The 55,034-nt window shown below is 60.1% G+C and carries 43 protein-coding genes and 1 pseudogene (1 of these 44 cut by a window edge); 30 read left to right on the top strand and 14 right to left on the bottom strand.

All coding sequences use genetic code 11. From position 1 onward, the window contains the following. Positions 1 to 281: 281 nt before the first annotated feature. A complete protein-coding gene (locus HX811_RS17205) occupies positions 282 to 1,136 on the bottom strand; it encodes an NmrA family NAD(P)-binding protein (RefSeq protein ID WP_177046678.1) in 855 nt (284 codons plus the stop codon). A 96-nt stretch (positions 1,137 to 1,232) separates the two neighbouring features. Beyond that, on the bottom strand, positions 1,233 to 1,676 hold the full coding sequence (locus tag HX811_RS17200) for an Lrp/AsnC family transcriptional regulator (RefSeq protein ID WP_177046677.1): 444 nt from the start codon (positions 1,674 to 1,676) through the stop codon (positions 1,233 to 1,235). Between the two features lie 130 nt (positions 1,677 to 1,806). Here HX811_RS17200 and HX811_RS17195 point away from each other — a divergent pair, with 130 nt between their 5' ends. Beyond that, complete coding sequence (locus HX811_RS17195) at positions 1,807 to 2,706, top strand: DMT family transporter (protein WP_177046676.1); 900 nt, start codon at positions 1,807 to 1,809, stop codon at positions 2,704 to 2,706. 19 nt (positions 2,707 to 2,725) lie between these two features. Here HX811_RS17195 and HX811_RS17190 read toward each other — a convergent pair whose 3' ends face one another. Then, positions 2,726 to 4,714, bottom strand: a complete 1,989-nt coding sequence (locus tag HX811_RS17190) for a U32 family peptidase (protein ID WP_003217801.1) — start codon at positions 4,712 to 4,714, stop codon at positions 2,726 to 2,728. A 236-nt stretch (positions 4,715 to 4,950) separates the two neighbouring features. Then, positions 4,951 to 5,331: a RidA family protein gene (locus HX811_RS17185; protein ID WP_010170818.1), complete on the bottom strand. Its 381-nt coding sequence runs from the start codon at positions 5,329 to 5,331 to the stop codon at positions 4,951 to 4,953. Positions 5,332 to 5,875: 544 nt separating this feature from the next. Here HX811_RS17185 and HX811_RS17180 point away from each other — a divergent pair. Then, entirely contained in the window at positions 5,876 to 6,817 is a 942-nt protein-coding gene (locus tag HX811_RS17180) for a cupin (protein WP_177046674.1), read from the top strand. On the opposite strand, the gene HX811_RS17175 is transcribed toward HX811_RS17180, so the two are convergent. Genes HX811_RS17175 through HX811_RS17165 form a run of 3 tightly spaced genes read right to left on the bottom strand, consistent with a single transcriptional unit; the run spans position 6,810 to position 10,265 of the window. Beyond that, positions 6,810 to 7,715 carry a LysR family transcriptional regulator gene (locus tag HX811_RS17175; protein WP_177046672.1) on the bottom strand — a complete coding sequence of 302 codons (906 nt, stop codon included), beginning with the start codon at positions 7,713 to 7,715 and terminating at the stop codon, positions 6,810 to 6,812. The two genes, HX811_RS17180 and HX811_RS17175, sit on opposite strands and share 8 nt — an antisense overlap. Positions 7,716 to 7,749: 34 nt before the next feature. Beyond that, the gene (locus tag HX811_RS17170; protein WP_003217775.1) at positions 7,750 to 8,472 is read right to left on the bottom strand and encodes a FadR/GntR family transcriptional regulator; all 723 of its coding nucleotides are present in this window, start codon (positions 8,470 to 8,472) and stop codon (positions 7,750 to 7,752) included. A gap of 56 nt (positions 8,473 to 8,528) precedes the next feature. Beyond that, entirely contained in the window at positions 8,529 to 10,265 is a 1,737-nt protein-coding gene (locus tag HX811_RS17165; protein ID WP_177009543.1) for an IlvD/Edd family dehydratase, read from the bottom strand. A gap of 192 nt (positions 10,266 to 10,457) precedes the next feature. On the opposite strand from HX811_RS17165, the gene HX811_RS17160 reads away from it, so the two are divergent. From HX811_RS17160 to HX811_RS17140, 5 genes are read left to right on the top strand one after another with little or no spacing between them, the layout of a single operon-like run. After that, the gene (locus tag HX811_RS17160; protein WP_177046669.1) at positions 10,458 to 11,780 is read left to right on the top strand and encodes an MFS transporter; all 1,323 of its coding nucleotides are present in this window, start codon (positions 10,458 to 10,460) and stop codon (positions 11,778 to 11,780) included. Between the two features lie 21 nt (positions 11,781 to 11,801). Continuing rightward, complete coding sequence (araD1, locus tag HX811_RS17155) at positions 11,802 to 12,794, top strand: AraD1 family protein (protein WP_177046667.1); 993 nt, start codon at positions 11,802 to 11,804, stop codon at positions 12,792 to 12,794. Positions 12,795 to 12,805: 11 nt separating this feature from the next. Continuing rightward, a complete protein-coding gene (locus tag HX811_RS17150; RefSeq protein ID WP_177046666.1) occupies positions 12,806 to 14,386 on the top strand; it encodes an aldehyde dehydrogenase (NADP(+)) in 1,581 nt (526 codons plus the stop codon). Positions 14,387 to 14,425: 39 nt separating this feature from the next. After that, on the top strand, positions 14,426 to 15,301 hold the full coding sequence (locus HX811_RS17145; protein ID WP_177046664.1) for an SMP-30/gluconolactonase/LRE family protein: 876 nt from the start codon (positions 14,426 to 14,428) through the stop codon (positions 15,299 to 15,301). 48 nt (positions 15,302 to 15,349) lie between these two features. Further along, the gene (locus HX811_RS17140) at positions 15,350 to 16,354 is read left to right on the top strand and encodes a substrate-binding domain-containing protein (RefSeq protein WP_003217769.1); all 1,005 of its coding nucleotides are present in this window, start codon (positions 15,350 to 15,352) and stop codon (positions 16,352 to 16,354) included. Between the two features lie 154 nt (positions 16,355 to 16,508). Here HX811_RS17140 and HX811_RS17135 read toward each other — a convergent pair whose 3' ends face one another. Next, positions 16,509 to 17,657, bottom strand: a complete 1,149-nt coding sequence (locus tag HX811_RS17135; RefSeq protein ID WP_102369085.1) for an aldose epimerase family protein — start codon at positions 17,655 to 17,657, stop codon at positions 16,509 to 16,511. Positions 17,658 to 17,785: 128 nt separating this feature from the next. Here HX811_RS17135 and HX811_RS17130 point away from each other — a divergent pair, with 128 nt between their 5' ends. Together HX811_RS17130 and treS are read left to right on the top strand one after the other, a co-directional pair. Beyond that, positions 17,786 to 18,568 (top strand): SDR family NAD(P)-dependent oxidoreductase, encoded by a 783-nt coding sequence (locus HX811_RS17130; protein WP_003217767.1) that lies wholly within the window; start codon positions 17,786 to 17,788, stop codon positions 18,566 to 18,568. Positions 18,569 to 18,690: 122 nt separating this feature from the next. Then, complete coding sequence (treS, locus tag HX811_RS17125) at positions 18,691 to 20,757, top strand: maltose alpha-D-glucosyltransferase (RefSeq protein ID WP_177046662.1); 2,067 nt, start codon at positions 18,691 to 18,693, stop codon at positions 20,755 to 20,757. On the opposite strand, the gene HX811_RS17120 is transcribed toward treS, so the two are convergent. Then, positions 20,735 to 20,875, bottom strand: coding sequence for a hypothetical protein (locus tag HX811_RS17120; protein ID WP_256344438.1), 141 nt, complete (start codon positions 20,873 to 20,875; stop codon positions 20,735 to 20,737). The two genes, treS and HX811_RS17120, sit on opposite strands and share 23 nt — an antisense overlap. A gap of 333 nt (positions 20,876 to 21,208) precedes the next feature. Here HX811_RS17120 and fimA point away from each other — a divergent pair. From fimA to HX811_RS17060, 12 genes and pseudogenes are all read left to right on the top strand, one after another. Next, positions 21,209 to 21,681, top strand: a pseudogene (gene fimA, locus HX811_RS32255) (type 1 fimbrial major subunit FimA). Continuing rightward, positions 21,678 to 22,346, top strand: coding sequence for a fimbrial protein (locus HX811_RS32010; RefSeq protein WP_371132446.1), 669 nt, complete (start codon positions 21,678 to 21,680; stop codon positions 22,344 to 22,346). The pseudogene fimA and the gene HX811_RS32010 overlap by 4 nt, the downstream one beginning before the upstream one ends. A gap of 164 nt (positions 22,347 to 22,510) precedes the next feature. Further along, positions 22,511 to 23,683, top strand: coding sequence for an EAL domain-containing protein (locus HX811_RS17105; protein WP_177046660.1), 1,173 nt, complete (start codon positions 22,511 to 22,513; stop codon positions 23,681 to 23,683). Positions 23,684 to 23,840: 157 nt separating this feature from the next. After that, positions 23,841 to 24,467 (top strand): response regulator transcription factor, encoded by a 627-nt coding sequence (locus HX811_RS17100; protein WP_010170839.1) that lies wholly within the window; start codon positions 23,841 to 23,843, stop codon positions 24,465 to 24,467. After that, the gene (locus HX811_RS17095) at positions 24,467 to 26,617 is read left to right on the top strand and encodes an ATP-binding protein (RefSeq protein ID WP_177046658.1); all 2,151 of its coding nucleotides are present in this window, start codon (positions 24,467 to 24,469) and stop codon (positions 26,615 to 26,617) included. The genes HX811_RS17100 and HX811_RS17095 overlap by 1 nt, the downstream gene beginning before the upstream one ends. A 123-nt stretch (positions 26,618 to 26,740) precedes the next feature. Next, a complete protein-coding gene (locus HX811_RS17090) occupies positions 26,741 to 28,003 on the top strand; it encodes an EAL domain-containing protein (protein WP_371132445.1) in 1,263 nt (420 codons plus the stop codon). 70 nt (positions 28,004 to 28,073) lie between these two features. After that, complete coding sequence (locus HX811_RS17085; RefSeq protein WP_003217737.1) at positions 28,074 to 28,496, top strand: hypothetical protein; 423 nt, start codon at positions 28,074 to 28,076, stop codon at positions 28,494 to 28,496. Between the two features lie 209 nt (positions 28,497 to 28,705). Further along, positions 28,706 to 29,290, top strand: coding sequence for a fimbrial protein (locus tag HX811_RS17080; protein WP_177046656.1), 585 nt, complete (start codon positions 28,706 to 28,708; stop codon positions 29,288 to 29,290). 275 nt (positions 29,291 to 29,565) lie between these two features. Next, the gene (locus tag HX811_RS17075) at positions 29,566 to 30,096 is read left to right on the top strand and encodes a fimbrial protein (RefSeq protein WP_177046654.1); all 531 of its coding nucleotides are present in this window, start codon (positions 29,566 to 29,568) and stop codon (positions 30,094 to 30,096) included. A 66-nt stretch (positions 30,097 to 30,162) separates the two neighbouring features. Beyond that, positions 30,163 to 30,900, top strand: a complete 738-nt coding sequence (locus HX811_RS17070) for a molecular chaperone (protein WP_003217732.1) — start codon at positions 30,163 to 30,165, stop codon at positions 30,898 to 30,900. Positions 30,901 to 31,059: 159 nt separating this feature from the next. After that, positions 31,060 to 33,495 carry a fimbria/pilus outer membrane usher protein gene (locus HX811_RS17065; protein ID WP_177046682.1) on the top strand — a complete coding sequence of 812 codons (2,436 nt, stop codon included), beginning with the start codon at positions 31,060 to 31,062 and terminating at the stop codon, positions 33,493 to 33,495. Positions 33,496 to 33,554: 59 nt separating this feature from the next. Continuing rightward, on the top strand, positions 33,555 to 34,664 hold the full coding sequence (locus tag HX811_RS17060; RefSeq protein ID WP_003217728.1) for a fimbrial protein: 1,110 nt from the start codon (positions 33,555 to 33,557) through the stop codon (positions 34,662 to 34,664). Here HX811_RS17060 and HX811_RS17055 read toward each other — a convergent pair. The 3 genes from HX811_RS17055 to HX811_RS17045 form a co-directional block, all read right to left on the bottom strand. Beyond that, the gene (locus HX811_RS17055) at positions 34,651 to 37,731 is read right to left on the bottom strand and encodes an efflux RND transporter permease subunit (protein ID WP_177046652.1); all 3,081 of its coding nucleotides are present in this window, start codon (positions 37,729 to 37,731) and stop codon (positions 34,651 to 34,653) included. The two genes, HX811_RS17060 and HX811_RS17055, sit on opposite strands and share 14 nt — an antisense overlap. A gap of 9 nt (positions 37,732 to 37,740) precedes the next feature. Continuing rightward, complete coding sequence (locus tag HX811_RS17050; RefSeq protein ID WP_008433355.1) at positions 37,741 to 38,853, bottom strand: efflux RND transporter periplasmic adaptor subunit; 1,113 nt, start codon at positions 38,851 to 38,853, stop codon at positions 37,741 to 37,743. A 104-nt stretch (positions 38,854 to 38,957) separates the two neighbouring features. Beyond that, a complete protein-coding gene (locus tag HX811_RS17045) occupies positions 38,958 to 40,493 on the bottom strand; it encodes an efflux transporter outer membrane subunit (protein ID WP_256344437.1) in 1,536 nt (511 codons plus the stop codon). Positions 40,494 to 40,902: 409 nt separating this feature from the next. Between HX811_RS17045 and HX811_RS17040 the strand changes: the two genes are divergently transcribed. From HX811_RS17040 to HX811_RS17025, 4 genes are all read left to right on the top strand, one after another. Beyond that, positions 40,903 to 41,859, top strand: coding sequence for an ABC transporter substrate-binding protein (locus HX811_RS17040; protein ID WP_008433361.1), 957 nt, complete (start codon positions 40,903 to 40,905; stop codon positions 41,857 to 41,859). Between the two features lie 23 nt (positions 41,860 to 41,882). Next, positions 41,883 to 43,214, top strand: a complete 1,332-nt coding sequence (locus HX811_RS17035; RefSeq protein ID WP_177046650.1) for an LLM class flavin-dependent oxidoreductase — start codon at positions 41,883 to 41,885, stop codon at positions 43,212 to 43,214. 96 nt (positions 43,215 to 43,310) lie between these two features. Next, entirely contained in the window at positions 43,311 to 45,257 is a 1,947-nt protein-coding gene (locus HX811_RS17030) for a PAS domain-containing sensor histidine kinase (protein ID WP_177046648.1), read from the top strand. 32 nt (positions 45,258 to 45,289) lie between these two features. Then, the gene (locus HX811_RS17025) at positions 45,290 to 45,892 is read left to right on the top strand and encodes a dTMP kinase (RefSeq protein WP_177046680.1); all 603 of its coding nucleotides are present in this window, start codon (positions 45,290 to 45,292) and stop codon (positions 45,890 to 45,892) included. A 32-nt stretch (positions 45,893 to 45,924) separates the two neighbouring features. Here the strand turns inward: HX811_RS17025 and HX811_RS17020 are convergent, their stop codons facing one another. Next, complete coding sequence (locus HX811_RS17020; protein WP_177046646.1) at positions 45,925 to 47,052, bottom strand: NAD(P)/FAD-dependent oxidoreductase; 1,128 nt, start codon at positions 47,050 to 47,052, stop codon at positions 45,925 to 45,927. A 140-nt stretch (positions 47,053 to 47,192) separates the two neighbouring features. Here HX811_RS17020 and valS point away from each other — a divergent pair, with 140 nt between their 5' ends. Beyond that, positions 47,193 to 49,760, top strand: a complete 2,568-nt coding sequence (gene valS / locus HX811_RS17015; protein ID WP_177046644.1) for a valine--tRNA ligase — start codon at positions 47,193 to 47,195, stop codon at positions 49,758 to 49,760. A gap of 79 nt (positions 49,761 to 49,839) precedes the next feature. Here the strand turns inward: valS and HX811_RS17010 are convergent, their stop codons facing one another. Beyond that, positions 49,840 to 51,219, bottom strand: coding sequence for an NAD-dependent succinate-semialdehyde dehydrogenase (locus tag HX811_RS17010; RefSeq protein ID WP_177021094.1), 1,380 nt, complete (start codon positions 51,217 to 51,219; stop codon positions 49,840 to 49,842). 249 nt (positions 51,220 to 51,468) lie between these two features. Here HX811_RS17010 and HX811_RS17005 point away from each other — a divergent pair, with 249 nt between their 5' ends. The 4 genes from HX811_RS17005 to HX811_RS16990 form a co-directional block, all read left to right on the top strand. Then, on the top strand, positions 51,469 to 52,695 hold the full coding sequence (locus tag HX811_RS17005) for an MFS transporter (RefSeq protein ID WP_177021095.1): 1,227 nt from the start codon (positions 51,469 to 51,471) through the stop codon (positions 52,693 to 52,695). A gap of 68 nt (positions 52,696 to 52,763) precedes the next feature. Next, complete coding sequence (locus HX811_RS17000; protein ID WP_177046642.1) at positions 52,764 to 53,606, top strand: oxidoreductase; 843 nt, start codon at positions 52,764 to 52,766, stop codon at positions 53,604 to 53,606. Between the two features lie 17 nt (positions 53,607 to 53,623). Continuing rightward, the gene (locus tag HX811_RS16995) at positions 53,624 to 54,562 is read left to right on the top strand and encodes an AraC family transcriptional regulator (RefSeq protein ID WP_177046640.1); all 939 of its coding nucleotides are present in this window, start codon (positions 53,624 to 53,626) and stop codon (positions 54,560 to 54,562) included. Between the two features lie 181 nt (positions 54,563 to 54,743). After that, positions 54,744 to 55,034: the 5' portion of a sigma-70 family RNA polymerase sigma factor gene (locus HX811_RS16990; protein ID WP_003217684.1), read on the top strand. 222 nt of this gene lie beyond the right edge of the window; 291 of the gene's 513 nt are visible here — the first part of the coding sequence; the start codon lies at positions 54,744 to 54,746; its stop codon lies beyond the right edge, outside the window.

The following is a 55,034-nucleotide window of genomic DNA, read 5'->3' as shown; positions in this document are numbered from 1 at the left end:
GCTCCCACAGAAAAGCAGATCTGTTTTCGCTCTGGTCTTTGCTTTTAACACTCAAGCCCACCGGGAGGCCGCTGTGCTCTTGCTTTTGATTTTGATCTGACTGCCCCAATAAGCCCGAGGCCGAACGCAGGTATTGCGGAGCGGCGGCCCGCGGAGCAATGCCGTTTGGTGGACTTTGCCGCTTTTGCAAAGTGACTCGCTGTAAGAGCGAAACCATACGCCGCCGTTACCCAAATAACGGATATGTACCCAATCACTGAGCTGGCTTGCAGGCCATGGCATCAGGTTTTTGCAGCCAACTCCCGCAGCACCTTGAGCAATGTGGTCTCACCCTTAACCACGTCCGCCTGCTCAAAGCAGATCCAACCTTCGTTAAACCCATCAATCATGCGCATGCGCGGCATTGGATTCTGCGCGCCTTGCTCACGAAACATCGGCTCCCACGCATCGCGAGGCACCACCTGTGCTGTCACCCCACGACCAAGCACTTCGGTCAACGTGCGAGCGATGTCGTTCGGGCTGACCCATTGGCCTTCCAGCTCAACTACCCGACGCCCACTCCAGTGCTGCTGTAACAATTGCGCGGCAAGGCGGCCGACGTCGGCAGTAGCGATCATCGGCACGGCTTTATCCAGCGGTTGCAGGAAGCTGTTGATCACCCCGTGCTCGCGGGCGGCCAGCACGTCATAGGCCGAGTTCTCCATGAACCAGCCCGGACGCAAAAAGGTCACCGGCACGTTCAACGCGCTCAGCGCTTGTTCCATCAAGGTGCGTTGGGTCAGCAGGTTCAGGTGTTCGGCCTGGGCGCCAATGGTCGACAGGCAAACAACTTTCTGCGGGGCCGCAGCTTCAATGGCCTGGGCGACGGCGGCAATCACCTTGCGCGCCTCGGGAAAACCCGGCTCCGGGTCGAAATCCGAAGGCGGCAGGATGAACACGCCGGTGGCACCCTTGAATGCTTCAGTGAGGGCCGCAGCGTCGTCCATATTGGCGATGGCGACCTCGCAACCAAGGGCGGCCCATACGGCGCCTTTGCTGGCATCGCGAATGACTGCGCGCACGGGTTGACGATCGTTGAGCAGAAAGCGCGCGAGGGCGCCGCCGACTTTGCCTGTGATTCCGGTGATGACATACATGGTGTTTACGCCTGTTGTTCCAATGTGTGGATCAAGCATAAACACCGCCCTGGATTGACAGAATAGCGATCCCGTCACTGCATCAGTGACTCAGAATCACGAATCACCCAGCGGTGGCAGCCGGCGCTTTACCGGGGTTTTCTTGACGATGGCCGTGTTGGTTTCGGCGTACGCGTTGAGCCGGTCAAGCAGGGTGTCCAGTTGGTCCATGGTGCGCACATGTAGGCGTGCGATGAAGCAGTCATCGCCGGTCACTTTGTCGCATTCGGTGAACTCGGAGATCGCCTGGATCTGGCGCTCCACCTCCTGCAGTTTCCCGGGCAGTGGGCGGATGCGCACGATGGCTTGCAGCAGATAGCCAAAATGTTTGGGGTCGATGTCCACGGTGTAGTTCTTCAACACGCCACGCTCTTCCAGCCGTCGCAACCGCTCGCCGACGCTGGGGGAGGACAGGCCGGTGATACCCGCCAAGGCCTTGAGGGACAGGCGCGAATCGTCCATCAGCGCGGCGATCAGTTGCTGGTCAATGCTGTCAATCATGGTCGCTCCGAAAGCGATTGCTCAGGTTTGCCTAATAAGAATAGGCGAAATGAAAGGTTCGCCTTATTTAGAATATGGAGTCGCTACAGGCCAGATTGCCATAATTGAGCCTCACTTGAGGAGCTCAATCATGGACAAATCCATACGTCGCGGTTCATGGGAAATGGTCGCCGCCATGCTCATATCCGGCACCATCGGCTGGTTCGTGCTGGTGTCGGGAGTGCCGGTGGTGGAAGTGGTGTTCTGGCGCTGCGTGATCGGCGCGCTGACGTTGCTGGTGGTGTGCTGGCTGCTCGGCTATCTGCGCCTGGACTTGCTGGACTACCGCAAACTCGGGCTGGCGATGCTCAGCGGCGTGGCGATCGTGGGTAATTGGTTGCTGCTGTTCGAGTCCTACGCCAGGGCATCCATCTCCATCAGCACGGCGGTGTATAACGTCCAGCCGTTTATGTTGGTGATGCTGGCGGCGGTGTTCCTGGGGGAGAAAATCACCTTGCAAAAACTTGCCTGGTTGAGCGTGGCTTTCGTCGGGATGCTGGCGATTGTCACCGCTCATGGCAGTCAGCAAAACACTGGGGATGACTACCTGGCGGGTGTGGCATTGGCCCTGGGCGCGGCGTTTCTGTATGCGATTGCGGCGCTGATCATCAAGCGCCTGAAGGAAGTGCCGCCCCATTTGATGGCGTTGATTCAGGTGAGCACGGGTGCCTTGCTGCTGGCACCGCTGATGCAGTGGCACAGCCTGTCTGCATCGATGGATGCTTGGGCGGCACTGTTGACGCTGGGCGTGGTGCATACCGGCTTGATGTACGTATTGCTGTATGGCGCGATCCAGAAGTTACCGACGGCAATCACCGGCGCGCTGTCGTTTATCTACCCGATCGCAGCAATCTTCGTCGACTGGATTGCCTTTGGGCATCGGCTGGGCTGGATGCAATGGCTGGGCGTGGCGGCCATTCTGCTGGCGGCGGCGGGATTGCAGCGGGGTTGGTGGTGGCGTTCGAAAACAGTGATGAGCGTCACGCCGTAGCATGACGCTCACCGGCGACTCAATGTGCGCCGCGCGGGATGGTCTTGAGCAGGTCATCCGGGCTGATATAACCCACCACGCTGCCCGGTTGCGGCAGGCCGAGGATGTGGCCCTTGATCTTGCCGATCACGTGCATCTCGCAAGGCTTGCAGTCGAACTTCAGCGTCAGTACTTCGTCGCCGTGGATCAACTGCATCGGCGCAACCTTGGTCTTCACCCCCGTCACACCCTTGGCCTGTTTGGGGCAGAGGTTGAACGAGAACCGCAGGCAGTGCTTGGTGATCATCACCGGCACTTCGCCGGTTTCTTCGTGGGCTTCGTACGCCGCGTCGATCAGTTGCACACCATGGCGGTGATAGAAGTCGCGAGCCTTCTGGTTGTAGACGTTGGCCAGGAACGACAGGTGCGATTCCGGATACACCGGCGGCGGCGTGGTTTCCGCCTTGCGGCCGCCCCGTGGATGGGCCTGGATACGCGCCTCGGTCAGCGCCTCGATCACTTCACGGCGCAGGGCCTTGAGCTGCGAGTTCGGGATGAAGAACGCCTGCGGCGCATCCAGCTCGATCGCAGTGGCGTGGTACTGGGTGGTGCCCAGTTGGCCCAGCAGGTCACGCAGGGTTTCCAGGGCCTGTTCCGGCTTGTTGGCCACGCCAAACGGGCCGGGCAGGGCAACGCTGGCGCTGATGCCTTCTTCGCTGGTGACGGTCAGTTCCAGGCGGTCTTCCTGCAGGCGAGCCGCCCAGGACACACCAATACGGCGCTCGGCGGAAGTCTTGAGCAGCGCCTGCTGCCAGTTATGGTCCAGGTTGCGGTTCAACGGATGATTCGGCCGCAGTTGATGCAGGCCGGCCGGCATCTCGTTGGGTTCGACGCGGTAGCGATAGCGCTTCTCGCCGTCTTCTTCGAACTCACCTTTTGGCTCGGCGATGTTGGCGCGGAAACCCACCACTTCGCGCTTGATCAGCACATTGAGACCGTCGCCATTGGACAGCGGCTCATGGGTGACCACTTGCAAGTCACGCTTGCCGGCTTTTTCCACCACACCCACCGGCAGGCCGGTAAAGGTTGGGGTGTCGAAGGCGCCGATGTCGACCTTGCGGTCGGTGACGAAGTAGTCGGTGCTGCCACGGTGGAAGGTCTTTTCCGGGTCCGGCAGGAAGAAATGCGCGGTGCGGCCGCTGGAGGCGCGAGCCAGGTCCGGGCGGTCTTCAAGAATCTCGTCCAGGCGCTGGCGGTAATAGGCGGTGATGTTCTTCACATAGCCCATGTCCTTGTAGCGGCCTTCGATCTTGAACGAACGCACGCCGGCATCCACCAGGGCGCGCAGGTTGGCGCTCTGGTTGTTGTCTTTCATCGACAACAGGTGCTTTTCAAAGGCAACCACACGGCCCTGGTCATCTTTCAAGGTGTAGGGCAGGCGGCAGGCCTGGGAGCAATCGCCGCGGTTGGCGCTGCGGCCATTCTGGGCGTGGGAGATGTTGCACTGGCCGGAGAAGGCCACGCACAAGGCACCGTGGATGAAGAACTCGATGGCGGCATCGGTTTCATCGGCAATCGCCCGGATCTCTTGCAGGTTCAGCTCACGGGCCAACACCAGTTGCGAGAACCCGGCCTGGTCGAGGAACTTGGCCCGGCCCAGGGTGCGGATGTCGGTCTGGGTGCTGGCATGCAGTTCGATGGGCGGGATATCCAGCTCCATCACCCCCAGGTCCTGGACGATCAGCGCGTCGACGCCGGCATCGTAAAGCTCGTGGATCAGCTTGCGCGCCGGCTCAAGCTCGTTGTCGTGCAGGATCGTGTTGATGGTGGTGAACACCCGCGCATGGTAGCGCCGAGCGAACTCCACCAACTGCGCGATATCGCTCACGTCGTTGCAGGCGTTATGGCGCGCGCCGAAACTCGGGCCGCCGATGTACACGGCGTCGGCGCCATGCAGGATGGCCTCGCGGGCGATGGCAACATCGCGCGCAGGGCTGAGCAATTCCAGGTGATGCTTGGGCAAGGACATAGTTTTTTTAGTCAGGCTTGTCACGGAGGCGGGCATTGTAGCTGCGAAATGCGCTCTCGACATCTATCAAGCCCTGCGTGTGCTCCCAAACTGGAATGCACTCAACTGTGGGAGCCGGGCTTGCCCGCGATGCAGACACCGCGGTGTATCAGTGACACCGCGGCGATCCCATCGCAGCCTCGCTGGGGCTCGACAGCTCCCACATTTGATCATCGTTGGTTTATAGAGCGTTTGACTCAGGCCTTGGCCGCCATCGCCGTGACTTCAACCCGCATGCCTTCCACGGCCAGGGCTGCCACGCCAACCGCCGCACGCACCGGCCAAGGCTTGGCGAAGTAACGTTTGTAGACTTCGTTGAACGCGGCGCGGTCGGCCATGTCGGTCAGATAAATGGTCAGGTGCATGACCCGGTCAATCGAACTGCCGGCACGTTCCAGGGCCACCTTGAGGGCTTGCAGGGTGCATTCGCTTTGCAGGGTGATGTCGCCAAGCTCCAGGCTGCCGTCGGCGCGGGTAGGGATTTGCGTGGAGACGAGGATGCCGTTGAAGCCGATGACGTCGGAAGAGATGGAGTCCGGGTCGAGATCGGGGGTGAAGGCGAGGTCGTGGTTGGCCATGGGATTCCCTTGGGTGACATCAGAAAGAAGGCCGATATGGTCCCCGAAAAAAAGGCCCGGGGCAAACCCGGGCCTTTTCGGCGAAACAGCAAGGTAAAACGAAAGTCCACGATCAACCGTGTTTGTTTAACTAGCCTGTTGTTTTCGTGGATAGTTTAATTGCCAATAGTTGCATGCGCAGGTGGACGACCGGTTAAACTCGATTAATTAAAATTCACTGTGCATATGCGCACGCTGCTGTAGTTTTAACCCTGTCTTAGCCGCTCTGCTTCGACAACATCCTTTGGTTTGCCGCCGCAGTCTCTGCGGCGGTTTTTTTATGGGCGCTGATGTATATATATTTAACTTATTTATAAAGTGGCACTTTGATAGTTGGCTGAATCAAACTATCAGTACACCAAGAGAGGCTTGTGCCTGCCCCATTTCGCACAACTGCTGTGCAAGATGAGGGATTAATCCACCGCCGCTGAATGCCTATAGTTCTTTCACCGCCGCAGCGCCCCATGGGGCATGCGAAATCCAGTCGTAGATTGAGGTGATCATAATGAATAGCGAATTCAAGCCTGACGTGGCCGATACCCAACCGCTGCACCTGCTCGATGCCGAATACTTTGAATACAGCAAGGCCGCCAATCCCATCAGCGCCAACCTGATCACCCGCATTCCCTATCACAGCTTCCCGGCCTCGCTGTACGACAGTGGGCCCTCTCGGGTAGTGCCGCTGGACCTCAGCGATGCCTTGGGTTGCGAAGGTCCGGCCACCGGTCCGGGGCTGTGTGCGAACTTCATTCGCCTGAACGCCGGCGATACGCTGGAACTGCACCCCAACGCCACCTCACAGGTGTTTTATGTCATCGCAGGGCAGGGCAGTGTGGTTCAGGGCGCGCACCGCATCGACTGGACCAAGGGCTGCTTCATTGCGCTGCCAGGTCTGCAGCAAGCGCAGTTCAGCGCATCAGAGGATGCGCGCCTGTATTACGTCCACGATGAGCCGCTGTTGCGTTACCTGGGCGTGACCCGCAGTGCCGATCGCTTCGTGCCGACGCTGTATCCCGCGGAGCTGGCCAACGCAAAACTGCGGGAAGCGGCCGATGATCCCCGCGCCCAGGACCGTAGCCGTATCAGCATCCTGCTGGGCAATCGCAACTTCCCGCAGACCCGTACCGTGACCCATGTGCTGTGGGCGATGTACGGCATCCTGCCGCCGGGGTCGATTCAGAAGCCCCACCGACACCAGTCGATTGCGCTGGATTTCATCATTGATTGCCCCAAGGGCTGCTATTCGCTGGTGGGCACCGAACTGGACGCCGATGGGCAGATCCGCAACCCGGTGCGGGTCGACTGGTCGCCGGGCCTGGCGTTCGTCACCCCGCCAGGTTACTGGCATGCCCACTTCAATGAGTCCGACACGGAAGCCTTCCTGATTCCGATCCAGGATGCGGGGCTGCAAACCTATCTGCGGTCGCTGGATATCCGCTTCAGCTGAGACGTTTCCAGTGCGGTGTTTCGCCCAGTTGCTCGACGATAAAGTCGATGAAGCACCGCACTTTGGAAGACACGATGCGCTTGGGTGGATAAACGAACCAAACCGCCGATTCACGGCCTGCGATGCGGATATCCCACTCAGGCAACCACACCAGCAACTCGCCGGTTTCAATGGGTTTGGCTACCAGCCAGTCGGGCAGCAAGGCAAATCCCAGGCCCTGTTGTGCGGCGATCAATTGTGCGTCCAGGTCGTTGATCCGGATGCTGTCTTTATGCACCAGCGGTGACACCTCACGCCCGTTGGCAAATGCACTGTCAGCCGCTCCCAGGATCGCCGGCATGGCAGCCAGGTCGGCAGGGTTGACCGGCGCCGGATACTCCCGGCAAAACTCCGGGCTGGCCACCAGCCGGTAGCGCTCATCGCAGATCTTGCGTGCCTTCAACGTGGAATCCGCCAGGGTGCCAATGCGGATCGCCAGGTCCGCGCCGGCATGAATCAGGTTGACGTGGCTGTCGTCCAGCACCAGTTCCAGCTTGATCTGCGGGTAGCGGGCCAGGAAGGCATTCAAGGTGGGAAGGATATGGTGGCGGGCAAAGGCGGGCGGCAGGTTGAGCTTGAGCACGCCCCGTGGTTGTTCGTTCAGCGCGGAGGTGGCCGCCTTGGCTTGTTCCAGCTCGTCCAGCACCCGGCGGGCGTGCGTCAGGAATGTCTGGCCACCCTCGGTCAGGTGCAGCGTACGGGTAGAGCGGTTGAACAAGGCGATGCCGAGGTCCTGTTCAAGGTCCTTCACGTAGCGTGAAACCGTGGAAGCCTTGATGCCAAGCCGGTCGGCGGCACGGGAGAAGTTATTGCCCTCGGCGGCTTCGACAAAGGCGGTTAACGCAGCGAAGTAATCCAAGGGCGGCCTCGACTTGACGGTGGGTTGCCTGGCGCTACAGCGGCGTCAGCACGTTCATCACGGTGTCCAGCGCGACCCGGGTATCGTCCAGTTGCACCAGGGAGGCATGCCGCGCGCCGAGGGCGTCACGGTTCTTGATCGCGGTGAGGATCGCTTTGTGCCGGGGCAGGCTGAGGCCCTGGATGTCGGGGCGACGGTTGGTGATGTTGATGGACTCGCGAAGTGGCAGCGACAGCATATTGCACATGTAGGCCAGCAAGTCGTTGCGGGTCGCATCGGCAATCGCCCGGTGGAAGTCCAGGTCGGCCTGCAGCAACGTTTCGTGGGTATTGGCGGTTTCCATGCCGAGGTAGGCTTTTTCGATGGTGGCGATGTCGGCGTCGGTGGCGGTGGTCGCGGCCATCGCGGCGATTTCCGGCTCGAGGATCCGGCGCACACCGGCCAGGGTGTTGAAAAACTCGCTGTGGGGTGTCGACTGCATCAGCCAGGTCAGTACGTCCGGGTCCAGCAAGTGCCACTGCACCCGTGGGCGCACCACGGCGCCAACCTTGGGCTTGGAAATCACCAGGCCCTTGGCGCTCAGCACCCGGGTCGCCTCACGCAATACCGAGCGGCTGACCTTGTACTCCTCGCACAAGGTGGCCTCCATGGGCAACCGTTCTTCCGGCTTGAAGCGCCCGGAAACGATGTGCATGCCCAAGTCCTGAACGATTTGGGCGTGCATGCTCTTGCGCGGCTTGGTCGGCTGCTGATCCATAACAGGGAGGCTACTCTGGCGAAATACGCGGCATCATAGCATTGCTCCCGTCCCAATTAGTGGGAATGACGCGGCACTTCGGCGCCACGGCAGCCCACCAGGAAGTCGAAGTCGCAGCCCTGGTCTGCCTGTAATACGTGGTCGATGTACAGCTGCCGGTAACCCCCGACAATCAGTTGCTCGGGCGGCGCAAGGTCGGCCATGCGGGCCGCCAGTTCGGCGTCCGGGATGTCCAGGTGCAGGCGGCCATTGGCGCAATCGAGTTCGATCCAGTCGCCTTCCTTGACCGTGGCCAACGGGCCGCCGGCCGCCGCTTCCGGTGCCACGTGCAACACCACGGTGCCGTAGGCCGTGCCGCTCATGCGCGCATCGGAAATGCGCACCATGTCGGTCACGCCCTGGGCCAGCAGTTTGGCCGGCAAGCCCATGTTGCCGACTTCCGCCATGCCCGGATAACCCTTGGGCCCGCAGTTTTTCATCACCAGGATCGAGTTGGCATCCACGTCCAGTTCCGGGTCGTTGATCCGTGCCTTGTACATGTCGAAGTTCTCGAACACCACGGCACGCCCGCGATGCTGCATCAGCTCGGGACTGGCAGCCGAGGGCTTGAGGACTGCACCCAGTGGCGCGAGGTTGCCCCGCAGCACACAAATGCCGCCGTCGGCGCGGATCGGGTTGTCGAGGGTGCGGATCACTTCGTCCTGGCCGTAGATCGGCGCTTCCCGTGTGTTTTCGCCGAGGGACTTGCCGTTGACGGTCAAGGCATTCGGGTGCGGGATCAGGTTGGCCTCACCGAGGCGGCGCAGCACCGCCGGCAGGCCGCCAGCGTAGTAGAACTCCTCCATCAGGAAGCGCCCGGACGGCTGCAGGTCGACGATGGTCGGCATGCCACGGCCCATGCGGGTCCAGTCGTCCAGGTCGAGCTCGACGCCGATGCGTCCGGCGATGGCTTTCAGGTGAATCACCGCGTTGGTCGAGCCGCCAATGGCTGCGTTGACGCGGATCGCGTTTTCGAAGGCCTCCTTGGTCAGGATCTTCGACAGCTTCAAGTCTTCACGCACCATCTCTACCGCACGCATGCCGGACATGTGCGCCAGTACATAACGCCGCGCATCCACCGCCGGAATCGCCGCGTTGTGGGGCAGGGAAGTGCCGAGTGCTTCGGCCATGCAGGCCATGGTCGAGGCGGTGCCCATGGTATTACAGGTGCCCGCCGAGCGGGACATGCCGCCTTCGGCCGCGAGGAAATCGTCGAGGGTAATGGTGCCCGCCTTGACCTGTTCGCTGAGCTGCCACACCACGGTGCCCGAGCCGATGTCCTGGCCCTTGTGCTTGCCGTTGAGCATCGGCCCGCCGGTGACGACGATCGCCGGCACGTCGCAACTGGCGGCGCCCATCAGCAGCGCCGGGGTGGTCTTGTCACAGCCGGTCAGCAGCACCACGCCGTCGATGGGGTTGCCGCGAATGGCTTCCTCCACGTCCATGCTGGCCAGGTTACGGGTGAGCATCGCGGTGGGGCGCAGGTTCGATTCGCCGTTGGAGAACACCGGAAATTCCACCGGAAAGCCACCGGCTTCGATCACGCCGCGTTTCACATGCTCGGCAATCTGGCGGAAGTGCGCGTTGCAGGGCGTCAGCTCCGACCAGGTATTGCAGATCCCGATGATCGGTTTGCCGTGGAACTGATGATCGGCAATCCCCTGATTTTTCATCCAGCTGCGGTACATGAAGCCGTTTTTATCGGCGGTACCAAACCAGCTGGCGGAGCGCAGGACGGGCTTTTTCTCGGACATGGCTGACTCTCTTATTGTAAGACTATATTGATCCATTCTCGACTTAACATAGGCGTAAATTCGGGTGTTTGGAAGTGTTGTTGATTAAATAGTATTACTATATAGTCCGATTTAACGAGGCCTGGCCCTGGCGGTTTTCCGCGAGAGGCGACCCGAAACGCTCTATAAAAATAACAATCGGAGACCGCTCACATGAGCCAGGAACAGCGGCTGATACGTCGCATCACGCTGAAACTGATTCCCTTCCTGATCTTGCTGTACCTGATTGCCTACGTGGATCGCTCGGCCGTGGGCTTCGCCAAATTGCACATGGGCGCGGATGTGGGCATCGGCGATGCGGCGTATGGACTGGGAGCAGGGCTGTTCTTTATTGGCTACTTCCTGCTGGAAATCCCCAGCAACCTGATGCTCGATCGTTTCGGCGCGCGGCGCTGGTTCGCACGAATCATGGTGACTTGGGGCGCGATTACCATCGGCATGGCATTCGTCCAGGGCCCCCACAGTTTCTATGTGATGCGCTTTCTGCTGGGCGCCGCCGAAGCCGGGTTCTTCCCGGGTGTCCTCTACTACATCACCCAATGGTTCCCGGTGAGGCACCGCGGCAAGATCCTCGGGCTGTTCATCCTGTCCCAACCCATCGCGATGATGATCACCGGCCCCGTGGCGGGCGGCTTGCTCGGCATGGACGGGATACTCGGCCTGCACGGCTGGCAGTGGTTGTTCATCGTCATCGGCACCCCGGCGATCCTGCTGACCTGGCCGGTGCTGCGCTACCTGCCGGATGGGCCGCAACAGGTGAAATGGATGGACCAGGCGGAGAAGGCCTGGCTCACCGGCGAGCTGGCCAAAGACCTGCAAGCCTACGGCCAGACCCGGCACGGCAACCCGCTGCATGCGCTGAAGGACAAGCGCGTGCTGCTGCTGGCGCTGTTCTACCTGCCGGTGACTTTGAGCATCTATGGCCTGGGCCTGTGGCTGCCGACCTTGATCAAGCAGTTTGGCGGCAGCGACCTGACCACCGGGTTTGTGTCGGCAGTGCCTTACATCTTCGGGATCATCGGTTTGCTGATCGTCCCGCGCAGTTCCGATCGCCTGAATGATCGCTACGGCCACCTCGCCGTGCTCTACGTGTTGGGCGCCGTCGGGCTGTTCCTCAGCGCCTGGCTGACGGTGCCGCTGTGGCAACTGGCAGCGCTGTGCCTGGTGGCGTTTGCGCTGTTCTCCTGCACGGCGGTGTTCTGGACCTTGCCGGGACGTTTCTTTGCCGGCGCGAGTGCAGCGGCGGGCATCGCCTTGATCAACTCGGTGGGCAACCTCGGCGGCTACATCGGGCCGTTCGTGATCGGCGCCCTCAAGGAGTACACCGGCAACCTTGCGTCGGGCTTGTACTTCCTGGCGTGCGTGATGCTGTTCGGGGTGGTGTTGACCGGGGTGGTCTATCGGTTGCTGGAGCGCAGGCACGTGCTGCCGCCCGACCAGTTCGCCGCCAGCGCCCGTGGCGCCACGCGTACTTAATTGGCAATCAGGAGAACACTCATGGGGTTAGTGCAGTTTGAATTGAACAACGGCGAACGCCGAGTGGGCGTGGTCGACGGCGATCAGGTACGCGAGGTGCGGGCCGCCCGCACGGTACGCGACCTGGCACTCGCCGCCATCGAGGCTGGCGTCACCTTGCAACAGCACATAGACCACCTCGGCCTGGCCGAGAGCCACGACTACGCCAGACTGCTGGCCGCGCAGAAGATCTTGCCACCGCTGGATCACCCGGACCCTGCCCACACGCTGGTCAGCGGTACCGGCCTGACCCACCTGGGCAGTGCGTCGGCGCGGGACAAGATGCACCAGAACGGCAGTGACGAAAGCGCGATGACCGACAGCATGCGCATCTTCAAATGGGGCGTGGAGGGCGGCAAACCGGCTTCTGGCCAGGCCGGTGTGCAGCCGGAATGGTTCTACAAGGGCGACGGCAGCATCGTGGTGCGTCCGGGCCAGCCATTCCCGTGGCCGGCGTTTGCCGAAGACGCCGGCGAAGAGCCGGAAATCGCCGGGCTGTATGTGATTGGTCACGACGGCAAGCCGTATCGCCTGGGCTACGCGGTGGGCAACGAGTTTTCCGACCACGTGATGGAGCGCAAGAATTACCTGTACCTGGCCCACTCCAAGTTGCGCAGTTGCAGCTACGGTCCCGAGTTGCGCCTGGGTGAACTGCCTCGGCACCTGGCGGGCACCAGCCGTATCGTGCGCAATGGCGAGGTGTTGTGGCAGCACGAATTCCTCAGTGGCGAAGCCAACATGTGCCACAGCCTCGAAAACCTTGAATACCACCATTTCAAATACACCCAGTTCCTGCGCCCGGGTGACGTGCATATCCATTTCTTCGGCACCGCCACCTTGTCGTTTGCCGACGGCATTCGTACCCGGCCAGGCGATGTGTTTGAAATCAGCCAGGCCGAATTCGGCGCGCCATTGATCAACGGCATTGCCGTGGCCAACAGCGGCGTGGCACCTGGCGGCATAGGCACCCTTTGAAGGAGACAGGCATGACCCGGATTTGTGGCCACAACTACATCGGCGGCCAGCGCAGCGCTGCCGGCAGCATCACCCTGCAGAGCATCGACGCCACCAGTGGCGAGCCATTGCCCTTTGATTTCTACCAGGCCACCGCGCAGGAGGTCGACGCCGCGGCGAACGCCGCCGCTCAGGCTTACCCGGCCTATCGCAGCCTGAGCGCGCAGCATCGTGCGTCGTTCCTGGAGGCGATAGCCGATGAACTGGACGCCCTGGGCGATGACTTTGTCGCCCTGGTCTGCCGCGAAACGGCGTTGCCCGCCGGGCGTATCCAGGGTGAGCGCGGTCGTACCAGTGGCCAGATGCGGTTGTTCGCCAAGGTACTGCGGCGCGGTGATTTCTACGGCGCGCGGATCGACCAGGCGCTGCCGGATCGTCAGCCCTTGCCGCGCCCGGATCTGCGCCAATACCGCATCGGCCTGGGGCCGGTCGCGGTGTTTGGGGCGAGCAATTTCCCCCTGGCCTTTTCCACTGCCGGTGGCGACACCGCCGCCGCGCTGGCGGCCGGTTGCCCGGTGGTGTTCAAGGCCCACAGCGGCCACATGGCCACCGCCGAGCGGGTCGCCGATGCGATCATGCGGGCGGCCGAGCGCACAGGTATGCCCGGCGGCGTGTTCAACATGATCTTCGGCGGCGGTGTGGGGGAAGCACTGGTCAAGCACCCAGCGATCCAGGCCGTGGGTTTCACCGGCTCGCTCAAGGGCGGCCGGGCGTTGTGCGATATGGCGGCGGCACGCCCGCAACCGATCCCGGTGTTCGCCGAGATGTCCAGCATCAACCCGGTGATCGTTTTGCCCCAGGCCCTGCAAACCCGGGCAGACACCATCGCCCGCGACCTGGTCGCCTCGGTGGTGCAGGGGTGCGGCCAGTTCTGCACGAACCCGGGCCTGGTGATCGGGATTGCCTCGCCAGCGTTCACAGGCTTCACCCAACAGGTCGCCCAACTGATCGGCGACCAGCCGGCGCAAACCATGCTCAATGCCGGCACCTTGAGCAGCTACGGCAAAGGCCTGCACACGCTGCTCGCCCATCCTTGCATCGAGCACCTGGCGGGCCAGGCGCAAGCCGGCAATCAGGCGCAGCCACAGCTGTTCAAAGCGGATGCCAGCCTGTTGATCAACGGCGATGAAGTGCTGCAGGAAGAAGTGTTCGGCCCCACCACGGTGTTCGTGGAAGTCGCCGACCAGGCCCAACTCGCTGCGACGTTGCACGGTCTGCACGGCCAATTGACCGCGACGATCATCGGCGAGCCGGCGGATTTCACCCAGTTCGGCGAGTTGACGCCGCTGCTGGAGCAAAAGGTTGGCCGCATCCTGCTCAACGGCTACCCCACGGGCGTCGAGGTGTGTGACGCGATGGTCCATGGCGGGCCGTATCCGGCAACTTCGGATGCCCGTGGCACTTCCGTGGGCACCCTGGCGATCGAGCGTTTCCTGCGACCTGTGTGCTTTCAGAATTACCCTGATAGCCTGCTCCCCGACGCGCTGAAGAATGCCAACCCGTTGCGCATTCAGCGTCTGGTAGATGGGCAGCCGTCGCGCGACGCGCTGTAACCGGTACCACCTGAAAACAACAAGAAAGCAGGAGGTTTCATGTCGTGGACCGCAGTCACACCGCACCGGGCTCGGCTGGGCGAAGGGCCGTTCTGGGATGTACCGGGCCAGGCCTTGTATTGGGTGGACATCATCGGCCAGCAGGCCTTGCGCCTGCAGGGCGGGCAATTGCACACCTGGCAATTGCCTGAGCCGGCCTCGGCGTTTATCCCGTGCGCCAGCGGCGATGCACTGGTGACCCTGAGCAGCGGCGTGTATCGCCTCGACCTCGATTCGGCGCCAAGCGATCCGCGCCTGACCTTGCTCTGTGTCGCCGATCCGCAACCGGGCAACCGTGCCAACGAAGCCCGCTGCGACGCCCAGGGCCGGCTGTGGCTGGGCACCATGCAGAACAACATCGGCGAGCACGGTGAAGACTTGCCGGTGCTGCGGCGTTCCGGCGGCCTGTTCCGGGTCGAGGCCGACGGGCAGGTCACGCCGTTGCTGCAAGGCCTGGGGATTCCCAACACCTTGCTGTGGAACGACGCCGCCACCCACGTGCATTTCGGCGACAGCCTGGACGGCACGCTCTATCGATACCCGATGACTGAACAAGGCCAGCTCGCACCTGCGCAAGTCTGGTTCGGGCCTCACTCCCGGGGTGGCCCGGACGGTTCGGCCATGGACGCCGAAGGCTATATCTGGAACGCCCGCTGGGACGGCAGTTGCCTGCTGCGGCTGACGCCGGGCGGTGAAGTTGACCGGGTCATCGAATTGCCGGTCAGCCGTCCCACCAGTTGCGTGTTCGCAGGCCCCGACCTCAAGACCTTGTACATCACCAGTGCCGCCAGCCCGCTGGATCACCCGCTGGACGGTGCGGTGCTGGCCATTGAGGTCGATGTGCCGGGGAAAATCTGCCACCGCTTTGCAGGATAACCAACAGGCTGTTTAACGCATTCAAAAACAACAACAAGGAGTCACCCTATGAATCGTCGTCGTGGTATCCGTTCCCTGTGCTGCGCCGCTGTGGCGGTGTCCGCCGTTGGCCTGAGCAGCCTGTTGCTGGCGGCCGAGCCGGTAAAGATCGGCTTTCTGGTCAAGCAGGCGGAAGAGCCCTGGTTCCAGACCGAATGGGCCTTCGCCGAAAAGGCCGGCAAGGACAAGGGCTTCGAGGTGATCAAGATCGCCGTGCCCGACGGCGAAAAAACCCTCTCGGCCATCGACAGCCTGGCCGCTAATGGTGCCAAGGGTTTTGTGATTTGCCCGCCGGACGTGTCCCTCGGCCCGGCGATCATGGCCAAGGCCAAAGCCAACGGCTTGAAAGTGATCGCCGTGGATGACCGTTTTGTGGATGCCAAGGGCAACTTCATGGAAGACGTGCCTTACCTGGGCATGGCCGCGTTTGAAGTGGGCGAGAAGCAGGGCAGTGCCATGGCCACTGAAGCGAAAAAACGTGGCTGGGACTGGAAGGACACCTATGCGGTGATCAACACCTACAACGAACTCGATACCGGCAAAAAGCGCACTGATGGCTCGGTCAAATCCCTGAAGGCCGCGGGCATTCCGGATGATCACATCCTGTACGCAGCCCTCAAGACCCTCGACGTCCCCGGCAGCATGGACGCCACCAATTCGGCGCTGGTCAAGCTGCCCGGCGGCGCGAAAAACCTGATCATCGGCGGCATGAATGACAACACCGTGCTTGGCGGCGTGCGCGCCACCGAAAGCGCCGGGTTTGCGGCGGCGAATGTCATCGGCATCGGCATCAACGGCACCGATGCCATTGGCGAATTGAAGAAAGCCAACAGCGGCTTCTTCGGCTCGATGCTGCCCAGCCCGCACATCGAGGGTTACAACACCGCGAGCATGATGTTCGAGTGGGTCACTACGGGTAAGGAGCCGCCGAAGTACACGGCCATGGATGAGGTGACGCTGATCACCCGCGAGAACTTCAAACAGGAGCTGGAAAAGATCGGTTTGTGGAACTGATGGCCGCTGACGTTTCCCGGCAGCCCTGCTAACGCCGGTACTGTGGGATCTGTCGAGCTTCGTCGAGGCTGTGATAGCGGTGGGTCAGGCACCTTGGATATTGATAGTGCCGACGTCATCGCAGCCTCGCTAAAGCTCGACAGCTCCCACAGGTTTAGTCAGCAGAGAATTTCAGCACGGTATTCTGCGTGTAGGTCTGGCCAGGATCGAGACGGGTAGAGGGGAAGCTCGGCTGGTTGGGGCCGTCGGGAAAATGCTGGGTTTCCAGGGTGAACGCACTCCAGTGGGCGTAAGGCTTGCCACCCTTGCCCTTGATCGTCCCGTCGAGGAAGTTGCCGGTATAGAACTGCACGCCAGGCTCGCTGGTATACAGCTGCAAGCGGCGACCGGACTGCGGGTCACGAACGTCGGCGGCCAGTTTGCCGATATCACCCTTGGCATCCAGCACCCAGTTGAAGTCAAAGCCACCTTGTTTAGGTTCGGCGAATTTCAGCTGGGGATGATCGTCCTTGATGTGCTGGCCGATGGCAGTGGGCTTGAGAAAGTCCATCGGCGTGCCGGCGACCGGGGCCAGTTCGCCGGTGGGAATCAGGGTGCTGTTGACCGGGGTGTAATGGCTGGCATGCAGGGTGGCGACCTGCTTGAGCACATCACCGCTGCCGGCGCCGGCGAGGTTGAAGTAACTGTGGTTGGTGAGGTTGAGCACCGTGGGTTTGTCGGTGGTGGCCTTGTAGTCGATGTGCAGTTCGTTCTTGTCGTTGAGGCTATAGGTGACATCGACTTTCAGGTTGCCGGGAAAACCCATCTCGCCGTCCTTGGACAGGTAGCTCAGGGTCACGCCCACCGAATCGTCCTGCTTGACCGGCTGGGCTTTCCACACATGCTTGTCGAAACCTTGCGGGCCGCCGTGCAGCGAGTTCGGCCCGTCGTTGAGGGGCACTTGATAGCGTTTGCCGTCCAGTTCAAAGCTGCCCTTGTCCAGGCGGTTGCCAAAACGGCCGATGGTCGCGCCGAAGAACGCAGTACCGGCCTGGTAGCCCTGGACGTCATCGAAGCCCAGCACCACGTCGGCGAACTGGCCGTGTTTGTCGGGTACTTTCAGCGACTGCAAGACCGCGCCATAGGTGATGACCGTGGCTTGTACGCCATGGCTGTTACGCAACACATACTGCTCGACGGCGGTGCCGTCATTGGTTTTGCCGAAGGGTTTGTGTTCGCTGGACAAGCCAGCCGCCTGAGCGCCCAGGCTGGCCACCGCCAGGGAGAGGCCAAGGCCGGTAAGCAGGAATCGGGATTGCCGCATGACTGAGCTACCTTTATTGTTGTTAATTAAATAGTTCTACTATTTACTCGGCTGCAGGGCTGATTTATAGCCAATATCGCAAAACATGCAATATAAAATAAGACTAAATACAGCGGAGTGACTGCCCCATGAACACTGAAAAACAGCCCGGCGCGCAGGCGATGTACCCGGACCTGCGGGATAAAACCGTGCTGATCTCCGGCGGTGCTTCCGGGATAGGCGAGGCCATGGTGCGTGCCTTCGCACGCCAGGGGGCCAAGGTAGCCTTCGTGGACCGGGCGCAAGGGCAGGGCGACCGATTGGCGGCGATATTGTCGGCCGAGGGCCATGCCGTCGAATTCGCCCATTGCGATATCACCGACGAGATCGCGTACAAGGCCGCGATAGCGTGCCTGGCGCAGAGCCTTGGACCGATCGACGTGCTGGTGAACAATGCCGCCAACGACGTTCGGCACACCCTGGATGAAATCGACTCGGAGCGGTTCGACCAACTGATTTCGGTCAACCTGAAGCACGGGTTTTTCGCGGCCCGGGCCGTGGTGCCGATGATGAAGGCCGCAGGCGGTGGGTCGATCATCAACCTGGGTTCCATCGGCTGGATGATGGCTTCCAGCGGCTACCCGGTATACGCCGCCAGCAAAGCCGCCGCCCACGGCATGACCCGGGCCCTGGCGCGGGAGCTTGGGCCCAGCCGTATCAGGGTCAATACGCTGGTGCCGGGCTGGGTGATGACCGAGAAACAACTGGCGATGTGGGTGGATGACGCGGCCCGGGAGTTGATCGCCCGCAGCCAGTGCCTGCCGGGCAGTGTGGAGCCGGAACATATCGCCAATATGGCGCTGTTCCTGGCCTCTGATGTATCGGCGATGTGTACCGCACAGAACTTCATTGTGGACGGCGGCTGGGTCTAGGCCGGGGAAGGGTCGCCATCCCGGATGCAACGAATCGCCGCCCGGGGCCTCATACAGTAACGAACGGTGGTTCATATGCAGCCACCGCAACCGACTACTTCATGGGTGCAGGTGATTGATTTATGACGGACGCCGATAAGAAACATGTGGCCTGGCTGGTGGAACAATCGATGCTGCATGCCGCCAAGCAGCGCGCCAGGCTTTATTCGGGGCAAGGCCGGTTGTGGCAACAGCCATATGCCCATACCCGGCCCCGTGATGCTTCAGCCCTGGCATCGGTGTGGTTCACGGCCTATCCGGCGTCCATCGTCACCCGCGAGAACGGCAGCGTACTGGAGGCCCTGGGCGATGAAACCTTGTGGCACGCGCTGTCGAAAATCGGCATCCAGGGCATCCATAACGGCCCGTTGAAACGCTCGGGCGGTCTATCCGGTACCGAGCACACTCCCACCATTGACGGCAATTTTGACCGCATCAGCTTCGACATCGACCCGCAACTGGGCACCGAAGCCCAGCTTCAGGCGCTGGCCCGCATGGCCGCCGCGCACAACGCGGTGATCATCGACGATGTGATTCCGTCCCACACCGGCAAGGGCGCGGACTTCCGCCTGGCCGAGATGGCCTACGAAGACTATCCCGGCCTCTACCACATGGTGGAGATCCGCGAAGAAGACTGGCCGCTGCTGCCCGATATCAGCGAGGGCCGCGATGCGCAGAACCTCAGCCCGCAGCAGGTCGACGTGCTCAGGGACAAGCACTACATCGTCGGCCAGTTGCAACGGGTGATCTTCTTCGAACCCGGGGTCAAGGAAACCGACTGGAGCGCGACCGATGTGGTCATCGGCGTGGACGGCAAGCCCCGCCGCTGGGTGTACCTGCATTACTTCAAGGAAGGGCAGCCGTCGCTGAACTGGCTGGATCCGACCTTCGCCGCGCAGCAGATGATCATTGGCGACGCCCTGCACGCCATCGACGTGATGGGGGCGAAAATCCTGCGCCTGGATGCCAACGGTTTCCTCGGTGTGGAACGAAAACTGGAAGGTAACGCCTGGTCTGAAAGCCATCCGCTGTCCATCACCGGCAACCAGATCCTGGGCGGCGCGATTCGCAAGGCGGGCGGTTTCAGCTTCCAGGAACTGAACCTGACGGTGGACGACATCGCCGCCATGTCCCACGGCGGCGCCGACCTGTCCTACGACTTCATCACGCGCCCGGCTTACCAGCACGCGTTATTGATGGGCGACACCGAATTCCTGCGCCTGATGCTGCGGGAGATGCACACCCTGGGCATCGACCCCGGCTCGCTGATCCACGCCTTGCAGAACCATGACGAGCTGACCCTGGAACTGGTGCACTTCTGGACGTTGCACGCCCATGACACCTACCTCTATCAGGGGCAGACCTTTCCCGGCGGCATCCTGCGCGAGCATATCCGTGAGCAGATGTACGAACGCCTGGCTGGCGAACACGCGCCGTATAACCTGAAGTTCGTGACCAACGGCGTGTCCTGCACCACCGCCAGCATCATTACGGCGGCGCTGGGCATTCGCGACCTTGAGGCGATTACCCCGGCGGATATCCAGCAGATCCGCCAGATTCACCTGCTGCTGGTGATGTACAACGCGATGCAACCGGGGGTGTTTGCACTGTCCGGCTGGGACCTGGTGGGCGCATTGCCGTTGCCGGCGCAGGAGGTGGCCCACTTGATGCTGGATGGCGACACACGCTGGATCCATCGCGGCGCCTATGACCTGGTGGACCTGAATCCGGAGGCGGAGCAATCCGCCGGGCAGATGCCGCGCCCGAAAACCTTGTATGGCAGCCTGATCAGCCAGTTGGCCGACCCGGATTCGTTTGCCTCGCAACTGCAAAGAATCCTTGCGGTGCGCCGAGCCTACGACATCGCCGCCAGCCGCCAGATCCTGGTGCCGGATGTGCAGCACCCGGGGCTGCTGATCATGGTCCACGAACTGCCGGCGGGCAAAGGTACCCAGATCACGGCGCTGAACTTCGGTTCCACGCCGATTACGGAAACCCTGCACTTGCCCAATATCGCGCCGGGCCCGGTGGTGGACATCATCAATGAGCGGGTGGAGGGCGATCTGACGCCCGAGGGTGATTTCACCATCACCCTGGATGCGTATGAAGGGTTGGCGCTGCGGGTAGTCAGTAGTTCGCCGATGATTTGAGAGGCGCCATCGACAAGTACCGTTCGATGATTTCCAGCAGCAAGCGGTTGTCCACGGTTTGCAACACGCTGACCATGCCGCTGGTGGGCGGCGTGATAGCGACGGAAGGCCCGGACATGACCATTGGGTGTGTTTGTTCTGCTTCTACAGCTATCTACGCGCGTAGATAGCTGACCTTGAAAATCGGCCCGGGGTAAACATCAAAGGCGATGGTGGAGATCTTTGGGCGGTTGTATTGCAGTCGAATGACAGATGTAGCGGTGGATACGTGCACGGCATCGCCAATGAATCGGCTCGGGAGGAAATTTCTCTGGCGTACGGAATTATCGCTCTAAACCCAAGAGGTTTCATAAAACCCGGCGGGAACCTGCTCCATTCTTATTCCTTAAAGAGCTACTTATAGTTCGAGTGCTTGAGTTGCCTTATACCAAGTACTGGAACCCCAAAAGATATGGAGTTTAGAGTTATGCGGAAAATTAATCTGATTAACAGCGTGATTGCAGCCTCACTGCTGTCTGTAGGCGTGGCTCATGCAGACATTACAACAGTCAATGGCGGCACTATTCACTTTCAGGGTGAAGTTGTTAACGCAGCTTGCGCAGTTGATACCGGCTCTACTGACCAGACCGTACAACTGGGTCAAGTGAGAACCGCGGCACTGAGCACGGCGGCCAGACCAGTACGGCTGTTGGTTTTAATATCCAGCTGAATGACTGCGACACCTCGGTTTCATCTCAAGCGTCTGTCGCGTTCACGGGTGTCACTGATCCCACCAATACCGAAGCGCTGGCCCTGGAAAGCTCTGCTGCCGGTGCTGCAACCAACGTGGGCGTTCAGGTTCTGGACCGCGTAGGCACCCCCTTGACGTTTGACGGCGCCACGTTCAGCAACCCCTTGCCCCTGCCGACTTCCAGGACCCCATAAGGATCATCTCCGGCCAATACGCCGGGCCGCTGAATAACCTGACGGGCAGCATTACCTACTATGGAGCCTCGTATGACTTCCCCATCAACACACCCACTATTACCGTCAACCATACATGGGGCACACTCACGCCCTGGGACACGGTACTGTTTTTGAAAGTGATCGGCAGTGGCGCCTCTGGAATCACGGTCAACGCGGGGCAGATGCTGGCCAGGCTCACCATGGAGAAGGTGGACTCCGTTCCCTACCAAGTCATTACCTGGAATATCTATGCCAATAACACCGTGGTTGTTCCCACGGGTGGCTGCGACGTCTCCTCACGCAATGTGACGGTAACCCTTCCTGATTACCCGGGATCGGCCACAGTGCCATTGAACGTGCACTGTGCGCAAAACCAGAATCTGTCCTATTTCCTGACGGGCCCGACCACCGACAACGCCAATACCACCTTTAGCAATACGGCTTCCGCGTCTCCTGCGTCCGGTATTGGCGTGCAGCTGTCAAACGCCAGCGGCGTCATCGCGACCAACCACAATATCTCGCTGGGTTCGGTCGGCGTCAGCCCCATAGAGCTAGGGATGACGGCGTCCTATGCCCGAACCGGTGGGCAGGTCGTCGCCGGGAATGTGCAGTCCCTTATCGGCGTCACCTTCATTTATCAGTAGACGTCTCCAACAGCTCCGGCCACCCGCCAAGGCGTCAAGCTCAACCAATAAAAGCCTTCTGCCATCTCCTCAGAAATTTCCCTGCGATATGCAGGAAAACGGCTTTCGTAATTCGCCAATAAAGACGGCAGCATGGCGGCAACAAAAACAGGGTCTGTACCAACATGATTTCTTTACGAATTCTCGTGCTTGAGGATCGCCTGCCACGTCGCAAAGCCATTGCTCAGGCCTTGACGGTGCTGGGCGTGCGTGCGGTTTTCCAGGCGGGGGAATGTGAAAAAGCCTTGGACCTGATCGCCCGTGCAGAAGGCGTGGACATCGTTATCTGCGACTTGAGCAACGAGAAGCTCGGCTATTTCGACTTCCTGATGCTCGCGGGCCGGGCACGCCTGGTGAATGCGCTGATTTTAGGCGCGACCCTTGAACCTCAGTTCTTACGGGCAGTGGAGTGCATCAATCAGTTTTCACAGCTCAAGTTGATTGGTGTGATGGGCGTCGTCGCGCCCGTGCAAGACCTGAGCACGATCCTGCTTGATTACATCAAGCACAAAACCTTTTCGCCGTTGTTGATCACGGATTCCTTCAAGTTGCCTACCGAGCCCGAGGTCAGAAATGGCCTTGAGGCGCGGGAGTTCAAGGCGTGGTTCCAGCCCAAGTTCGACTTGCGGACCGGCGCCCTGTGCGGCGTGGAAGCGTTGGCGCGTTGGGAACACCCAACCCGTGGGTTGCTGCTGCCCGGTGAGTTTCTGCCGGCGGTGCTGGCGTACGACTTGATCGACGACATGTTCAAGCAGGTGTTTGCCCAAGGCCTTGACCTGCTAGTTGCTCTGCGAGGTCGCAATATTACGCTGCAGGTTGCGTTCAATTTGCATGCGTCGCAATTGGCCCGTTTTGATTTGGCGCTGTACATCGAAAGTGCATTGATTGAGCACGATCTTCCAGGCTCGGCATTGATGTTCGAGTTGGCCGAAAACGGCCTGCTGGATATGCCGGTGGCCACCCAGAAAAGCTTGCTGTGTTTGCGCCTGCTGGGGTGTGGCCTGTCGATCGATGATTTTGGCACCGGTTTTTCTTCGTTGACGTTGCTGTGCCAGCTGCCTTTCCAAGAGTTGAAACTCGACAGTTCGGTGGTGCAGGATTTATCCGACCTGCACAGCAGGGCCATGATGATCAGCACGATTGCGTTGGCCCGCGCGCTTGAGATCAGCCTGGTGATCGAAGGTGTCAGCAGCCAGGAAATACGCGACCAGGCCCTTGCCATGGGTGGAACCTTTGCACAAGGTTTTCACCTGGCCAAACCTATGAGTGCACGCCGCTTGAAAGAGTGGCTGGAATGACACAGCCGATCTGAAAATGACAACGCGCGAAGGGCGAAAATAACCCGCATTGTTCAGGTGCGGTTGGACTAGACTCTGCCGGTGTAGTCGCTTGCCTCCCTCTACGCTTTCTCGTTTCGTGGTCTGTGTCCAGATAAACACAATAAGTGAGATAGATATGCGCAAGGCGCTGGTAGTGGATGACCACCCGATAGTTCGGGCGACGGTCAAAATGGTCTTGAAACAGGAAGGTTTCGAAACAGTAGTAGAGGCGGGCGACGGTGCGGACGCTGTGCAACAGGCGCGTCAGGAGACACCGGACCTGGTAGTGCTGGATATTTCGATGCCCAAGCTCGACGGCCTGGAAGTCATCCGGCGCATTATCGACCTGAATATCGCCACGCGAATTCTGGTCCTCACGTCCCTGGAAGCCGGGTTGTACCTCAAGCGTTGCATGAGCGCGGGCGCTGCCGGTTTTATCTCGAAGATCGACGACCTGGATGACCTGCGTCGCGCCGTCAAAGTGCTGATGTCCGGCTACACGTACTTTCCCAACCTGGCAATTGGTTCGGTTCGGCGCAGTGACGTCGAAATGAATGAAGCGCGGGTGATCGAAAACCTGTCGGATCGCGAGCTGGTGATCCTCAAGCATCTTGCGCAGGGTCGCAGTAACAAGGAAATCGGCGACTCGATGCTGCTCAGCAATAAAACCATCAGCACTTACAAGACGCGTTTGTTGGAGCGCTTTGAAGTGACGTCAGTCGTGTCACTTTCGGAAGTGGCCAAGCGCAACAGTATTATCTGATGAAGGCCGCCAAAACGATTGTTGCCGCGTTGCTGATCGCCGGGGTGCCATTACTGACGCGGGCGGAACCGCACATTGCCGGCACGCCCGATTTCGAACTCGACATGGTGGTGCGCACCCAGGGTCAATCCACGCTCTATTGGGGTATGGCGCTGGCAGGGCTGGGTTCTATCCTCTGTTGGAACCTTGGAGTGCTGCTGTGGCGGCGCAAGGCCGATGACCCGCGTCGGGTCCTGGCGACATTTGTCGCCAACATGCGCGAAATGATCGATAACGTCCCGCGGCCGGTGTTCATTCGCGACCATGAGGGCCGCCTGGTCGCTTGCAATAACAGCTACCTGGATTTCCTGGCCATGGACCTGAACCAGGTCCTGGGCAAGCCCATCACCGAACTGCAACTGATGCCGTTGTCTGAATCCCGGCAATACCACGAGCATTATCTCAGGGTTGTGCGCGAGGGTGTCCCGCTGATTGGCAGCGGCAGCCTCGTCGCGCCGTACGGGGAAACGCTGGCGCTGTTCTACTGGATTTTCCCCTGCTTCAATGCTCGCGGACGGGCGGTCGGGGTGATTGCGGGATGGGTGGATGTCAGCGACCGCGAACAGTTGATGATTCAGTTGAAGGCCTCACAAAAAGAGGCCGACGACGCCAACAACGCGAAGACTTTGTTCCTGGCAACCATGAGCCATGAAATTCGCACACCCATGAACGCCGTGCTGGGTATGCTCGAAATGGCCAGCAAACGGGCCGAACAAGGCATTATCGATCGGGTGTCACTGGACATCGCCTCCAGCGCCGCCAACAGCCTGGTGGATTTGCTCGGTGACATCCTGGATATCGTGCGCATTGAGTCCGGCCAACTCACCCTGGCGCCGAAAAGAGCCAACCTGTATGACGAGGTGCTCAAGGTCGCCCGTATCTTTGATGGCGTCGCGCAGCAGAAATTTCTCGAACTGCAGATTGATCTCGACCCCCAGGCGGACTGTGAAGTGCTGGTCGACGCCATGCGCGTCAAGCAGGTGTTGTCGAACCTGTTGAGTAACGCGATCAAGTTTACCGTCAGAGGCCAGGTACGGTTTTTTCTGCGCTGCACCCCGGTGGTGGATGGCTCCGAGCTGGACCTGACATTGAGCGTCATCGACACCGGTATTGGCATCTCGCCAGAGGACCAGGCCCTGTTGTTCAGCCCCTTCACCCAGGTCGGCCAGCCAGCTGAGGCGATGCGTACGGGGTCGGGACTGGGCCTGGCCATTTCTCGCACGCTGTGCGAAATGATGGGCGGGCGCTTGACCTTGTCGAGTGAGCTGGGGCGGGGCACCCGCATAGACGTGAGCTTGCGTCTGCCGGTGCTTGAAAACCTTGCCCCGACTACCCACGACTCAGTCTCGCCGGTGGTTCGAGCGAAACGCCTGAGTGTGTTGGTGGTGGACGATTACCCGGCAAACCGTTTGCTGCTGTCCCAACAGTTGACGTACCTGGGGCATGACGTCGCCGACGCGGAGGATGGTGCACACGGCCTCAGGGCATGGCGCCAGGGTACGTATGACGTGGTAATCACCGACAGCCATATGCCGATCATGAACGGCTACGAGCTGTCCCGCGCCATCCGCGACGAAGAACAGCGCCAAGGCTCGAAACCCTGTGTCATCGTCGGCCTGACCGCCAATGCCCAGCCGGAGGAAAAACAGCGGTGCCTGAATGCTGGCATGGACGACTGCCTGTTCAAGCCCATCCGGCTCAGGGAGCTGAGTGCCCGGATGTCCGTCATCGAGCCATTGGCACATCCCCATGAAGCGCCCTTGGCCATGGTGGGGCAGGGGATCAATCTCGACCTGACCTCACTGATCCAGTTGGCCCGGGGCGACGAGGACTCGGTCAGCACCATTACCAAGAACCTGGCGCTCAGCCTGGAAGAGGACATGTGCGTACTGATGCAATGCTACGCAAACATGGACGTCGAAGGCCTTGCCACGCTGGCACACCGGATAAAGGGCGGCGGGCGGATTGTCGGCGCACAGAACGTGCTGATTCGTTGTGCGCAGCTGGAAACGGCCTGTGAGGAGGCGGAGCCCGGCGAAGTGACCGCCGCCGCCCTGGCCCTGGAGCAAGCCATGCTTGCACTGAAAGCTGCCTTGACCGCCTTGCCGTGAAAGCCCGGGATCACGGGCCCTTGGGTAAGCCTTCGGACGTTTCCTGTTCGTGTAGGAAATTTCTGTTCGGCACACGGAGTTTTTCCAGAGGCCATTAGGAGCAATCCTAAATACACAGCAGGGGTGGGGCGCAATAATTTACCGGTCCCCATCACCTGTGTAAGAACCGCCATGTCTTTCCTACCGATACGCGTTCTGGTTATCGAAGAACAGCCTTTCAAACGACTGATCGCAACGAGCGTTTTTCAGGATCTCGGTTGTGAAGACGTCACAGCGGTTGCCGACGGTGCTGCCGCGCTGGAGGTACTGGCGAGTAACGGTCCGGTGGACATCGTATTGTGCAGTTTGAAATTGCAATGCACCCATGGGCTGTCGCTGATCGAGGACCTCAGCCATGGCGGGCTGCTCAAGGCGCTGATCATTTGCAGTATTTACCCGGCGAACCTGCACGGCGCCCTGGATCGCATGCTGTCGATGCACGGCGTGAAGGTGTTGGGGTATGTCGATACGCCCGTACGGGCCAGTGAGATAGGCCCCATGGTGGCCGGTTTTCTGGAGTCGCTGGCCGTGCGAAGAACGGACGTTTCAAGCTCGCTCAATCTGAAATGGTTTACCCAGTCAGCCTTGAAAAAGGCGATTCAGGAGAATGAATTCAGGGCGTTTTTTCAGCCAAAATTCAATTTGGTCACCGGCGCGGTGGACAGCATGGAAGCCTTGGCGCGGTGGGACAACCCAAGCTATGGATTGTTGTCGCCTGGCGACTTTTTGCCGTTGTTAAACAGCTTCTATTTGATGGACGATCTGTTTTTTGCGCTCTTTGAACAGGGCTTGATGGTTTGGCAGGAAGTCCTGGCCACCGGCCGGCAGATGAATCTCGCGTTTAACCTGCAGGCCGAGCAATTCAGCAACCCGCAATTGGTCGCAGGTATCAGCGGGTTGATTGAACGTTATCAGGTACCGGCGTCCTGCCTGACCTTTGAAATTACCGAAAGCGGTTTGCTCGAAACCTCCCCGGCGGTGCTGGAGAGCCTGATCCGTTTGCGGATGATGGGCGCCGGATTGTCCATCGACGATTTTGGCGTGGGGTTCTCATCGTTGGAGCGCCTGTGCCAGCTGCCCTTTACCGAGATAAAACTCGACGGCAGTTTCGTTCAGGACCTCGATACCAACGCCGCCAATCGCGCCATTGTCAGCAGCACCCTCGCGCTGGGTGAGGCGCTGAACATGTCGGTGGTGGTGGAGGGTGTTGAAACCGAAAAGCAGCGCCAGTCATTGATCAAGCTGGGCTGTGTATACGCTCAAGGTTATCTCTGTGCGCGGCCCATGAGCGCCAATCGGCTGCTGTTGTGGCTGGACTCGCAGCGCGCGTCGATCAACAACGTCTGAATACAGGCCATCAGTGCGGCTGAACGCTTACTGAGTGTTCAGTTTTCTCGTGGGCCAGGAAGGGTGTTTCATGGTGAATCCAAAGTTGCGTGTCTTGTTGGTCGACGAAGAACAATCCAGGCTAGTCAGCATAGAAAAGAACCTCTCGGGGCTTGGCTACAGCCGTGTTGCCCCGCTGACATCATTCCGGGATTTATTGGTGATACTGGATAACGCGTTATGCCCGTTTGACCTGCTGATTATTCACCAGGTCGTGCTGGAAAATGCAGGCGAAGTGCTTGAACAGTTAGTACGAAGTTCGCCGGCAATCAAACATTTACTGGTTTACCAGGGCAATACGCTGCAGGTGCTTTCCACTGTTGAGTCGTCATCATCGTCGATGCGTTTTGAGTTGCCTTGCCCGCCGGATCGAGAGGCCATCAAGCAAGTAATGGGCTTTATCGACAAGGTCGAGTTGCATGAGGTTTACGGCAAGCAGCGGGTGTCTGTTTAGTTACAGGTGTATCAGGAGAAATACTAACGGCACTGGAAATGTCATAGCTTCAGTCGGAATTTTCCCTAATTGCAAAGGGATCTTTAACGTTGAAGGGGTTGGCCGGAAAAAACATTATTCACTGCATGCAAGGCGCGCAGTCACAGCGAAGCAGTGAACGGCTCGCCGAGCATTTCGATCAATGATGTTTTAACCTTTCGAGGCAACTTATGACACGTACATACCGCATCTTCGCGCTCGCAGCGCTGACGTCGACCTTCATGATACCGGCTGTGCAGGCAGGCGATGGCACCGTTAACTTCAAAGGCCAACTGATTGGGCAGACGTGTACCGTCAGTGTGAACGGTGGCAGCAACATGGGCACCGTCACGCTGCCGACACTGGGCATCACGGCCCTCGGCGCCGTAGGCGCTACCGCCGGCAGAACCCAGTTCACCATTGGGTTGAGTGCATGCGGCACCGGTAATTCCATCCAAGACTTTGTACAAAATTTGACGGGCAATAGTGTGATTGGCAAGACGGCGTCCACTTACTTTGAGAGCGGCCCAGGCGTCGACCCCACCACCCGGAACATTATTAACACCGGTGGTGCCACCGGCGTGCAGCTCCAGTTGCTTGATTCCGGCGGCGATGTGATCAAGGCCGGTGACCCGGGACAACCGCGTACCCCCGCCATTACCAATCTCGCCAGCAACGGTGGCGTCATGACTTATGGCGTCCAGTACATCGCCAACGATGTTATTGCGCCGGGCAGCGTCGTAGGCTCGGTTACCTACTCCATCGCCTATAACTAAAGCCCAAAAGGAACTGAGCGCGATATCGCTGATCAAGTCTTTGATATATCCATTTCAACCAAAAAGCCGTTTGGCTGCACTTATACGAACTAAAATTTAAAGCCTTCGGAAGAGTCTTAACTCTGATAGGAAATTTCCGGAGCTTTTGCAGGACCTTTCAATTTGAAGGGTTTCACCAAAAGAAACATCATTCACTCTGTGCACAACGCACCGCCATATTGCAATTGCGAGTGGCCTGCCAGGCATTTATCCAACTAATGATTTTGAGGCAACTTATGAACCGTACTTACCTCGTTCTTGCAGCGGCGACTTCCGCACTCGTGATGTCTGCTGCACAAGCCTCCGATGGCACTATCAACTTCAGTGGCCAACTGACGGCTCAAACCTGCACCACTACGGTCAATGGCACGAGCAATGTGGGCACCGTAACGCTTCCGACGTTCTCGATTGCGTCGCTGGCAAGCGCGGGGGCGACTGTTGGTGCCACCAACTTCACCATTAACCTGAGCGGCTGCCAGGGCACTATTGCGACCGCCGCTGCGATATTTGAAGCGGGCGCGGGCGTCGACCCGACCACCCAGAACATCCGCAACACCGGTAATGCGACTGGCGTGCAACTGCAGTTGCTCGACTCCAATGGTGCTGTGATCAAGGCCGGTGATACCAGCCAAACCGCTAACACTGCACGTACCGCTGTGACCGGCGCCACTGCCGTGCTGCCGTACGCCGTTCAGTACGTTGCCAGCGCGGCAACCACCGCCGGTACTGTCGTGGGTTCGGTTACCTACTCGATCAACTATCAGTAAAAGCTGCGCGGTCAGCGCATCTTTCAGGACCTGGAAGATGCGCCGACGATGTTGGGAGAGAGTGATATGCAGCGTAAAAAAGCCTGGTGTCGTTATGTCGTGATGATGGCGGCCCTGCTGGGTTGTTCCCAGGCGATGTCTTCGGTCGTCATCACCGGCACTCGTGTGATTTTTCCGGCGGATAAAAAGGAAGTCACCGTCAAGATTAACAACAACGGCACCAAGCCCGTACTGGTTCAGTCGTGGATTGATAGCGGTGATCCCGCGTCCACGCCAAGCAATTCTTCAGCGCCATTTGTGATTTCGCCACCGGTCTCCCGGGTTGATGCTGACAAGGGGCAGAGCCTGCGCCTGATGTTCACCGGTACTGCGCTGGCTTCAGACAAGGAGTCTGTGTTCTGGCTCAATGTGCTGGAAATTCCGGTCAAGGCCACCAGCGATCAAAACATGCTGCAAATGGCCTTTCGCTCGCGAATCAAAGTGTTTTATCGGCCAGCGAATTTACCTGGCACACCGTCAGCGGCCATCGAGGCGCTGCAGTGGAAGGTTGTTGCGCAACCCAATGGTACCTATGGGCTGCAGGCCTATAACCCAACGGCGTTTTACGTTTCACAAAGTGACCTGGTGCTGGTTAACGGCGGCCAGCGGATACTGAGTGAGGCGGGAATGATTGCGCCCGGTGAGACCCATATCTTTGCCTTGCCCGGCCTGAAGTCGATGCCGGCACCCGGCGCCAAAGTTGAATACAGCGCCATCAATGATTACGGCGCTCTGGTTCCTACCCACGAATCCGTCATGCCTTAGGCCTATCAGGCCTTAATCGTTTTTCACCCTCCGTCGTCCGGGTAATTTATGACTACGCTGTCTCTTCTGCGCGCGCGCCGGAAGGAAATCGCTTGCGCCCACGCCAGCGATTTGCCGGTTTGGGGTCGCCGATCTTTACTGATTGTCAGTGCATTGTTGATGCCTTACGCCGTGGCTGAAGACGTGCAGTTCGATAACTCTTTTCTTCCGGCAGGCTCGAGCGGAATTGACCTGACGCTGTTCCAGAGCGGGAACCCGGTGATGTCGGGTACGTACCGTGCCGACATTCTGGTGAACTCGAACCTGAGCACGCGTCAGGATATCCGTATCGTGTCCGACGCCAAGGGCAGGAACCCCAGGGTCTGTGTCGACACTAGGATGCTGGAACTGATGGGCGTAAACGTAGAAGTCCTGTCGCCGACGGCAACTGCCAAGCTGGCGACTGACCCATGCCCTGTCATCAATGAGCTGATCGATGGTGCCACGGCGCTGTTTTCCACCGACACCCAGCTACTGGACTTCAGCATTCCGCAGGCGGCCTTGCGGCGTAACGCCCGAGGGTACGTCAGCCCTGAATTATGGGACCGCGGCGTGACCGCAGGGATGCTCAGCTATGACTTCAACGCCAACCACAACAAATCCCTTTCAGGCACTGACGATTCTGCATATCTCGGCCTGAACGCGGGGCTGAACGTGGGTGACTGGCGGTTGCGGCACAATGGTTCGTTCAATTGGGACAGCCTGACTGGCAGCAAATACCAGGAAATCAACACCTTTGCCCAACGCGACCTGACAGGCTTGAAGAGCCAGCTGACGGTAGGCGAAGCTAACACCAGCGGCGAGATCTTCGACACCCTGGCCTACCGTGGCGTCGAGGTGGCGACCGATGACCGCATGCTCCCGGATGCGCTGCGCGGTTATGCGCCCGTGGTGCGCGGTATCGCCCGCACCAATGCCCGAGTGACCATCAGCCAGGGCGGCAATGTATTGCTGCAGACCACGGTGGCGCCCGGCGCCTTTGTCATCGATGACCTGTATGCCACCGGCTATGGCGGCGACCTGCAAGTGAACGTGCTGGAAGCCGACGGCACCCAGCAAAGCTTCATAGTGCCTTACGCCTCGGTCAACCAGTTGTTGCGCCCTGGCACCTCACGTTTCAGCGTGACAGCCGGTGAAACCCGCAATAATTACATCAGTAAGCAGGTTGAGCTGCTGCAAGGCACTTACCAGTACGGCCTGGCCAACTCGCTGACCGGTTATACCGGTGGCCAGGCCAGCGATGGTTACCTGTCGGTGCTGGGCGGTATTGCATTCGGCACACCCATCGGAGCCTTCGGGGTCGACGTGACCCATGCCCAGACCGAACTGCGCTCCGGTGACCAGCAGGGGCAGAGCCTGCGCGTGTCCTTCAGTGAGAATGTCCAAAGCACCGGGAGCAACTTCTCCCTGGCGGCTTATCGTTTTTCCACCCGCGGTTACTTCGATTTCAACAACGCCGTGCTGTTCAGGGATGCGGAACAGAACGGTACCGACACCAGCCAGTTTGGCCAACCGCGCAGTCGCCTGACCCTGTCCCTCGACCAAAGCCTGGCCAACTGGGGGCATTTGTCGTTGAGCGGGTTTACCGAGAACTACTGGAACCAGCCGGGCCAGGATATCCAGTACCAGATGGGCTACACCACACAGATCGGGCGGGTAAGCCTGGGCTTCAACCTCAGTCGCAGCCGCTCCGGCCTGGCCGAGATGCAAACCACTGAATTATTTACCGTGAGCATGCCGATCGGGTTCGGGTCCTCAAGCAATACACCGCAGTTCTCCGGCCGTTTGGCGCGCGACAGCCAGGGCAACTACAGCCAGCAGGCGAGCGTGAGCGGCAGTGCCGGTGAAGATCAGCAATACGGCTACAGCCTGACGGCAGACCGTGATGGCGCGAGCCAGTCGACCGACACCTCGGTCAGCGGCCAATACATGGGCTCCAAAGCCCGGGTCAACGGTTCCCTCAGCGAAGGCGATGGCTACAGCAGCCTGTCCCTGGGCGGTGGCGGCACGATTGTGGTCCATCCAAAAGGTGTGACGTTGACGCCTTACACCGGTGAAACCATGGCGGTGATCAGCGCCCCCGGTGCGGCCGGCGCGAAGGTGGTGGGTTATCCAGGCCTGCGGCTCGATGGCAACGGTTCGGCGGTGATCAACTATCTGCAGCCATATCAGTTGAACGAGGTCGCTATCGACCCGGACGGTATATCCCAGGACGTCGAGCTGAGCGAAACCAGCCAGAAGATCGCCCCCCGGGCGGGTGCCGTGGTAGCGGTGGACTTCGCCACGGTGCACGGCACTGCGTTGCTGTTGAACGTGCGCTTGAAGGACCAGAGTCCGTTGCCGTTCGGTGCCACCGTGGTGGATGACGCAGGTAACCCGGTAGGCACTGTAGGGCAGGGCGGGCAACTGTATGCACGTATCAAGGAAGGCACACAAAGCCTGCTGGTCAATTGGGGTAAAGAGAGTGGTCAGACCTGCACGCTGAAAGTGCCGGCCCTTAAAGAGCAGGGTCAGATATTGAAGGGCAACGCGCTGTGCCTGAGTGCTGGGCCATGAGGTACGCGGCGAATGCAGCGGTGCCGTCTTCAGTCAACTATTCGTGCAGAGGTAATTCCATGAAGGTGCTTTATTCCCTGATCGCCGCTCTGCTGTTGTGTGGCCTTGCGCAGTCGGCCCAAGCGATCAATTGTGTCTACATCAATGGTAACAAGGGGTTTGTAGGCACGACCGCATTGCAGATCAGCTCCCTCAGTGTGCCGAGGGATGCGCCAGTAGGCACAGTGCTCTATCAGCAGAACTTCAATCAGAGCGGTGCAGGCGCCGACTTCAAGTGCCTCAGTACTGGCGGGGCGGCAACCTTGAACACTCTTTTGACGCTGAAGAGCACGTTGGCCAATACCGGCTACAGCGCGGGCCCTTACGCCAGCTTCGTCTATCAAACAGGCGTAGCCGGCATTGGTGTCGCCTGGGTTAACGGAACATCCGTGCAAACTGCTGCCGTCAGGGCAGCGATTCCAAATGGCTGCGCATTGTCGGGAAGCGCCGACTGTTTCATATCGGGCCTCAAGATTGCGCCAGCAACCGGGATAGTGCTGATAAAGACCGGACCAGTGGGTACGGGCACCATCAGCGGCAGTTCGCTGGGTACGCTGGAACAGGATTTCTCTGTTCCCAATAGCCCTACCTCTGTCGCCAACAAAGTGGGGCTGACCGGCAGCATCAACATCGTCGCCCTGACCTGCATGACCTCGGACGTTAACGTACCCATGGGCACCAACAAGATTGCGTCGTTCAGCGGGATAGGTTCGGCCAGCACCCCGGTGAACTTCATGATCAGCCTGACGGGTTGCCCAGGGTTTCCAGGCTATTACGGCAACGCCAGTTCGATCCCGACAAGCTCGCAATCGGCGGTCATCAGTGCGGGCACCCTCGTGCCCAATACCCTCAGCCTGCGGTTGGACCCGGTCGACACACCGATTGATGCCACCCATGGTGTGTTGAGCCTGTCGGCGGGTGCAGACCCGGCGACGGGTGTCGGTCTACAGGTGCTTGATGCTTCAGGCGCGCCTTGGGCGCTGTCCCAGAATCAGTTGCTGAGCCTTCCGCTTGCCGCTGGCACCACGGCGTTGAACATCCCGTTGAGCGCACGTTATTTGCAAACGGCCGCCACGGTGACAGCAGGTTCAGCCAACGCCGTGGCGACTTACACCATTATCTATCAGTAACCACGCCTGGCTCCTCATCCTGGCCAGGGACCGGCCGTTCAACCTCCTGATGGTGGGTGGAGCCAATAAACATATACATCGCCGGCACCATGAACAGCGTCAGCACGGTACCGATCGACAACCCGGCGAAGATCACCAGGCCCATGTCATGCCGTCCCGCAGCCCCGGCACCGGAGGCCCACACCAGCGGCACCACGCCCAGCACCATGGCGGCGGTGGTCATCAGGATCGGCCGCAGACGCACGCCGGCCGCTTCTTCTATGGCCTCACGCTTGCTGTGACCGGCGCGCTGCAACTCGTTGGCAAACTGCACGATCAGGATCCCGTGCTTGGTGATCAACCCCAGCAACGTCACCAGGCCCACCTGGGTGTACACGTTGATCGAGGCAAACCCCATGGTGATAAACGCCAGCGCGCCGAAGAGTGCAGGGGGCACCGAGAACAGGATCACCACCGGGTCGCGGAAGCTCTCGAACTGGAAGGCGAGGGCCAGGTACACGATCAGGATCGAGAACATCAACAACCCGAAGAACCCGCCGGATTCCTGCATGAACTGGCGAGATTCGCCGGAGAAGTCCGAGGTGTAACCCGACGGCGCAATATTGGTCAGAATGGTGTTCAATTTCGCCAGCAGTTCGCCCTGGGCCACGCCGCTGACGCCCGACAGGGTCGCCGAGTTGAGTTGCTGGAAGTGGTTGATGGATTCCGGCTGGGTCGAGGTTTCGATATGCGCCACGGTCCGCGCCTGGATCATGCTGCCGGACGGCGTGCGAATGTAGTAATCGAGAATCTGGTCCGGGTTGAGGCGATCAACCTGCAACACCTGGGGAATCACTTTGTACGAGCGCCCGGCAGTGGAGAAGTAGTTCACGTAGTTGCCGCCCAGTGCCGCGGACAGCGCCGCACCGACGTCGGCCTGGGTCATGCCCAGTGCGGCGATTTTTTCCCGGTCCACCACCAGCTTGGCTTGTGGCTTGTCGAGTTTCAGGTCCATGTCGGAGAAATAGAACAGCTGTTGTTTTTGGGCCTCGGCCACCACGGCCTGGGCGACTTCGTTGAGGTTTTCCACCGAGTCGGTGGTGGTGATCACGAACTGCACCGGCAAGCCCTGGGCGCCCGGCAGCGACGGCAGGGGGAAGGCGGCGATGGTGGCGCCCGGCACCTGGTTCCATTTCTGCTGGAGTTCCAATATCAGTTGGGCTTGGGAGCGCGAGCGGTCGCCCCAGTTTTTCAGCAGCACACCGCCCAGGCCCTGGTTGAGGATAGGCAACCCGGTCAGCTGGAACATCTGCGCGTATTCCGGCTCTTTGTTGGCGATCTGGAAGGCCTGGTCGGCGATGCGCTCCATCTGCTGCGGCGAGGCGGTGGGCGGGCCCTTGATCTGCATGAACACCAGCCCCTGGTCCTCGGTGGGCGACAGTTCGCTTTTGGCGGTCATGCCGCTGGCGGCCACCAGCAGGAACAGCACAAAACCAAACGTCACCAGCACCGGCCATACGTTCAGGCCGCCCGAGAGTACGCGGTGGTAACGGCCCCGCAACCAGTCAAAGTACTGATCGAGCTTGCGGGCAAACCGGCCTTCTTCCTGCCCGGACTTGAACAGCCGGGAGGTCATCATCGGCGAGAGCGTCAACGCCACCACGGCCGACACGGTCACGGCACCCGCCAGTGAGAAGCAGAACTCCTTGAACAGCGCACCGGTAAGGCCGCTGCGCAGCCCGATGGGCACGTAGGCGGCGATCAGCACCACGGTCATCGCGATGATCGGCCCACCCAGTTCCCGCGCGGCAACCAGCGCAGCCTCCAGCACGCCTTTGCCTTCTTCCTTGATATGCCGGTCGACGTTTTCCACCACGATAATCGCGTCGTCCACCACCAGGCCGATCGCCAATACCAGGGCAAGCAGGGTCAGCAGGTTTATCGAGTACCCCAGCAGGTACATGATGAAGAAGGTCCCGACCAGCGACAGCGGGATCGCCACCAGCGGCACGATCACCGCGCGGAACGAGCCGAGGAACAGGTAGATCACCACCGACACAATGATCATCGCCTCGACCAGGGTCTTCACCACCTCATAGATCGAGGTGTTGATGAACTCCGTGGAGTCATACACGATCTCGCCGCGTACCCCGGTGGGCAACTGGGATTGCAGCTCGGGGAAGGCCTCGCGCACGCTGTCGGCCACCGTCAGGATATTGGCAGTCGGCGCCGTCTTGATGCCGATGAACACCGAACGCTTGCCGGAAAACGCCACGCTGCTGTCGTAGCTTTCGGCGCCGAGGGTGACGGTGGCCACGTCCTCCAGGTACACCAGGGCATCGCCTTTCTGCTTGACCACCAGCCGCTTGAATTCATCCACGGTGTGCAAGTCGGTCCCGGCCGTCAGGTCGACCGTCACCGTTTGCCCACGGGTGGAACCGACGGCAGACAGGTAGTTGTTGTTGGCCAGGGCGGTGGACACGTCCTGGGCGGTCACGTTATGCGCTGCCAGTTTGTTCGGGTCCATCCAGGCGCGCAGGGCGAACTGGCGCCCGCCGAGGATTTCTGCGGTTTGCACGCCCTGGATCGAGTCCAGCTTGGGCTTGACCACCCGCACCAGGTAGTCGGTGATGTTGTTGGTGGGCAGGGTGTCGCTGTAGAAACCCAGGTACATGGCGTCTGTGGTCTGCCCGACCGCCACCGTCAGCACCGGTTCCTGGGACTGCGCCGGCAGTTGGTTCTTGACCGAGTTGACCTGGGTGTTGATCTCGGTGAGGGCCTTGCTCGCGTCGTAATTCAGCCGCAGCGTGGCGGTAATCGTCGAGACACCGGTGATGCTCGTTGAAGACAGGTAGTCGATGCCCTGGGCCTGGGCGATGGCCGATTCAAGCGGCTGGGTGATAAAGCCGGCAACGGTGGAGGCGTCCGCGCCGTAGTAGGCGGTGGTGATAGTGACCACGGTGTTTTCGGTGCGTGGCCATTGGTTCACCGGCAATTCGAAGATCGAGCGCAGCCCCAGGATCAGGATGAACAGCGAGACAACAATCGCCCAGACCGGCCGCTGGATAAAGGTATCGGTAAGCTTCATGGGACACCTTTAGTGTTCTTGGGGAGTCGGCGCAGGATCGTTCAGCGGCGCGGCGCTGTTATCGACCTTCACCGGCGAGCCATTCTTGAGCTTCATCTGGCCGCTGGTGATCAGCAGGTCGCCTTCCTTCACGCCCGACAGGATCGCCACCTGATCGCCCCGGGTCGGTCCGGTCTTGATAAAGGTCTGTTGCGCGGTGAGGACTTCCTCACCCTTGTCGTTCTTGCTCGATGTGGCAATGAATACCGTGGTGCCGTAAGGGTTGTAGGTCACCGATGTCTGCGGGACGGTGAGGTAGCGCTGCGTCGCACCGGAGTTGACCACGGCGCGGGCAAACATCCCGGGCACCAGGTTCTGTTTGGGGTTGTCGACGGTGGCTTCCACGGTGACATTGCGCGTGGTGGCGTCGAACTGGGTGTCGATGGTGCTGATCTTGCCGGTGAAGGTTTGATTGGACAGGCCGTCGGCCGTTACCGAAACCCCTTGGCCGATGGCGATGGCCTCCATTTGAGTCTGGGGCACCGTGAAGTCGATGTAGATCGGATCGAAGGTTTGCAGCGTGGCGATCTTGTCGCCGGGGTTGAGGTATTGGCCAGGGTTGACACTGGTGATGCCGATGCGCCCGGCAAACGGCGCGCGGATGGTTTTTTTCGCCACCAGCGCGCGCTGTTGTTCGGCGGCGGCGAGCTTGGCTTTGAGGTCGGCGGTGTCAGTGTCCACTTGTGCCTGGGAGATGGCGTTAACCGCCAGTTGCGCCTTGTCACGCTTGAGGACGATCACCGCCAGGTCGGCCGTGGCCTCAAGGGAATGCAGTTGCGCGATGTCCGAGTCGGCATTCAGCTGGACGAGCAGCGCCTGGGCCGCCACTTCTTGCCCGGGCGTGAAGCCGATGGTGCGCACGATGCCGCCCACTTCAGTGGTCACATCCACCCCCCTGACCGCTTTCATTGAGCCCACGGCGCTGACATTCGGTTGCCAGTCGCTGAACGGCACCTTCATGGCCGTGACCACGGAGGCGGGCAGGGGCATTTTCGACTGGGCGATCAGCGCCGAAATCTGCACGAACTTCACCCCGGCAATGATCGCGACAATCACCAGCACCACCACGATCATGATGATCATCGGCCGCCACAGTCGGCGCTTGCGCGGTGCGCCGGGCTCGGTGGGCAGGGGAGAGGCGGTTATGACGTCAGCCATGGATGTTCTCGCTGTTTCAAGAGTTCAGTTCAGTTGAACCGTGCCGAATCGGCAGGCGCTGCCTCGTTCCTGGCCGGCATGATCTCGTTCCACGACGGCAGGCCGAACCGATCAGGCCGGCCCTTGGTGGCAGGGTCCACATCGGTACGGTTCCACCATCCGCCACCCAATGCCTGGAAGAGCGCGGTGGTGTCGCTGTAGCGGGAGGCCTGCGCCCTGACCCGGGCCAGCACCGTGTTCTGGTAGGTTTGCTGGGCCGTGAGCAGGTTGATGTACGCCACGGCACCGAGTTTGAACTGCGCCTGCACCAGGTCCAGGTTGGCTTGGGCAGAGCGCTCGGCCACCACCTGCTGGTTGAGCGCATCGGCATCCGCCTCCAGCGCCCGCAGTGCGTTGGCCACGTCCTGGAACGCGCCGATCACCGTGCCACGGTAGCGGGCTGCCGACGCGTCATAGGCGGCCACGGCAGCGCGTTTGCGATGTTCGAGTGCGCCGGCATCAAAGATCGGTTGGGTGATCGACCCGGCTAGGCTCCAGACCCCACTGCCCGCCGAAAACAATTTGGTCCCGCTGGCCACCGTGGAGCCCACCGACCCGGTAATGCTGAACTGGGGCAACTGATTGGCGACGGCCACGCCGATATTGGCACTGGCCTGATGCAGTTGCGCCTGCGCGGAACGCACATCTGGCCGCTGGCCAACGATGGCCGAAGGCAGGCTGAGCGGCAGTTCTTCGGGCAGGTGCAGGGAGGCGAGGTTGAAGCGCTCGTCCCGGTCCTGGTTGGGAAACCGGCCGAGGTAGGCCATCAACTGGTTGCGGGTCTGGGCGAACTGCTTTTGCAGGGGCGGCAAGGTGGCACGGGTTTGCGCCAGCGCGGTCTGCTGTGTGAGCACGTCGGTGTCACCGATCGCACCCAGCCGGCGCTGCGCCTGCAGGACGTCGAGCTGATCACTCTGTAGCCGAATGATGGTTTCGGTGGCGGCGATCTGGTCGCGTATAGAGGCGAGGCTGACTGCGGTGTTCACCACATTGGAGGTCAACGTGAGGAAGGTCGCCTCCAACTGGAAGCGCTCGTACTCGGCCTGGGCCGAGGTGGATTCAATTTGCCGGCGCGTGCCGCCGAATACATCCGGGGCATAGGACACGCTCAGCGACGCCGAGCTCACCGTGAGAATCGGCGACTCCGGCAGGCCCGAGGTGACGCCCGATACTTTCTCGCGGGCTTTCTGCACGTTGGCGCTCACCGAGGGAAACAGCGACGCCTGGTCGGCATAGACCAGCTCGTTGGCCTGGCGTAATGCCGCCTGGGCGGCGGTGACATCCGGGTTGGCGCGCAAGGCTTCTTCCACCAGGGCGTTCAATGCCGGCGAGCGGAACAGCGTCCACCATTGCCCGGGAATATCCATCCCGGCGATCAACCGCTGCGCCGCACCGCCGGTGTCGATATCGGCCTTGGCGGTGGAGGTGAGTTTTTCTCGTGAATAATCGGCGTTCGCCGGCACCTCAGGGCGCGCGAAATCGGGCCCGACGGTGCAGCCGGCGAGGGCGATGCACAGCAGGCTCAAGGGAGCCAGAAGGTGGGGTGGTCGAAAAAGGGCGCGGCTGTGCGCCACTGGTTGCGGTGCCGATGCAAGCTGCCGAGGCTGCTCTTTCATATTTACTCTGATTAATCAGTTGGTTAACTGCTTTATTTGTTGAGCAATGAGTGCGCGGGCATCGGGCCATACGGCTGAAAAAATGGCGCGAGAGTCGCCGAATTCAAATCAGTGTAGGTGGTGCAGGCGGGTCCGCAATGTCCGTGCGCGCCGACCACCCAAAAAAATGCATTTAACGCATTAATATCGAATTAGGTTATGCGTTATAAGTATTTTACATGCGGCCGTCAGCCCCTCATCGTAGCCCTCCCTACGAACACTGCCGAGACCGCACGCGCGGATCGACTTTCAATGCTTGAGAAGGCATCTGGAGACGAACGTGCGTTACCTGACAAAACTGGCGGCCGGGTTGGCCGCCACGCTGCTGTGCCTGACCGCGAACGCGCAAACGCTGGTGGTCGGAGACCAAAGCTACAACGCCCAGGCCGTGATGGAAGCGGCGGGGGTGCTGGATGATCTGCCCTACACCCTTGAATGGAAGCAATTCACCGCCGGGTCTCCGGTAGCGGAAGCCCTCAATACCAACAGCCTCGACATCGGCCTGCTCGGCGATGCGCCCGTGCTGTTCCTCGGTGCACTCGGCGCACCGATCAAGGTGATTGCCATCAGCCGGCAAAACCTCGAGGGCGTGGCCATCCTGGTGAAAAAGGATTCCTCGATCCACAGCCTTGCGGACCTCAAAGGCAAGCGCGCCGCCATCTGGAAAGGCTCCTGGAGCCAGCAATTGCTGCTGACCGCACTGGATAAGGCGGGCGTGCCGAAAGACGCCCTGGAGTTGCGCTACCTCAGTGCACTGGATGCTTCCCACGCACTGGAAGGCGGTTCGGTCGACGTCATCGCCACCTGGGAACCCTACGTCACCCAACAGGAACGCCAGGGCGCACGGGTATTGGCGACCGCAGACGGGCTGATCCCGGCCCAGAGTTTCGTCGCCGCCAGCACCAGGGCCGTCGATAACAAGCGTGCGCAAATCAGCGATTTTCTCCAACGCCTGAAGAAAGCCCGTGACTGGACGCGCCAAAGCCCGGCCAACGCCGATGCGTATGCAGATGCCTGGGCCAAGCGCACCCGCGCAGATGCCGACATTGCCCGCGCCTGGTTTGCCCGGGCACGCACGACGGTCGAACCGGTGACAGCCCAGTCGCCTGTAGAAGCACAAAAGACCGTGGACTTTTTCGCAAGCCAGGGACTGGTCAAGTCTTACCCGGCAGCCAAGCTGTTCGACGACTCCTTCGCGGCGTCCTTGCAGCCAGCCGTCGCCAGAACCCAGCCCTGAACGCTTCAAGGAATACGTTGGACATGACTAAAAGACAGCTCAAACTCGGCGCCCTGACCATGGGCTGCGGCGGGCCCGGCCGCCACAATCTATGGCTCGACCCGCAATTGCCGGCTGATGCCAGCGTCAACGTCGACTGGTACGTCGACATTGCACGCCAGGCCGAGGCGGCATTGTTCGACTTGATGTTCATCGTCGACAGCCAATTCATCACACCGGGTTCGCCATCCCACTACCTGAACCGGCTGGAGCCGCTGACGCTGTTATCGGCACTTGCCGTAAGCACCCGGCACCTGGGCCTGGTCGGTACGCTGACGACCTCTTACAACTCGCCCTATAACGTCGCGCGGCGCCTGGCCTCACTCGACCTGATCAGCAAAGGCCGCGCCGGCTGGAACGTGGTCACCAGCGGCGACGCCGGTACCGCCGGCAACTACAGCCGCGACGAACATTATGACTACGACACCCGCTATGGCCGGGCGGCCGAACACGTCCAGGTCGTGCAGGGCCTGTGGAACTCCTATGAGGAAGATGCCTTCGTGCGTGACCGCGCCACCGGCCGGTTTCTCGACCCCGCCAAACTCCACAGCCTGAATCACAAGGGCGAGCACTTTTCCGTGGTCGGGCCGCTGAATATCCAGCGCTCACCCCAGGGCCAACCGGTGATCTTCCAGGCTGGCGATTCGGAACAAGGCCGCGACCTCGGTGCGGCCACGGCCGATGTGATCTTTACCCATGCGGCCAGCATCGAGCAGGGCCAGGCTTTCTATCGGGATATCAAGGGCAGGGCGCTGCAACATGGCCGTGACCCGGAGCAATTGCTGGTGATGCCCGGCGCCGAGATTTATGTGGGCGATACCGATGAACAGGCGCGTGAAATCGAGCGGCACTACCATCAGGCCGACCACAGTTTCGAGCTGGCGCTGAAGGAGTTCGGACGCAATTTCGGCTGGCATGATTTCAGCCAGTACGACCTTGATGCGCCGTTCCCGCAGGAAAGCCTGGAGGCGGCACGCAGCAGCTTTTTTACCGCGGCCAAACGCATTGCCGATCAGGCACGGGAGAAAGGTTTTACATTGCGCCAGGCGGTGGAGTTTGGGCGGCAACTGCGCCCGGGAGCGTTTGTCGGATCGGCGGATACCGTCGCTCGGAAAATGGCTGACTGGCTTGAAGCCCGCGCGGTGGATGGTTTCAATATCTACATCGGCCATCCGGAGCAGTTCAAGCGCTTCACGCACGAGGTCATCCCGTTGTTGCAGGAGCGCGGCGTGTATCGCACGGCTTATGAAGGTACGACCTTGCGGGAAAGCCTGGGATTGAAGATTCCACGGTTTGCGCGCAACGGCGGCGGTTGACTCAAAACAACTGTCCAGATGAATAAATTGGTGGGCCGGGGATTTTTTTAGACATACTGAGGGTTCAAGCCACTCATTTGTCCCGAGACTTTCCTGATGCCATCCCATCCTGCGCAAGGGCCTTTCAATCAGGACGACCGGTATCGACTGCTCGTCGACGCAGTGGTCGACTATGCCATCTATATGCTTGATACGAACGGCTTGATTCGCAGTTGGAACTCCGGGGCGAGAAAGATCAAGCAGTACGAACAGAGTGAAGTGCTGGGCAGGCATTTTTCGCTGTTCTACACCCCGGAAGACCTGGCCTCGGACTTGCCGGGCCGGGCACTCAAGAGCGCCGAGCAGTCAGGGCGCTTCGAGGGCGAAGGTTGGCGCATCCGCAAGGATGGGACTCGTCTCTGGGCACTGGTGATCATCGACCCGATACGCGCCGACGACGGCACGTTGATTGGCTTCGCCAAGGTCACACGGGACCTGACCGAGCGTAAGGCCGCGGAGCAGGCGCTGCGCCAGAGCGAGCAGCAATTCAGCCTGCTGGTGCAAGGCGTCACCGACTACGCGCTGTATATGCTGGACCCCAACGGCGTGATCACCACCTGGAACGCCGGCGCCCAGCGCATCAAGGGTTATCAGCCGGCAGAAGTCATCGGCAGGCATTACTCCATGTTCTTCCAGCGTGAGGACGTAGACCACAACGTCCCGCAGCGCGCCCTTGAAACGGTGGTCAGGGAAGGTCGTTACGAAGGGCAGGGCTGGCGCCTGCGCAAGGACGGCACGGGATTCCTCGCCCATGTGGTTATCGACCCGATCAAGAATGAACTGGGTGAGCTGGTGGGGTTTGCGAAGATCACCCGGGACGTTACCGAAAGCGTCCAGGCTCAACAGGAGATCAAGGAAACCCGAGAGGCGTTATTCCAATCCCAGAAAATGGAGTCCCTGGGCCAGCTCACCGGCGGCATCGCCCATGACTTCAACAACCTCCTGATGGTGATTCTGGGGAGTCTTGAACTCGCCAAGAAGCGTGTCCCGCAGGACTCGAGAACCTGCGCCTTACTGAATAATGCCATCGCGGGCGCCCAGCGGGGCGCAACGCTGACTCAGCGCATGCTGGCCTTTGCCCGTCGCCAGGAGCTTGACCCTCAGCCTGTGGATGTGGGCGATCTGATCCGCAACATGTCAGACCTGCTGTCCCGCATGTTGGGCGCAGGCATCAACGTCGACACACAGTTCCCATTGATCCTGCGGCCGGTATTGGTCGACATGAGCCAACTGGAAATGGCTGTGATGAACCTGGTGATCAACGCCCGGGACGCAATGGAGGGTCGGGGCAGGATCCTGATTTCAGCGCGGGAGGATTCGTTTCCCGGCGGGGTGAATGACTCGCAAAGGCTGATTTGCATCTCTGTCATCGACACCGGCCCCGGGATGAGTGACGCGACCTTGCAACGGGCCATGGAGCCGTTCTTCACCACCAAGGGAGCGGGAAAAGGCACCGGGCTTGGGCTTTCGATGGTGCATGGCCTGGCGGCACAGTCACAGGGCCACTTTGTGCTGAAGAGCCGGGTAGGAGAGGGCACAACCGCAGAGCTCTGGTTACCGGTGGCGGTGACCGACACCACACAGTCTGCGGCGCTGGCACCAACTGCAGATACACCCGATGCAGCCCATCAGCAAAGCCTCGAGATTCTGCTGGTAGATGACGACCCGCTGGTGCTGATCAGCACCGGGGCGATGCTTGAAGACCTGGGCCATCATGTTGTGTCGGCAGGAGACGGGCATGCTGCGTTGGCGTTCCTGGCGCAAGGCGCGTGCTTTGACCTGGTCGTGACAGACATGGCAATGCCGGACATGACCGGGATCGAGCTTGCCGGCAACATCGAGTCGTTGTATCCCAACCTTCCCATCATTCTTTCCTCAGGCTTTGCGGAAATCTCCCTGGACCTCAAGACCACATTGACGCGCTTACCCAAGCCATTCGATCAATCTGCACTGGCCAGGGTGATCGCCGAAACCATGTGCAGCCGGACCGACAAGCCGTGTTGAGCCAGGCGGCCGGCCGTCCGTTGTTTGTTTCCATGGATGGCCCCAAGGGTACTGGCAAAACCACATTGCTGGAGGCCGTAACAAAAGCGCTTAGGGCTGACAACAGAATGGTGATCCGGCTTTGCGAGAGAAAAAGCGATCCCTTCAGAAGTGAAACAATGACCCTCGTTAACAGACTCGCCAGGCATCCCGGCCTGGATCTGGAGTGGGAGGTTTGTGAACGCTTCGCTGATAGCCGCGCGTGGATTTCCCGGCACGTGGTGGCTAGACAGCCTCCAGGCAGCATCGTCCTGATCGACCGCTGGTACCCGTCTGATGCCGCGTTTCGCCGGGAAGTCCCGCTGGCAGAAATCCTGCAGTTGAACATTGATCGAAACGTGCAAGTGCCGGACCTGCATATCGGGGTCGTCACCGACCCTGATATCTCATGGGCACGGGCCGCGGCACGCCGGCGTGGGCTGAGCAGTACCGTGATCCACACGCTGGCAGAACATGCCGCCTGTACCCGGGCGTTCGAGCGAGCGGTTGCGGATCACGGCTGGGTGTTATGCCGGAATGAAGGAACCATCGAGGGCGCGACACGGCAGGTGGTTGCCGAAATTTATAACGTCCTTGAGTCCTTCCAGTGTGATTGACCCCACCAATACGGTCGGCTATCGAGCCCTGTTCAGGCACTTGCCCCGTTGAACATGCTGACCAGGCTATAGGGGGCATCGTCACCAAACAGCAACTCATGCAGTTCATTCCCTTCGGCAGCCATTTGCGCGCTGCGCGGGAACATGGCCTGTTCGTATTCGCCCAGGGCGGCTTCGACGTCATCAGGGTATGAGGCGATGGCCTTGCCGAGTTCGGCACCATCGTACATGGCCAGGTTGGCACCTTCGCCATTCGGGGCCGCAAGGTGTGCGGCATCACCGATCAGCGTTACGCCCGGCACCCGCTCCCAGCGGTGCTCAACCGGCAGCATAAAGAGCGGGCGCCATACCAGTTCGGTGTCGCTGTCGGTGATCAATGCCGTGAGGGCAGGGGACCAGCCTGCGAATTCCTGCGCGATCCGTGCCGCCGCCGTTGGCGTGTCGGTGAAATCGATGGCGGCAAACCAGCCTTGGGATTCGGTGAGCACTACGTAGGTGTGCAGCGTGGCGCCCGTCTCACGGTGCGCCTGGATCCCTTTTCCCGGTTGAAGTGCGAACATCGCACCGCCACCTACCGCCCTGGAGGTGGCCGGGTGCCGGGCGTCGCTGTCATACAGGTAGGTTTCGATCAACGAGCGGCCCATGTACTCGGGGGCAGCGTCGCTGAGCAGCGGCCGGACCTTTGACCAGGCTCCGTCCGCGCCAACCAGCAGGTGGGTGGCAACGCAAGTACCGTCGGCGAAGGTCACTTCGTGGCGACCCTCGCCGAGGGCGCGCACGCTCTTGACCTTGTGGCCCCAGCGCACAGTACCGGCGGGCAGTGAATCGAGGAGCATCTTGCGCAGCTCGCCACGCATGACCTCGGGACGGCCGCCTGTGCCGTCGTCGGGTTGATCCAACAGAGTGGCACCCTGCCAATTAAGCACCCGAGTCGCCTCGCGACCTTTCAGGATAAGCGCGCGGAACTCGTCCGTCAGGCCCGCTGCCTGCAAGGCCAGTTGGCCGTTGTAGTCGTGGATATCAAGCATCCCGCCTTGGGCGCGTGCGGTTGCCGACGGCTCTGCTTCATAGACGGTGGCGGCAATACCGTGGACGTACAGCACGCGGGCCAGGATGAGACCGCCCAGGCCAGCACCGATGATTGTGACGGGGGTGTGCATAGGGTACCTGTTGAATGTGAGAAATCTTCCGGACTGTTTTTACGCTATTTTGTGGAAAAAATGGCCTGGTTCAAGGGGTTTACTTTCCGCAGGCGATTGAATATAAAGTTTGCTTCGGCGCACAACCGTTGTTGCGCCCCATGATGTTGACAGGAGGAAGCTATGTCACCGTTAAACGTGATGAAGTTCTAAACGATCAAACCGTCACCCCCTCGCTTGAAAACCTCGAAACACGCTGGTCTCAGCGTTGGCAGCTCGAAGGCACGTATGCCTTTGACCACAGCGCCCAACGCGACGCTGTATTCTCCATCGACACGCCGCCACCGACAGCCTCAGGTTCGTTGCACGTTGGCCATGTCTTCAGCTACACCCACACCGATATCATCGCCCGTTTCCAGCGGATGCGCGGCAAGGCTGTGTTCTACCCCATGGGTTGGGACGACAATGGCTTGCCGACGGAACGCAGGGTCGAGAATTTCTACGGCGTATGTTGCGACTCGTTGGCCGCTTACCAGCCTGGCTTCAAACCCTCCGAGTCAATTCCATTAAAACGGGCTGACTTTGCCGTCATCAGTCGGCGCAACTTTATCGAGTTGTGCCATGAGCTGACGGCCATCGATGAGCAAGCGTTCCGTGCACTGTTCGTGCAACTGGGCTTGTCCGTTGATTGGAGTCTTTCATACGCCACCATTGATGAACGCTCCCAACGAGCCAGTCAGCGCGCGTTACTGCGTAACTACCAGCGTGGCGAACTTTATAGCCAGGAGGCTCCGTGTCTCTGGGATGTGACGTTCCAGACGGCCGTAGCCCAGGCAGAGCTTGAGGAGCGCGAGGTTGCGGGTGCGTATCACGAACTCGGCTTCGACGCGGCTGATGGTGCCGAACTGAAGATTGCTACGACTCGACCTGAGTTGCTGATGGCATGCGTGGCGCTGGTGGCTCACCCGGACGACGCTCGTTATCAGGCGAGGTTCGGGCAGACCGTGCGTGCGCCGATTTTTGACCTGGACGTTCCGCTGCTGGCCCACCCTTTGGGTGACCCCGGCAAGGGCACCGGGTTGGCGATGGTCTGCACCTTTGGCGATCTGACCGATGTAATTTGGTGGCGGGAGTTGCAGCTGCCCACACGGTCAGTCCTGGGAAAGGACGGGCGCCTGTTACTTGAGACGCCCTCCTGGTTGACGACTCCGTGCAGCCAACAGGCCTACGCAGGCCTGGCCGGCCGTACCCTGTCCCAGGTTCGTACGCAGCTCGTTTCGATGTTGCGTGACTGCGGCGCCATGCGAGATGAACCACGACCGATTAACCACGCGGTAAAGTTCTTCGAGAAAGGCGACCGGCCTTTGGAAATTCTCGCGACGCGGCAATGGTACTTGCGCAATGGCGGACGCGACGCGAACCTGAGGGACGTGTTGCTCGACGCTGGCCAGGCGTTGGACTGGCATCCGCCGCACATGCTCAGGCGTTACGAGCATTGGGTAGGGGGGTTGAATGGAGACTGGCTAATCAGTCGCCAACGTACGTTCGGCGTGCCGATTCCGTTCTGGTATCGCCTGGACGCACAAGGCGAAGCCGAGCATGGCGCTCCGATTATCGCCAGTGAGGCAAGCCTGCCTGTCGATCCGGGCCTGGATACGCCACCGGGCTATCGACCCGAACAACGTGGTCAACCCAACGGGTTTATCGGCGAACAAGACATCATGGACACCTGGGCCACCAGTTCCCTGACGCCTCAGATTGCCGGCGGCTGGGGAGAGGACGATGGGTTGTTTGTCAAAATATACCCGATGGACCTCAGGCCCCAAGGTCACGACATAATCCGAACCTGGCTGTTCTCGACACTGGTACGCAGCCATTTTGAACACGGTTGCGCGCCATGGCGCAACGTCGCGCTTTCCGGGTGGATCCTTGATCCTGATCGCAAGAAAATGTCCAAGTCCAAGGGGAATGTGGTCACCCCTCAAGCCTTGCTCGACCAGTATGGAAGTGACGGCGTGCGCTATTGGGCTGCCTCGGCGCGGCTCGGCAGTGACACAGCCTTTGAAGAGCAGCAGATGAAAATCGGCCGCCGCCTGGCCGTCAAGCTGTTCAATCTTTCGAGGTTGGTTCAAGGCTTTGCGAAGGATGACACCGGGGATATCGACCAGCCGCTGGATCAAGCCATGCTTGAACGCTTGGGTGGCGTAGTCCAGGACGCTACCGTCGCGCTGGAGGCCTATGACTACAGCGGGGCGTTGTCGCGTATCGAAGGATTCTTCTGGTGGTTTTGCGATGACTACGTCGAATTGGTCAAGCGTCGTGCCTATCGACCCGACGGCTACTCGGCGCGTAATGCATTGGCACATGCGCTGAGCGTGCAGCAGCGACTGTTTGCGCCATTTCTACCCTTTGTGTGTGAGGAGGTCTGGCAATCCTGGAAGTGCGGCTCAGTGCACAAGGCGCCCTGGCCGCAAGGGGGCGCTTGCCCTGACGCGGCTGTTGAACAGTTATTGATGAGCCTGAGCAGCGTGCTGTCTGCAATTCGCAAAGCAAAGTCTGACGCCAGCCAATCCATGAAGGCTCCGGTAGCACGTGTTGAGCTGGTCGACAGCGCCGCGCAGCTTGAACTGATAAAAGGCGTCAGCCAAGACCTGATAGAGGCGGGGCAGGTCGAGGCCTTGGTGTTTATAGAGGGCGCGGAGCGGCAGGTCGATGTCTGGCTGACGTAACGTGGAGTGGTGCCGACCGCCTCAGTGACACCCACTGGGGCGGGCCGGACCATGCAAGCCTGTTATGCCACCCCACCTTTCAGAATTGTGCGCCGGCCATAAGCACATACTTGACGTGTACGTACTCCTCGATCCCGTAGTAACTGCCTTCGCGACCGTAACCGGACTGCTTGATACCGCCAAAGGGAATCGACACGGTACCCACGGATCCCGAGTTCAGAATCACCATGCCCGCCTCCAACTGGCGGGAAAGGCGCAATGAGCGCCCCAATGCGCTGGTGTAGGCATAGGCGACCAGGCCGAACTCAGTCTGGTTGGCGCGAGCAATCACTTCCTCCTCATCCTTGAATGAATAAATGGCGAAGACCGGGCCGAAGATCTCGCTGGTGGCCAGCGGCGAATCATCCTGCAAGCCGGTCAGCACAGTCGGCTCATAAAACAGACCGCCCTTGGCGTGAGGCTTGCCGCCCATCAGGACTTTTGCTCCGGCGGCCTTGGCTTGCTCCACCAGCGATACAACTTTGTCAAAACCCGTCTGATTGACCAACGGCCCCACCACAAAGTCTTCACGCATGCCCTGGTCAACATCGATCCTGGCTACGCTTTCCTTCAGGCGCTTCACGAAGTCTTCAAAAATAGTGTTCTGCACGAAGATGCGGTTAGGCGAGATACACACCTGCCCGGAATTGCGCAGCTTTGCACCCACCAGGCCTTTGATGGCTTCCTCGATATTTGCGTCCTGGAACACGATGAAGGGTGCATTGCCACCCAGCTCCAGGGTCATTTTTTTTACCGTCGCCGCACATTGTGAAGCCAGGAGTTTGCCTACACCGGTCGAACCGGTGAACGAGATTTTGCGAATGCGCGGATCGCCAGTCAGGATCAGGCCGATCTCCTTGGGATCACCGACGATGACCTCGAATACACCTTCAGGAATTCCCGCCTTGCGGGCATGTTCCAGCAACTTGAAGGCAGTAAGCGGCGTGTCTTCTGCGGGCTTGATCACCATGGTGCAACCTGCGGCCAGCGCGGTCGCCACTTTGCGGGTAATCATCATGAAGGGGAAGTTCCAGGGGGTGATCGCGGCGACCGGCCCGATAGCTTCCTTGGTGACAACCACATTGGCATTTTTATCGTGGGTAGGAATAGTGTCCCCGTAGACGCGCTTGGCTTCTTCGGCGTACCACTCGATGAACCCCAACCCGTAGTCGATTTCGCCTCGGGCTTCAGAAAGGCACTTGCCGTTCTCCCGACACATCAGTTCGGCGAAGGCTTCCTTATCATCCTTAACGCTGTCGTGCCAGCGCCGCAGAATATCGCTGCGCTCCCTGGCCAGTTTCGATGACCATTCCGGGAACGCTGCACAGGTACGATCTACAGCAGCCTTTACTTGTGCTGCGTTGCTTTTGGCCACGCGGCCGACTTCGCTGCCATCGGCCGGGTTGTAGACGACTAACATGGGCTTATCTCCAATAGTTGAGTATTCATCAGCGCAGAAGCTGAGCGCCCAAGGTAAGGCGCGGCAGACATGGCGCGAATACCGGTTCATCTCCTTTGCTTGCCTAATCCAATAACTGCCGGGCGATGTCACGAGGGGTGTGCCTGGACGAAGCAAGCACAGAGAGGAATGAGCAAGACCCTGATGCTTTCAGGCGTTTTCATCGGGCGATGCCTTGCCTAACGTGGCAGGCTCAACCAGGAGCGCGCCATGAAATCAACCCAACAAGCGCTGAACGCATTTGACGCCATCGTATTGTCTGTCTGCTGCGGACTGTCGGTTGCCACCGCGTACTACAACCAGGCAATGCTGCCCTTGATCGGTGCCAGCTTTACGGTGTCGCCTGCGCACACCGGCCAGGTCGCGACCGCCACACAACTTGGCTACGCGCTGGGCCTGTTGCTGTTTGTACCGCTGGGCGACCGCGTGCAACGCCGCAACCTGATCATGGCTTTGCTGGCAGGCAACATCGTCAGTTTGCTTTGGTGTGCCAGCACCGGAAGTTACAGCACGCTGTTAGTGAGCAGCGTTGCGATCGGGGTATCGGCCATCAGTGCACAAATCATTATCCCGGGCACGATGACGTGGGTGGATGCGCAGCATCGGGGCAGGGTGCTTGGCCTTATGGTCAGCGGATTGTCGGCTGGCGGGTTGCTTGCACGTACGGTCAGTGGTGCGTTGGGGCACTGGTTGGGTTGGCGAGGAATGTTCACTGCAGCGGCAGGCATGGATGTGTTGGTGCTGCTGGCGATTGCCTCGCGTATGCCGCGCAGCGAGGTTGTCATTAGCTTGCCCTACGGCGCGCTCCTGGGTTCGTTGGGAGGGCTGCTCCGGCGCTATCCGTCACTGTGGCGTTCTGCGCTGTGCGGTGGCTTGTTGTTTGGCGCACTCAATGTGTTCTGGGGTTCGATGGCAGGCTTGCTGGCGCGGCCACCGTATGGATTCAGCACCCTGCAGTCAGGATTGATAGGGCTGTCGGCCGTGGTTGGCATTGTCAGCGCTTCGACCCTGGGGCGCTGGACGCGACAGCATAGCTTGCGCCTGTCCTGCCTTGGGGCCACGCTGGTGCTGGCGGCGTTCTTGGCATTGGTGTTTGCCGCAGACGCCAAATTGATACCGCTGGTGGTACTCGCTGCCACCTGTATCGACCTGGGCAATCGTGCCAACCAGTTGGCCCATCAAACCCAGGTACTGGCCTTGCAACCGGATGCCGTCAGCCGCCTGAATACGGTATTTATGATGATTTACTTTATTGGCGGTGCCTTGGGTTCATCGTTGGGCGCTGCTGCCGCGGGGCGCTATGGCTGGCCAGGGATGGCGGCGGCCGGGGCCTTGCTGTCCATTGCGGCAGGTGTCGGCAGCGCCGCTTTTTCCAGAACTCGCCAGGGCAGCAAAGCCATTCCTCGCCAAGCAAATAGGAATAGGCAAGCCTCATAGATGATCCGGCATAGGTCGCCAGCGGTGGCTTGGCTACCATTAGCACTCAGTAACCGAGAGGAATTTCCATGAGCACTCACAAAACCCTGTTTATCACCGGCATCAGCAGCGGCTTTGGCAAGGCCCTCGCGACCGAGGCACTGGCTGCAGGCCACCGTGTCATTGGTACCGTTCGAAACGAAGCCGCGCTGCAAACGTTCGAGGCATTATCAGCGGAGCGTGCTCATGGCGTGATCCTGGATGTCACCGACTTTGAGCGGATCGACAGCGTCGTTGCCGAGATCGAGACCCGCTACGGCCCGGTGGATGTCCTGGTGAACAACGCAGGTTACGGCCATGAGGGCATTTTCGAAGAGTCGCCGCTGGAAGAAATGCGTCGTCAGTTCGACGTCAACGTGTTCGGCGCCGTTGCCGTGACCAAGGCGTTCGTGCCGTACTTCCGCCAGCGCCGCAGCGGGCACATCATCAACATCACGTCCATGGGCGGCACCATCACGATGCCGGGTATCGCCTACTACTGCGCCAGCAAGTTCGCGCTGGAAGGCATCTCCGACACCCTGAGCAAAGAACTCAAGCCATTCAACATTTTTGTCACCGCCGTGGCGCCAGGCTCATTTCGCACCGATTGGGCCGGCCGCTCGATGCAGCGTACGCCCCGCAGCATTGCCGACTACGATGCCAGCTTTGATCCGGTACGCCAGGCGCGCGAAGCGAAAAGCGGCCACCAACTGGGAGACCCGCAAAAAGCCGCGCAAGCCATGCTGCAGTTGATCGCCAGCGACAACCCACCGGCCCACCTGCTGCTCGGCAGCGATGCCATAGGCTTTGTGCGCGAAAAGCTGACGCAATCCCTGCGAGACATCGACCAATGGGAAGCACTGACACGCTCTACGGATGGCCACGCTTCGTGAAACCGCAAGAGGGGCCTATGAATCATTTTGCAGCGCGAACCCGGCGCATGGTCCAACTGATGGAGCAGTTGGCCCCCCTGGAGGGCTACAACCTGAGCGCACTGGAAGACATACGCTTCCTGCGCTCCAATCGCCCGCTGACCCGCACGCCAGTGCTCTACGAGCCTGGCATCGTCATCCTGTGCCAGGGGCGCAAGCTCGGCTATCTGGGCGACGAGGTCTACCTTTACGACGCCCAGCACTACCTGGTGGTGTCTGTGCCAGTGCCTTTCACCATGGAAACCGACGCCAGCGAAGAGGAACCGATGCTGGCGGTATACATGCGCCTGGATTTCAAACTCGCTGGCGAACTGATCCTGGAAATTGACGAAAAATCCGGTCCGACCCACGAACGTCCCAAAGGCATGTATTCCTCGCCGATGGACGAGATGTTGCGCGAGTCCACACTGCGCTTTCTCGAAGCGATGAGCCATCCGGTCGATGGCCCGATCCTCGGCCCCTCGCTGGTGCGCGAGATTTACTACCGGATCATCGCAGGTGAACAAGGAGGGTCCATGCGGGCGGCCCTTGGCAAGCAAGGCCATTTCGCAAAGGTGACCCGCGCCATTCGCAAGATACACAGCTGTTACAAGGAGCGGCTGGACGTCGAGTGCCTGGCCCAGGAGGCAAGTATGAGCGTACCCAGCTTTCATCTGCACTTTCGAACAGTCACCGACTCCTCACCCATGCAGTACCTGAAATCGACTCGTCTGCACCAGGCAAGGTTGTTGATGCTCCGCGACGACATGTCGGCCTCATCTGCGGCTTTTAACGTGGGCTATGAAAGCGCATCGCAGTTCAGCCGAGAGTTCAAGCGCTACTTCGGCCGCACACCCCATGCTGAAGTCGAATGGATGAAAGCAACCTATTCGCTGCCAGCGCCGGTGCAGCCTTCTGTCTATGTGTCTTCGCACTGACCTGACAGCCAGGGCGCTGCCCCGTATCTGATTTTTCTGCATATGCCAATTTGACAGGCTATTGTTATTTTTTATTCTTTCCTAACCTATGCTCCCCTCATGCAAAGTCCGCCTCCAGCGATGGCTTTCCATTGCTCATCAACCGCCAGGCTGAATGGCCTTTATTCGCATGGAGCATGCAATGGGTGTGAATCAGAACCCACATTTCGGTCTGATTGGGCAGATGTTCAAAAGTGACTACAGTTGGCTTTGCACGCGGGTAAGCCGGGCGATGGGTTGCGCCCATGGGGCTCAGGACATTGCATCGGAGACCTTCCTGCGGGTACTGGCATTGCCCGACCCTTCGCAAATCCGCGAGCCGCGGGCGTTGCTGACCACCATCGCGCGGCGCCTGATGTATGAGGGCTGGCGTCGCCAGGACCTGGAACGTGCCTACCTGGAAGCATTGGCCCAGGCGCCGATGATGGTGCAC

Source organism: Pseudomonas sp. F8002, from assembly GCF_013385495.1.
Taxonomy (GTDB): Bacteria; Pseudomonadota; Gammaproteobacteria; order Pseudomonadales; family Pseudomonadaceae; genus Aquipseudomonas.
The sequence above is the reverse complement of the archived record's forward strand: the minus strand, read 5'-3'. Positions and strand labels throughout refer to the sequence as shown.

Excerpts from the sequence above, each read along its gene's own strand:
- HX811_RS17005 (WP_177021095.1), top strand. The coding sequence starts at position 51,469 with ATGAAATCAACCCAACAAGCGCTGAACGCATTTGACGCCATCGTATTG.
- HX811_RS17000 (WP_177046642.1), top strand. The coding sequence starts at position 52,764 with ATGAGCACTCACAAAACCCTGTTTATCACCGGCATCAGCAGCGGCTTT.
- valS (WP_177046644.1), top strand. The coding sequence starts at position 47,193 with ATGATGTTGACAGGAGGAAGCTATGTCACCGTTAAACGTGATGAAGTT.
- HX811_RS17035 (WP_177046650.1), top strand. The coding sequence starts at position 41,883 with ATGACTAAAAGACAGCTCAAACTCGGCGCCCTGACCATGGGCTGCGGC.
- HX811_RS17080 (WP_177046656.1), top strand. The coding sequence starts at position 28,706 with ATGACACGTACATACCGCATCTTCGCGCTCGCAGCGCTGACGTCGACC.
- HX811_RS17020 (WP_177046646.1), bottom strand. The coding sequence starts at position 47,052 with ATGCACACCCCCGTCACAATCATCGGTGCTGGCCTGGGCGGTCTCATC.
- HX811_RS17140 (WP_003217769.1), top strand. The coding sequence starts at position 15,350 with ATGAATCGTCGTCGTGGTATCCGTTCCCTGTGCTGCGCCGCTGTGGCG.
- HX811_RS17100 (WP_010170839.1), top strand. The coding sequence starts at position 23,841 with ATGCGCAAGGCGCTGGTAGTGGATGACCACCCGATAGTTCGGGCGACG.
- HX811_RS17010 (WP_177021094.1), bottom strand. The coding sequence starts at position 51,219 with ATGTTAGTCGTCTACAACCCGGCCGATGGCAGCGAAGTCGGCCGCGTG.
- HX811_RS17085 (WP_003217737.1), top strand. The coding sequence starts at position 28,074 with ATGGTGAATCCAAAGTTGCGTGTCTTGTTGGTCGACGAAGAACAATCC.
- HX811_RS16995 (WP_177046640.1), top strand. The coding sequence starts at position 53,624 with ATGAATCATTTTGCAGCGCGAACCCGGCGCATGGTCCAACTGATGGAG.
- HX811_RS17065 (WP_177046682.1), top strand. The coding sequence starts at position 31,060 with ATGCCTTACGCCGTGGCTGAAGACGTGCAGTTCGATAACTCTTTTCTT.
- HX811_RS17205 (WP_177046678.1), bottom strand. The coding sequence starts at position 1,136 with ATGTATGTCATCACCGGAATCACAGGCAAAGTCGGCGGCGCCCTCGCG.
- HX811_RS17185 (WP_010170818.1), bottom strand. The coding sequence starts at position 5,331 with ATGGCCAACCACGACCTCGCCTTCACCCCCGATCTCGACCCGGACTCC.
- HX811_RS17025 (WP_177046680.1), top strand. The coding sequence starts at position 45,290 with ATGGATGGCCCCAAGGGTACTGGCAAAACCACATTGCTGGAGGCCGTA.
- HX811_RS17170 (WP_003217775.1), bottom strand. The coding sequence starts at position 8,472 with ATGGATCAGCAGCCGACCAAGCCGCGCAAGAGCATGCACGCCCAAATC.
- HX811_RS17105 (WP_177046660.1), top strand. The coding sequence starts at position 22,511 with ATGATTTCTTTACGAATTCTCGTGCTTGAGGATCGCCTGCCACGTCGC.
- HX811_RS17030 (WP_177046648.1), top strand. The coding sequence starts at position 43,311 with ATGCCATCCCATCCTGCGCAAGGGCCTTTCAATCAGGACGACCGGTAT.
- HX811_RS17050 (WP_008433355.1), bottom strand. The coding sequence starts at position 38,853 with ATGATCATCATGATCGTGGTGGTGCTGGTGATTGTCGCGATCATTGCC.
- HX811_RS17195 (WP_177046676.1), top strand. The coding sequence starts at position 1,807 with ATGGACAAATCCATACGTCGCGGTTCATGGGAAATGGTCGCCGCCATG.
- HX811_RS17150 (WP_177046666.1), top strand. The coding sequence starts at position 12,806 with ATGACCCGGATTTGTGGCCACAACTACATCGGCGGCCAGCGCAGCGCT.
- HX811_RS17075 (WP_177046654.1), top strand. The coding sequence starts at position 29,566 with ATGAACCGTACTTACCTCGTTCTTGCAGCGGCGACTTCCGCACTCGTG.
- treS (WP_177046662.1), top strand. The coding sequence starts at position 18,691 with ATGACGGACGCCGATAAGAAACATGTGGCCTGGCTGGTGGAACAATCG.
- HX811_RS17130 (WP_003217767.1), top strand. The coding sequence starts at position 17,786 with ATGAACACTGAAAAACAGCCCGGCGCGCAGGCGATGTACCCGGACCTG.
- HX811_RS17190 (WP_003217801.1), bottom strand. The coding sequence starts at position 4,714 with ATGTCCTTGCCCAAGCATCACCTGGAATTGCTCAGCCCTGCGCGCGAT.
- HX811_RS17180 (WP_177046674.1), top strand. The coding sequence starts at position 5,876 with ATGAATAGCGAATTCAAGCCTGACGTGGCCGATACCCAACCGCTGCAC.
- HX811_RS17055 (WP_177046652.1), bottom strand. The coding sequence starts at position 37,731 with ATGAAGCTTACCGATACCTTTATCCAGCGGCCGGTCTGGGCGATTGTT.
- HX811_RS17095 (WP_177046658.1), top strand. The coding sequence starts at position 24,467 with ATGAAGGCCGCCAAAACGATTGTTGCCGCGTTGCTGATCGCCGGGGTG.
- HX811_RS17135 (WP_102369085.1), bottom strand. The coding sequence starts at position 17,657 with ATGCGGCAATCCCGATTCCTGCTTACCGGCCTTGGCCTCTCCCTGGCG.
- HX811_RS17165 (WP_177009543.1), bottom strand. The coding sequence starts at position 10,265 with ATGTCCGAGAAAAAGCCCGTCCTGCGCTCCGCCAGCTGGTTTGGTACC.
- HX811_RS17070 (WP_003217732.1), top strand. The coding sequence starts at position 30,163 with ATGCAGCGTAAAAAAGCCTGGTGTCGTTATGTCGTGATGATGGCGGCC.
- araD1 (WP_177046667.1), top strand. The coding sequence starts at position 11,802 with ATGGGGTTAGTGCAGTTTGAATTGAACAACGGCGAACGCCGAGTGGGC.
- HX811_RS17060 (WP_003217728.1), top strand. The coding sequence starts at position 33,555 with ATGAAGGTGCTTTATTCCCTGATCGCCGCTCTGCTGTTGTGTGGCCTT.
- HX811_RS17200 (WP_177046677.1), bottom strand. The coding sequence starts at position 1,676 with ATGATTGACAGCATTGACCAGCAACTGATCGCCGCGCTGATGGACGAT.
- HX811_RS17120 (WP_256344438.1), bottom strand. The coding sequence starts at position 20,875 with ATGTCCGGGCCTTCCGTCGCTATCACGCCGCCCACCAGCGGCATGGTC.
- HX811_RS17160 (WP_177046669.1), top strand. The coding sequence starts at position 10,458 with ATGAGCCAGGAACAGCGGCTGATACGTCGCATCACGCTGAAACTGATT.
- HX811_RS17145 (WP_177046664.1), top strand. The coding sequence starts at position 14,426 with ATGTCGTGGACCGCAGTCACACCGCACCGGGCTCGGCTGGGCGAAGGG.